Raw genomic sequence first — 57,671 nt, forward strand, 5'->3', positions numbered from 1 at the left:
AAAAGGGACCTGGTAAAGAGGGAACTGTAATACATGCAACATTCACGTTAAATGGCCAAGAATTCATGTGTATCGATAGTTATGTAAAGCATGATTTTACATTCACTCCATCTATGTCTCTTTATGTAACTTGTGATACGGAAGAGGAAATCGAAACAGTTTTTAATAAACTAGCACAAGATGGAAAAGTTCTTATGCCTTTAGGTTCATATCCGTTTAGTAAAAAGTTTGGCTGGTTAAATGATAAGTATGGCGTATCTTGGCAGTTAACTCTTGCTGGAGATGAATAATTAAAATAATATGGTGACATTAACGTCATAACAAAAGGGATGATTCAAGACTAATATGTATCATCCCTTTTATTTTTTGTTTTACAAACGTCACTGGTTTTTAAAGAACGTTTCATTATTATAACTAAAGAAGAAAGACCATCGTTATTCAATAAGATTAAAATAGATTTAGCTACCCGTTGTATTTATAACAACTTTAGGTTTTTATATAATATAAAACTGCTAATTTAATTTTTCAGCTTATCTAGTAATTGAATTCATTAACTGGAAGAAGTATTCAGGTTTATAAGTCTTATTTAGGTTATACCATGAATGTAACGTATCTGATGCAAATACATCAATTTTTTTCAATACTTCCATTGCAAATTCCAGAGGAGCTACTCCTGATGCAGTAATCAAATTTTCATCACATACTGCAGGTTCCATCTTATAAAGTTGTTCTCCTTTATAATTAGGACAAACCATTTTAATATATTCTAAATCATTGCTTGTATGTTTTCTAGAATCTAGGTATCCAAAGTTCGCTAACCCCTCAGTTGCACCACAAATGGCAGCAACAATAGTGCCGAGTTTTAACGCTTCACCAATTTTTTTTAAGATAGGGTGATGAATGCTTTCTCCCCAAGTAGTCCCTCCAGGTAAAACTAAAAGATCGTTACTCTCAAGAGTACATTCATCAAGGGAAATATCTGGCTTTATGCTCAGTCCTCCCATCGTAGTAATAATTTCATTATTAGCTCCTACTGTAACTACCTTTAAAGGGGCTAACTCTTTTTTGAAATATCTTCCTGAGTTTAGTTCTGCAATTAAATGTCCATATTCCCAGTCTGACATCGTATTAAATACATAAAGATAAACTTTTTTTGTTTGCATACAATAACACTCCAATCACAATTGAGTTTTTTAAAAAAATATTAATAAATAAATTTTACAATATTTATCATTTGAATTTAACCTATTTCTTTAAGAATTCTTTAAAAAGTAATTTGGATACTTTATTTGAAGGTATGGTTTAAGAATTAAACAGCCTTCAAAAAATATAATAGTTGAAATTTGTGGGTTTTAGAATGAAGAAATTAGGCTCAATATACCAACTTAATTATTCATAATTGAGTTGTGGTATAATTTACATACAGGGGGAAAGTAGATGACACAACATAAAGAAGAGCAAATGAATGAGGCATTAGCATTATTTTACTTTGCATATAAAACTTTCACAGAAAAACCAGATGAAATAATAAAAGAATATAGTATACAGCGTGTACATCATAGAATTTTGTTTTTTATCGCTCGTTTTCCAGGGCTTAGTGTAAATGAGCTGCTATCACTTTTAGAAATAAGTAAACAAGCTCTTCACGGACCGTTGCGCCAACTGTTAGATAAAGGACTTATTGAGAGTAATGAAGCTGCACATGATCGTCGTGTGAAACAGCTGTCTTTAACAGAAGAAGGAACAGACTTAGAGAAAAAACTGAGCGATGTTCAAAGAGAGCAAATGGGAGCTATTTTTGAACAGTTTGGCGAATCATGTGAAGAAAATTGGCATCAAGTTATGAATGAAATGGCAAATAGCCGTTCAGGATTTGATGCATGGACGTCTAAGCGTGAAATACCAGTAGAATAAAAGATAGAAATAGTATCTTATTTTGTAGTTTGAAAAATCATAAATTTTCATCTGTATATTTGGCAACTATGGATAAAAAATTCACAATACCAAAAACTTTATATGTGTACGTATTGAAATTTTAAAATTCATATTTCCGAGAGGGGAATTATAATGATAAAACTTGTACTCATTCGTCACGGACAAAGTTTGTGGAATCTTGAAAATCGATTTACAGGATGGACAGATGTAGTTTTATCAAAGAATGGATTAAGTGAAGCGAGAGAAGCAGGAACAATATTAAAAAAGAATGGATATACGTTTGATATTGCCTATACATCAGTATTAAAACGAGCAATTCGTACATTATGGATTATACTTCATGAAATGGATCTCACTTGGGTCCCTATACATAACTCATGGAAGTTGAATGAACGCCATTATGGTGCACTACAAGGATTGAATAAAGACGAAACTGCAAAAAAATATGGAGATGAACAAGTTCATATTTGGAGAAGAAGTATAGATGTGAGACCGCCTGCACTTACTGAAGATGATCCCCGATATGAAGCGAATGATCCGAGATACAAAACGTTAAAAAAAGGCGAGTTCCCATTAACTGAATGTTTAGAGGATACGGAGAAAAGAGTAGTTGATTATTGGCATGCAAAAATCGCACCGGCATTAAAAAATGGTGAAAAAGTAATTATTTCATCACACGGCAATACGATTCGTTCACTTGTGAAATACTTAGACAATCTCTCAAATGATGGTGTAGTAACATTAAATATACCGACTAGCATTCCGCTTGTTTATGAATTGGACGAAAATTTACATCCGATTCGTCATTATTACTTAAGTATGGACGGGGAAGTACCTGAAGGGGAAATTCCGAAACATATTTCTTTTTAATGTGAAAATTTGAAACGCATGCTTGTCTACATATACAATGTAGATTCATGATAAAAGACGTGGCCTGCTTCTAATGTATATGCGATGTAGCTAACTTTAGAAGGTTGTCCACGTCTTTTGTCATAAAGATGGCTCTTTGCGCATGTAATGGTATCGTGAGTAGTTTTGGAATGGAGGGTGATGTGATTGACGATCTCTAACATTCGAATCGGCTTATTTATTTTAGCAATCGTCTTTATTGTTCTTATTTTCTTTTATTGGAAAAATGAAGAATTGTGTGAGGAGAAGAAACAGCGAATTCGAAAAACGTGGTACGGTTTGTTCATAACATCAGTCACAGTTTATTTCACGATAAAAGGAATAGATTTAACCCTCTGGAAAAATCTTTTAATGTTTACTGCGATGGTAATTTTCGTTGATATTGCATTCATTTTGACACCTAACATTTCAGAAATATGGGGTGCGAAATTCAGTGATATCGGAAAGACGGTCCAATCAATTAAACGGTCATTAATTGCTTCAAAAGCAAGAGGAGAAATATATACGACAATTATTCAAAATGTAAATCCAGCAGCATTTGGGACAATGGAATGGCACACGGAAGAAGAATATACAAAAAGTTTAAACGCATTTCTTGATTCGTATGGTGAAAAAGTAGGTGCGAAAATTGTTGTATTTGAAGCAGCGAACGAATTAAATACGAATTTCCGTGGTATTCGCTCTCAATTTAGTATTACAGTACCTCTAGAACATATAGAGCAATTGAATGGCCAGCAAGCGGTTCAAGTAGAAAATGTCGGAATTATACCAGCAAAAATAGTGAATGATGTTTTTATTGTTATTGATGGGAAGAAGAATAACCTTCAAGATCGAGATTTTGAAAATGTATATAATTTAACAATACATCATAGTTATTTTTGTAAGTAGGACAGAATCTTTTTCTGTCCTTTTCATCTATACATAATGTTTAAAAAAATTCGGACACAGTTGTATAAAATAGGACAATCATTCCTACACTAGCACGTAGAGGTGATTGTAGTGATAAAAGAATATGATAATGATTTTTTTAAAGAAGAAAATGAAGATGCAACAGATTTTTCTTTAATAAAAGGAGATACTTTGCAGCAAGTAGAAGAGTTAGAAGAAGAATTAAAAAGAAAGTGATAAGTGTACACTCTGTTTGCATTTGCTATATAATATAGAAGGTTGTATCTTTTGTAAAAGGGGGAGAAGAGATGGCAGAAATAAACGCTCAAAAAACTTCGTTTTTTAAAGAGAAAAAGGAAGAATCAAATACAGATTTCTCTCTTGTGCAAGGTGCATTAACGGAAAAAATAAATCATTTAGAAAAACTGATTGATGGAAAAACATCTAAATATATACAACATAAGAAATTGAAGGAGAATGCATAAATGTGTTCTCCTTCAATTTTTAGTTTCATTATCGATAGGGAAGTATTCAATACGTAAAATAAAGGTAAAATGGTGAATCATGGTATAATAGAAGAGGATTTAAGTTTATTACATATTGATTTGTATTTGAGAGAGGAGCTTCAAAATGTATTCTACTTTAGAACAATTAACAAAGCACCCTGTATTTTATCATTTTGCAGAAATTTCAAAGATTCCTAGAGGATCAGGTAATGAAAAAGAAATTAGTGATTACTTAGTGAGTTTCGCAAAGGAACGTAATTTAGAAGTTATTCAAGACGAAGCGTTAAATGTCATTATAAAAAAAGAAGCTACTACTGGTTATGAGAATGTTCCAGCTATTATCATTCAGGGGCACTCTGATATGGTGTGCGAAAAAAACCAAGCGACAGTTCATGATTTTGAGAAAGATCCAATTGAATTAAGAATTATTGGTGATATGTTATATGCAAGCGAAACTACATTAGGTGCTGATAATGGTATTGCCGTTGCATATGCATTAGCATTATTAGATTCAACAGACATTCCGCATCCAGCTTTAGAAGTTGTTATTACAACTGAAGAAGAAACGACAATGGGCGGTGCATTCGCTGTCGATTCAAATCATTTTGACGGAAAAATATTTATTAATATTGATTCTGAAGAAGATCATAAATTACTAGTAAGTAGCGCAGGTGGTGCGAAAGCAGTTGAAACGATTTCAGTGATTTGGGATGAAGCGCCAGTAGATATGGACACATACCGACTATATGTTGGTGGACTTAAAGGTGGACATTCTGGTTTGGAAATTGATAAACAACGCGGTAATGCGAATAAAGTATTAGGACGAGTTTTACGTGATTTATCAATTCACATTCAATTTAATATGAGTGAAGTTCATGGCGGCTTAAAAACAAATGCAATTCCGCGTGAAAGTGTAGCTACAATTTTATTACGTGCAGAAGATGTACAGCAAGTAGAAGAAAAACTAAAATCATGGACACATATTTTACAAGAAGAGCTGCGTGCTGTTGATCCGGATGTTCATGTTTCACTTACAAAAGTAGAAGAAAAGGCGGAAAAAGTCTTTTCTAAAGAAACACAAAAACAGCTTATTTCTTCATTATTCTTAATTCCAAATGGTATACAAAGTATGAGCATGGATATTAAAGGTCTTGTAGAAAGCTCAACTAATTTAGGAGTTATTCAAACACTGCAAGATGAGATTAAATTACGAAGCGAAGTGAGAAGTTCTGTAAGTAGTTTAAAACAACATATTGTAGATGAAATTAAGTATATTGCGGAATTAGTAGGGGCAACATTTGAAAAAGAGTCTGAGTATCCAGAATGGCCATATAATCCTAATTCGCCTATCCGTAATTTATTCGAAAAAGTGCACCAAGAAAAATACAGCAAAGATGCTGAAATCTTCGCAGTACATGCAGGAATTGAGTGCAGTGTATTTGTTCAAAAAATGCCTGAGTTAGATGCAATTTCATTCGGTCCAGATATCTTTAATGTTCACACACCAGATGAGCATATTAGTATTTCTTCTGTTGTGAATAACTGGGGATTCTTTGTTGATGTAATGAAGGGAACGAAAGAATTAGCTAAGTAATAACCGATGAATTTAAGAGCAGCCCATAAAAATTTATAGGCTGCTTTTTTGTATTGAATTTTTTATAAGTTTTGAGTATGGAAAATATAATGAACTTACATTACGTATATGAAGTGGAAATTTCATATACCGTATTTTATATAAAATATAAATAGTTTCAAAAGAAATAAAGTATAACAAATCCGTATTTATAAAAACAGCTTTATTATACTTTTCTCTATTTGACTTGTATAATTTATTACGTTATGATTTTTCATTATAACTGAAAGGCTTGAAGATAATGATTCGTCGTTTGAAAAAGTTTAAAAATGTCGCTGTCGTATTAAGCTTCTAAGTAAATTGCAAAAATCTACAATACTTAGAAGCGAGGAATATAGTTATGAAGCATCCATTATTTAATCATTGGTCTGAAACAAAGTATTTAAAAGATATAGTAACAAATCCACTCATTGAAGTAGGAGAGTACTCCTATTATTCAGGGTACTATGGAAATCAAAATTTTGAAGATGGTTGTGTAAGGTATTTATGGGGCGATGCTAAGTCCCAAGCACTTTTCAATCCAATTGAACAGATGGGTTGGCACCTTGATAAACTCATTATTGGAAATTATGTTTGTATTGCAAGTGGAGTTGTCATTTTAATGGGTGGGAATCATAACCATCACCCTGAATGGATTACAGTGTATCCATTCGTTGAGCAAATCGGACAATCTTATGAACCGAAGGGTGATACAGTCATTAAAAGTGATGCCTGGATTGGTATGAATGCTATAATAATGCCTGGCGTTACAATCGGTGAAGGTGCAATCGTTGCGGCAGGATCTGTCGTATGTAAAGATGTTCCGCCATATACAATAGTGGGCGGTAATCCTGCTAAGGAAATAAAAAAACGGTTCACTGATACAGAAATTAATATGCTAATGGAAATGCGTTGGTTTGATTGGGATAGAGAATTGATTGAGAAGGCAATTCCTCTTTTATCTAGTCCAGCCATTGAACCATTATTTGCTTTTTATAAAAATGAAGTGAAAAATAAATAAATCAGCTAGAAAAACTACATTCAATATAGGATGTAGTTTTTTTATTACAAAAAACTAATAGTTTAGAATAAGAATAATTAATATCTGGTATGATTCTAGCAAATAGTTGGATTTAATAATTGAAATTCTTAATATCCAATAAACTAACGCTAGTAGTAAAATCTGTATAAAATAGTTGTCAATTTTAATATCTGATTAATATAGCACTTACAATATATTTTTTGTGAAATTGAAATGAAGTAGCAAGTTATGTTAAATTAAACATTATTCCAAAGTCACGAAGATAAAAGTCATTAAAATATTGTGTTATGGTTTCTTATATCAACCCACTAATTATTAAAATTTTTTTAAAAAAACAACAAGTACATGCTTTGTTTTATATTAATTGTATTTAAGGATGCATGTAATATATCAACTCTATTAAATAAATTAAATATAAAAAGCCAAACGAACTTTAAAAATCACACTGCCATTAGAGGAGAGAAAGATATGAATACAATCATGATTGTAGAAGATGATATAAAAATCGCTGAATTACTGGGAACGCATATTGAAAAATATGGATACCAAAGTGTTATGATAGAGGATTTTGAAAATGTTTTAGATACATTTCAAAAGATTAAACCAGATTTAGTACTATTAGATGTAAATCTTCCTAATTTTGACGGCTATTATTGGTGCCGCAAAATACGGGCTATCTCTACTTGTCCTATTATATTTCTATCTGCAAGGAGTGGAGAGATGGATCAGGTTATGGCTTTAGAAAATGGTGGTGATGACTACATTACAAAACCGTTTTATTATGAGGTTGTAATGTCTAAAATTCGAAGTCAAATCAGAAGAGCATACGGTGAATATGCTCCTAAAGTAAAAGAACGAATAGTTGAGCAATCAGGATTATTTCTGTTCCCAGAAAGGATGGAACTTCAACTAGATGATAAGACAATTTTACTTACTAGAAAAGAAACAACGTTATTGGAAATATTGATAACAAAGTCTCCGCTCCTTGTAAAACGTGAAGTGATTTTAGAACAACTATGGGATAGTTCATATATAGACGAGAATACATTGAGTGTAAATATAGGCAGAATTAGAAAGAAATTGCAAGATTTAGGTATTGAAAACGCACTGGAGACAGTTCGTGGTGCTGGATATCGTTTGCATGCTACTTGGGAGAAGGAAGGAAAGGAATAATGAAATTATTTTTACAAGAACATATTCCACTCATTTGTTATACATTTGCCCAATTGCTTATCATTCTTTTTATATATTGGTTTGATGGTTATCCACATATTTTGACAGCATTATATTCTGTATTTTTGGGTGTTTTTTTATTAATGGGTTATCTAATATATCGTTATTATAGTCATCGTTCATTCTACAAGCGTCTATCAACACCAATGGAAACGTTAAATGAGTCAATAAAAGATAGTGATTTGACGCCATTATCAATGGCCTTAGATAAATTACTACAAACTCAATATCAATATTATCAAAACCAATTAAAAAAATGGGAACGAAAACAACAAGAACAAATGACCTTTATGAATCAGTGGGTTCATCAAATGAAAACACCTCTTTCTGTTATTGAGTTAATTACACAAGATGCAGATGACTCTCGATTTGACAGTATTAATGAAGAAACGGAAAGAATAAAAAAAGGATTAGAAATGGTCTTATATGTTGCTCGTTTAGAAACATTTGAACAAGATTTTCATGTAAACAGATTGCAATTATTGGGAATGATTGATTCTGTTATTCATGAAAATAAACGTCTGTTTATACGTAGTTATGTGTATCCACAGGTAAAAGTAGATCCGAGTCTTATTGTAGAAACAGATAAGAAGTGGTTTCGATTTATACTCAATCAAGTGCTGTCAAATGCAATTAAATATTCATCAAGTAAGAAAGAGAAAGTAATAGTATCGGCGTATTCCAAAGGACGAGCAATTATTTTGGAAGTAAGAGATTATGGAGTGGGTATCCCTACTGCGGATTTACCACGTGTTTTCCATCCATTTTATACTGGAGAAAACGGTAGAAAATTTAAAGAGTCTACTGGCATGGGATTATATCTTGTTAAAGAAGTATGTGGAAAATTAAATCATAAGATTGAGCTAGAATCTGAGGTAGATAAGGGAACAATAGTTAGAATAATATTCCCGTATGCATCTCGTTAACCGATGAAAGAATGATTATTCATCGGTTTTTTCTTTTGAATCTTACAAACTTGTTAGATAAATGTTAGGGAAATCGATATGAGACATACTATATATAGGTTACACTTCATGTATCGAAAAGAGAAATGGAAGGTGAAATACTTGTGGAGATACTACATGTTTCAGATTTAGGGAAAGTTTATCCTGGGAAAATTTCATATACAGCATTATCCCATATTGATTTAAAAATAAACAAAGGTGAATTTGTAGGAATTATGGGGCCATCTGGGAGTGGTAAAACAACGCTATTAAATATGGTGTCTACTATAGATGCTCCAACATCAGGAGAAGTATTAATTCATGGAGAAAATCCATATCTGTTATCTCCAGATCAGTTGTCTTTATTTCGGAGACGTGAATTAGGGTTTGTTTTTCAATCATTTAATCTCCTTAATACATTGACAGTGAAAGAAAATATTGTTCTTCCACTTACGCTTGATGGTGTAAATCCTAGAGAAATGGAAAGGAAAGTGGAAGCTATTGCTGAAAAACTTGGGATAACTGAAATATTAGATAAACGTACGTATGAAATTTCTGGGGGACAAGCACAAAGAACCGCAATCGCGCGTGCTACTATTCATAATCCAAAATTATTACTTGCAGATGAACCTACAGGAAATCTGGATTCAAAATCAGCGCGTGATGTGATGGAACTATTGACAAGGCTTAATAAAGAAAATAGCACAACGATGATGTTAGTGACACATGATGCAATGGCTGCAAGTTATTGTGATCGAATTGTGTTTATCAAAGATGGACAGTTATACAATGAGATTTATTGTGGAGATAATCGCAAAGTATTCTATCAAAAAATTCTAGAGGTTTTAGCATTGTTAGGAGGAAATGCAAATGACTTTTCGACAGTTCGCGTTTAATAACGTCATTCGAAGTAAACGAACATATTTGGCTCATTTTTTAAGTAGTACGTTTGCTATTATGATTTTCTTTACTTATGCATTACTTGCATTTCATCCTAATTTACAAGGCGATCTTGCTACCAGTGTAACAATCAATACAGTTGCAAAGTCAGGATTACAGATATCGCAGGGGTTAATATTTTTCTTCTCATTCTTCTTTATCCTATATTCTGTAAGTGCATTTTTAAAAACAAGAAAAAAAGATTTTGGAATTCTAATGCTACATGGGATGTCACGTTCACAGTTGAATAAATTAGTATTTATTGAAAATATAATAATTGGTATCGCTTCTATTTTAACAGGAATTACAATTGGAATGGCGTTCTCTAAGTTTATCTTAATTATGAGCAACAATCTGTTAATAATTGATAAAGGACTCCCATTTTACATGCCCTTTAAAGCAATTGGAATAACATTTGGAGCTTTCTTCTTACTATTTTTATTTATTTCACTTTTCACTACTCGACTAGTAAATGTAGAGCAATTAGTAGAATTAATAAAAGCAGAGGAAAAGCCAAAGCCTGAACCAAAAGCATCCTTTTGGCTATCTTTATTCGCACTTATTTGTATGGGATTAGGATATACGGCTGTTTTCCATAGTATTAACGCAATTCAGTACAAGGGTTCGAATTATGTATTATTCATGATGGGGGCAGGGGGGAGCTTTGTTGTACTTGGAACGTACTTCTTATTTACCCAGCTCAGTGTGTATGTGTTACGTGCATTAAAGAAAAGGGAAAATATTTTCTTTAAGAAAACAAACATACTAACCATCTCAGATTTAGTGTATCAATTAAAAGATAATGCAAAAATGTTTTTTATGGTCACTATTATTTCTACCGTTGCCTTCACTGCAGTGGGGACTTGTATGGGATTAGGCAACTCATCCATGGCTGAATCGGAAAGTCCTTTTGCATTTTCTTATCAGTCTTATAATAATAACCATTTAGAAAAAGAACATTTAAAAAAAATAGAAAGCGAACTCCATGATGGTGAGTTTAATTTCAAACAGGTGACTTATTCAATAAAACAAATTCGAGATACTCTCTATAACAGTAATTTATTATCAACCGTTATAAAATTAAGTGATTATAATAAGTTAGCTAAGGCATTTGGTTTTGAAAAAGAAAGCTTAAAAGATGAAAATGATAGTGTTGTCATACCTTCAAGAAAAGTTGCTAATACAAAATCTAATCAAAATAACTTTCAATTGTTGTATAGAGATATAAAAAAAGATATGCATGTAAATAAAATACTTACTCCGAAAGAATTACAAGATACAAGAGTAACGATAATTATTGTACCAGACGCTGTATATAATCAAATGATACCGGATCCAGAGAATTACTATTTTGAAAACACTATTAATGGTTTTATTGTGCAAGATTGGGAGAAAACAAAAAAAGTTGCGGAAAATATTGTAGCTGCTTTTCAGAAGGATAATAAAGGTATAAATGAGCATATAGTAGACAGCGAAAAATATACATTTTCGGCTTTAATTCTTACATGGATAGAGATGAGGCAAGGGTTTGGACTTGCATCTATCATGAGTGTATTAATAGGCATTGTTTTCTTTACGTTTGCCGCAAGCTTTTTATATTTCCGGTTATACACAGACTTAGAACGAAATCAGCAGCAATATAAAATGATAGCAAAGGTCGGTTTAAGCAAACCGGAATTAAAGAAAGTTGTGTCACGTCAACTTACATTGTTATTCTTTTTACCAATTTCAATAGCGATTACACATAGTACGGTTGCTTTTATGGCCTTACAAAAGTTAGCCAATTTTTCAGTCTTGGGTAGTTCAGTTATGGTATTAATTTGTTTCTTAGTTTTGCAAATTATATACTTTTACTTTGTTCGTTCTCAATACTTGAAAAAAATGTATAAAACGATTTTTTAATTCAAAAATAATTAAAAGAAGGAGAATATAGGTTGAAAAAAAGACTAAGATTATTAATAGTAGCAGGTATTTCTATTACCATGTTAGGAGCATGTTCATTATTTGGTGCAAAAGATTCTCCAGCAAATGGACTTGCAATAGAGGTTGGCGAGATAGACGAACAAACTAGAAATTCTATAATAGATTTATACAAAGATATAACTATATCAAAAGACTTATATGCAATAAAAAAAGGGACCATAGAAAATAAAAAACACAACATAAAGCTCCCAACGAATTTTGGGGATTCTAATAATAGTGAAGTGCTATTTATAAGTAAAACAACTGCTGAAAAAATGAATAAAAAAGGGCTTATACGTGAGAGAGATAATAATAGTGGACTCACATCTTCAATTCCCCTGGATTCTTTACCCAAAATAAAAAAAGATGAAATTATTTTATTTGCAAATAAAGAATATAAAGACTTGAAAGAACTAACATTTGATGAGAAAAAAATGAATGTTCAATATAAAGGGGATGTATGGCTATCTCCATATCGTGGTGGATCCAACGTGATCCTATTAATTGTAGATGATACATTATTTAAAGAAATAAATGGGAAAGAAAAAACAAGACAATTTCTATCTTTTAATAAATCTTTTGGGAATCTTAATTTAGTCAATCAAGGGAAAGCACCCGAATTAAGAAAGGAAATAGATAAAGTGAATACGGCTTTAGGCACTGAGGACAAGAGAGCCGTCAATTTTGTAAATATTACAGAAAAGTAAAAAATTACGTCTATATGGATAGAACCAGCACCTTCTATATTTATTGATATTTTGTAATATTGAAAAATATAGAAGGTGCTTATTTACCTTGGAGCTGAAATGAAATTCGTTTTACTTAATTTAAAATTTTGCAATAGAATTATTCTAGCAAATAACTTTTTATGATTTACTACTTTATACGGAATTGCATCGTTAAGATGTATCTCACAAATAATTTTTCCAACAGATCATGGATGTGATGTTTAATATTTCTGTTGGTATAACAAATAATATTATTTAATATTGTTCATCGGAATATAAAACGAAATTTTAAAGAGTATCTAAATATATCAAAATAGAACGAATTCAAAATTTTATACTCAATCAAAAAAATTTATAATACACGATATTCGAAACGCTCAATGGATACGGATTTAATTTGGGGACAAGCGAGATACGTGTAAAAATATGTTATAGACTTACTTTTATTATGAATTAGATTTTATACTTTTAGAGAGCGCCATATATGCTCACTTAATGAAAATATCCTTTGTAAACTACGTATTTCCCTCTATTCCTGCAATATGTTTTTTTATTACACCTTCTATATTGCAATTTAAAAAGCAGAATGTATGTCTCGATCTACATATCAGGTGATTGGCATGGAATAACTGCTTTAGAGTTGATTCCAATAGGAATCAATATCTAATTTTGTTTTTTATTATTTGTACTAGAATCAATTATGAAATAATCTCCCCATTATGGTTTGGTTTTTATAGATTATCTTAAGAAAAATTAAGAAATATAATCAGTAGTTCTTAATATGTTTTATTTATAATTCAAATGATTACACAAAATTGTTTCTTCATTCTAAAACCGTAAATTTCTAAGTGTACAAGGGTGTTTTTAGCTTATGGGACTAAAATAATTTGAATAATATTTTATATTCTAACATGGAGGAGACCCAGGAAACTGATTTTAATGTAAAAGTTCATTTTATTACATAAGGTAAATGCAAAATTAATTAAATAGCAGTTTATTTTAAAGAAATGTAAAACGGATAATGAAAAAACAAACGTAGGAGGATATATATGATAAAACCAGTTGTAGATGTAAAAAACATTCAAAAAGTGTACGGTAAATAAGGTGAGAATCAATCACATGTGTTAAAAATTGTATCATTCTCAATTCAAGAGGGCGAGTTTGTAAGAATTATGGGGCCATCTGGTTCTGGTAAAACAACAATATTAAATGTAATTTCGACACTTGATAAAGCAGCGTTATTAAAATTGGAGGAACGGATATTACGAAAATGAAGCAAGGTGAGCTTTCAGATTTCCGTACGTAAAAGTTAGGATTCATTTTCTAAGACTTTAATTTATTAGAGAATTTATCTATTTACGAAAACATTGTACTTCCACTTTCCCTTAAAGGTGTTCCATCACGAAATATTGGGCCGAAAGTAGAAAAGGTAGCTGATATGTTAGGAATTTTAGCAATACTTCAAAAGTATCCATCTGAAGTATCTGGTGGACAAAAACAGCGTTCAGCAGTATGTGCACTTGTGCATGAGCCGGCCATTATAAAGTTTATAAAGGATGCAGCAATGATTCTTTTTTTGTGAGATGGCGAAAAGGGATTTTTTATGTGCAATTTACTATAAGGAGTTAGATTTCTGTATAGTTTTTATTTGCAATTCATTGTGTTTTCTTAACAAAACACCTAGTGCTTTCTTATCTTAAAGGGGAACATATTTATTATTTAGATTGTCTATTACATGTATTACTAAAAATGGATATTCAAATTAAATACAATAAATCCCGTTTGATACCTATTTTTATGTATTACAAAAGTATGAAAGGACTTATTATTTTGAAAAATAAAAGGATGTGTATTGGTGATGGACAAGTTTAATACTTTTACAGATGAAGCATTGCAAGTGGAAACGAAAAAGACATAACTCAAACAGTAGCTTATCAATCATACAAACGTAGGAGGATATATATGACGAAACCAGTTGTAAACGTGAAAAACGTTCAAAAAGTGTACGGTAAAAAAGGTGAGAATCAATCACACGCATTAAAAGGTGTTTCATTCTCGATTCAAGAGGGGGAGTTTGTCGGTATTATGGGGCCATCTGGTTCTGGCAAAACAACATTATTAAATGTAATTTCGACACTTGATAAAGCGACAGGTGGTGTTATTGAAATTGCAGGAACGGATATTACGAAAATGAAACAAGGTGAGCTTTCAGATTTCCGTTCACAAAAATTAGGGTTCATTTTCCAAGATTTTAACTTATTAGAGAACTTATCTATTTATGAAAACATTGCACTTCCACTCTCCCTTAAAGGTGTTCCATCACGAAATATTGGGCCGAAAGTAGAAAAGGTAGCTGATATGTTAGGAATTTCAGCAATACTTCAAAAGTATCCATCTGAAGTATCTGGTGGACAGAAACAGCGTTCAGCAGCAGCACGTGCACTTGTGCATGAGCCGGCAATTATCTTAGGGGACGAACCAACAGGAGCTCTTGATTCTAAAAATGCAACGAGTTTACTTGATGCCATGACAAGCTTAAATAAAGAGCAAGGTGTATCTATTATGATGGTTACACATGATCCGTACAGTGCAAGTTACTGTCAGCGTATTTTATTCATTCAAGATGGTGAGCTATATAAAGAAATTCATCGCGGTGGTATACGTGAAGAGTTCTATAAAGAAATTTTAGACGTACTTGCAGATTTAGGCACACAAAAAGCGTAAGAAAAGGGGTTTGGGCATGTTATTTAAACTTTCCATGTCAGGGTTAAAAAGTAAGTTACAAGATTATATTGTCTTACTTGTTGGTCTTATTGTATCTATTTCAATTTTCTATATGTTTCAAACGCTAGCACTAAATAAAGGGTTCCTTGAATCTAATGCACATGTGGGTCCTATTGTATATATATTCCACATTGGTTCCTTTTTATTAGCAATTGTAACATTTTTTTATATTTTATATGCAAACTCTTTCTTATTATCTCTTCGTCAAAAAGAGTTTGGCATGTACATGATGTTAGGAGCAAAAAAGCATAAAGTTACCTTACTTATGTTTATCGAAACAATCGTATTAGGTGCCGCATCTCTTGTAATCGGAATTGCAGTTGGTGTAGGACTTGCAGAGGGTATCGGTCGGTTATTAATGAAACAATTGGAGTTAACTGGAGAAGGTTACAAAGCTTTGTACATTCCATCTATGGTTGTTACTTGCATCTTCTTCTTTGCATTATTTGTACTATCAGCAAGTATGAATAGTATTAAATTATCACGTATTTCTGTATTACAACTTGTACATGCAGATGCACAAACAGAGCATGTCGCGGTAAAAGGAAAAATGGCAGCTGTAGTTGCATTCCTTGGTCTGATTTTGCTAGGTATTGGTTATGCATCACTGATCTATATACCACATGAAAAAGATCTAGGAACCGTTCCTAAATTAATGGCTCTTGGATTAATCACAGCAACAGTTAGTACTTACATGTTATTTGGATCACTTCTCCCAGTTATGATTAGAAAGTTAAAGAGTAATAAAAAACGTAGTGAAAAAGGGCTTAATGCTTTTACTTTTGCTCAATTAAACTTCCGTATTAATGGCCTAACAAATGTGCTTGCAACGGTAGCAATTCTAGTGGCTCTTGGCGCTGGTGGAATTGCGTGTGGTCTGGCATTTAAAAACGACGTTCTAAAGCAGACTGATAAAGGAACAATTTACGATTCGGTAGTTCATAATCCAACAGCGGAAGAAAAGGACATTTTGAGTGGTATCTTATTCCAAGAGAATCTTGAATATTGCTACAAAGTAGATGATAAGTATGTTTATTATATAAAAGAAGATTTAGAGAAAAATCGTCCTTTAGTAAAAGATAGAAAAAATGGGAAGACGCTGAAAGTTTCAGAGAAAATTCCCATGGATGCATTTGCCTTGTCAAGACAATGGGGTAAAGATGATGGGAAACCAAAACAATGGAGCGACGCTTTCCAAACAATCCAGCCAATGTATATGTATCCTGATCATAAAGTGAAAATTGTCGATCAAAACATATACGATAGTATGAAAGGTACAAAAAATACGGTGTTTATTGGGAAGACAGATGATTTTGGATCATACATAAAAGAATGGAAAAAACTTGATGAATTACAGGTAGCGAAATATAAAAATGTGAAAGCGGAAGAACTGGATAGTAAGTATCAAACATATAATATGAATCATGGTTTTGCCAGCGGACTAATGTTTATGGGTTTCTTCGTTGGAATTGCGTTCTTAGCAATGATGGCGAGTTGCTTAATGTTTAAAATTCTATCTGGTGCATCCAAAGATAATACACGTTATCAAATGCTTCGTAAAATCGGTGTTCGCCGGGAGTTATTAATACAATCGATTTATAAGGAGTTATTCTTTGTATTTTTAGTCCCAGCAATTGTGGGTATTGCTCACATATTAGTTGGTATGAACATGTTTGGTCCTCTTTTAATTGATCCGTACTTTCGTATTTGGTTACCAATTGTTATTTTTGTAGTGATTTACTCGATTTACTACTTGATTACAGTTCAATTGTATAAAGGAATTGTACTTCCGAAAGAAAATTAATGTAATAATGTTATGTATACTAAGTATCAACATAATTGGCCCCCGTATGATGAAGTGAAAAAATACTATGTAAGCAAAATAGAAAGTGAATTTGAGATACAAATATGCAGCAATGAGCGGCAGAAAGTGTTAGAAGAAAAGTAAATACAAGTAGGGGTCGCATTTCATGTATAACTTACAAGAAGTTATGTATGAGCAATTAAAAGAGAAAAATACTATTCTTTCTATATCTTAATAATGAAGGGAAATGAAGAGGCAAGATAGCATCGTTCCTACATTGAGTACTACTTTAACCTCATTTGTAGGAACTCTTGCACTATCCCATTACAATAAAATTGAATAATCATCCAATATTAATTGTTAACTATAATCAAAATTTTGATAGGATGGAATAATTATCAAAATAATATCTTGTATTCATTGTATTTATTATAGCTATTATTTAAAATTGGGTCTGCACCAAAAGAGTGTTAATAAACATAAAACTTGTAAACCTTATTCATCATAAGGATTATCGTTTTAGAAAAGGAGTGTATGTTGAAAAAATTTTTAAAGGTAATTTTAATCTTATTAGTAATATTTATAGGAATTATGTTGGGAAGCATAATTTTAAATAAAACATATCATACAGAGTTTAAGTCTTTAGATAACACGGATCAAAACATGTTAAAAGAATTATCTACTATTTATAAGAGCTTCGAAGAATCGAGTGATAAACTTTGGAATGAAGATTATCGCTTCGAAAAAATGCCATTGGTTCTGATACGTAGTAATAAAGACGGGGGATTCTTTAGACAAGAAGCTTATGCAGTTAATGTACCGGGATTAGAAAATAGTATTTTTGCAAAGGAAATAAAAGTCTCAAATTCTCTGCATCTACCTAAAATCTATCGCTTAACTCGTTTTGATTTTAGAACTATTTCTACCTGGATTCCTTGGAACTTTGGGATAATAAATATTAACGATATGGATGTGTTTTATTTGAAATATTATCCTAAAATGTTTAGTAATCCAGATTTATATTTTGATTTTTCGTCTTTCTTATTACATGAAGCTTTTCATGCTTATAAACAAAAAGATTGGACATATGATGCAAATGATGGAGAGTCTATTCACGAATATCCGATTAATAAAGAAAATTACGCGCTAATGGGATTAGAATTTAAGCTATTAGATAAAGCAATGATTGATACGAACTCAGAAAGTATTAATCAGGCATTATATGATTGGACAATTGTACGTAACTATCGCTATAAAAAATGGCCTCAATTAATTGGAGAAACAAAAACTGAAGCAATAGAAGGTTCAGCACGATACTTAGAGTATCGTTATAGTAAGTTAACTGGTGGAAATCTTATGGTACTTGCAAAGAAACAGAAGCCATATCATGTTACTTTTATGGAGGCGTTCAACTTCGTTGCTAATGGACAGGCAGAATCTCCAAGGTTTTTAGAGCGGAATATGAGATATGAGACTGGTTCAGCCCTTGAATTAAGCATGGACAAAGCAAATATTCCATGGAAAGAAGCTATTGAAGATAGTGCAACCAAACAAGGAAAGACACCATATGAAGTATTAAATACGTACTTTAATATAAATAATACGCCCACAATTGAAAATAAAATCAAAGAAATTAAAGAGAACAATGACTATGAAACACTTTTAGAACAAGGAGAAAAACTGGTGAAAATAAGATTTGAAAAAGAATTTCCTTTAAAGAGCGTATTGAAGAGGATTCTTTTTTCATTTTATAAGTTATATACACTACCGGTGTAATCAAAAAAATTTAATTAAAAGAAGGAATCTCAAAACAATTGTTTTTTATTAAAAGCTAAATTTAATGAAGAAGAAAACTTATTAATTGTAAATGGATCTAAAGAAAATTTTGAACAATATTTAAGACATTATCTTTTATACCGATTATGTTATTTTGGCGCTTTCAATTGCAAGTATATACTAAAGAGAGGATAGAAATGTACCACCTGCTTTTGCCTTTAGTTGTTTAATACGAGAAAAATGTGGAGGAATATGATGGAGTCAAAAATTCTTATTGTTGATGATGATAAAGAGATTAGAAATCTTATCTCTGTTTATTTGGAAAATGAAGGTCTGAAAACTCAAAAGGCAGAAGATGCTATTGAAGCTTTAAAATTGTTAGAAGAAAAGAAGTTCGATCTTATTATTTTAGATATTATGATGCCGAATATGGATGGTATTGAAGCTTGTATGAAGATTAGGGAAGATCGCAATATGCCTATCATTATGCTATCTGCAAAATCTGAGGATATAGACAAAATTCAGGGACTGGCCTCTGGTGCAGATGATTATTTATCAAAGCCGTTTAACCCATTGGAATTAATCGCTAGGGTAAAATCCCAATTAAGAAGGTTTAAAAAATACAATACGTCAATAGAACATAATAAAAGCATTCTAGAAATTGGTGACTTAACCGTGAATACAGATACTCGTCAAGTATGGGTAAGGGGAAAAGAAACAAGGCTAACTCCAAAAGAGTTTGATATTCTCGAACTACTTGTCCGTAACAAAGGGATTGTCCTGAGTGTTGCAAAAATATATGAATCAGTTTGGAAAGAGGTTTTTTATAAATCAGATAATACCGTCATGGTGCATATTACAAAAATAAGAGACAAAATTGAAGAGGATTCTAAACATCCCATTTATATTAAAACTGTTTGGGGAATTGGGTATAAAATATGAAGAATGTTAGTTTCAGAAATAAGATCATTATAAAACTTCTTGGTGCTGTTGCAGTTAGTTTTTTTATTTCATTTGGTTTAACAATCCTCATTTTGGTATACGTCATAGATCCATTATTTATAAAACACGAAGATTTTGGCATGTTTGAATTCAGAATGGTAATGTTGTTCTTATTCACGTTCGCAATCTTCAACTTTATAGTGATTTTTTTGATATTGGTTCGAAAGAAAATAGTATATTTGAAGCTCATTTCTGATAATGTGAATGATATTGCCAATGGAAAACTCGGTTTGACTATTGGGATTAACGGGAAGGACGAATTAACCCAACTTGCTCAAAATATTAATTATATGTCCAAGGAATTGGAGAATACATTTGAACAGGAAAGACGATTGGAACGTACAAAAAATGAACTCATAACCAACGTATCTCATGACTTACGCACACCGTTGACATCTATTATCGGCTATGTAGATTTATTAAAAAGAGGGCAATACGACAGTAAAGCACAATTACAGGAGTATCTCGAAACCACTTATTTAAAATCACAGAGATTGAAATATCTAATTGATGAACTATTTGAGTACACCCGTTTATCAGACATCGATGCTAAGTTAAACATTAATGAAGTTGATTTATCAGGTTTGTTGGAGCAAATAGTTGGAGAATATATTCCTATATTTGAAAAGACAGGTTTAAGTGTTCAAAAATCAATAACGGAAGAAACAATACCTATTTTCATGGATGTAGAAAAAATGGTACGTGTTTATGAAAATCTGTTTATGAATGCGATAAAGTACAGCATGAAACCATCCGAATTATCAATATGTCTTGAACTAATAGGTAACAAAGCAATTTTGAAAGTATCAAATAAAGTCGAGAAGCCGCCTGTTAGCGATCCTAATAAATTATTTGAAAGGTTTTTCAGGGGTGATAAGGCAAGAAAAGATGATCAAGGAAATGGACTGGGACTCGCTATCTCAAAAAGAATTGTTGAACTTCATAATGGTAATATACATGCAGAATATAAAGTAGGCTGGATGTCCTTTATTGTTGAACATCCAATTAAATAGAATGGCTTATGGAATGAAAGGTTCCATAAGCTTTTTTTAAAACTTAAGAAACTTCTTAAGCTAATAATTCAAGTAGGCCATTCATAGTAGAAATGATACTGACAAATTACTTTATTTATTACTATAAGGTGAATACTGGAATGAAGGGGAAGTTCATTGATATCTCTCCGAGTGTTTTTGCCTACAGTATATTTAAGGGGGCAATCACTCACTCGTACTTTAGCACAACAACTTAGTGCCCGTGGTATTACAGTAAATGCAATTCTCCCGGGCATAATTAATACAGAAATGAATGCCGAGACATTGGGGAATCGAGATGGACAGAAATATGCTGCAGGTTTATCGACTTTTAATAGGTGGGGAGAACCTAAGGATATAGCTGATATTGTAGGTTTTCTTTCTTCATCAGACAGTCGTTGGGTAACTGGTGAGTTAATTGATGCACCCGGTTGATCTTGCTTATAATGCTAGAGGGGGGAAATGGTTACTTTTTAAGTTGGAGATTATTGTATTTTTATATGAAAAATAGTTAAACGGATGATTACTTAATCTTGGCTAGATAGCTATGTGTGGTATCCCATGCTCAGCAAGCTAAGATTTTGAAGTATCCTCAAAATGAAAAAATAATCAAATTTCATTTTTCAATGGATAATTAATTTTTAAAAATTATACTAAAATGAAGAAAGGTTAGAAACTTTAAAAATAGCTGCAATTTTAGAGTCTGATATTTTTAATATGAGTAGAGTGATGGATATTATCACATTAATTACTGCACTGTTGATTAGTTATGTATCAGTACTAATTCCACTTCGAAAAATTCAAAAGAAAAACGTTAAAGATGTAATTAGAGAAGAATAGCGGTAGTCATAGCAATATGTGGTTCTGGTGCAAATATAGTAATTTTTGAAAAGAGACTGACAGACCCTGTCAAGTAGACAATAAGAAAAAGGCTAAGCTACCAGTGTGTTTCGATATTCAATCGGGGCACACTGGTTTTATTTTTTTATAAATGTGGAACAAATGTATTACTTACATTGTCTATTAAGTGTAATCCTAAAAAATATGAAAGTACGGATCATTTTGAAAAATACAAAGGTATTAAAAAGAGGGATGTGTGTGGGAATACGAAGTGTCAGTGCCCTAAAAGGGTTTGATGAGATGGTCTATATGAAAGCGATCCTAATGTCTTATATGTATATAGAATTTGATAACGCTGTCTATTTTTTTTGAGGATTATGTTAGAATAACGTTTTTTGAGTACAAAGATATTGGAGGTAACAAAAGTGAAAGGTATGTTTTGCAAGAGATTTATTGCAATAGTAACAGTGCTTACACTATTTTGTAGCATTGTTGTTACATCTGGAAGAGCATTAGCGGAAACAGTCCCAGTTTTAGACGTACAAGCAGGATCAGCAATTTTAGTAGAAGCGAATTCCGGAAAAATTTTATATCAGAAAAATGCAGATGAATTATTAGCAATTGCTAGTATGACAAAAATGATGAGTGAATACTTAGTCCATGAAGCGGTGGATAAAGGAAAACTTAAATGGGATCAAAAAGTTAAAGTTTCTGAATATGCATATAAGATTTCGCAAGATCGCTCATTATCAAACGTTCCATTAGAAAATGGTGGTTCTTATACGGTCAAAGAGTTATATGAGGCAATGGCAATTTACTCTGCAAACGGTGCAACAATTGCTTTAGTTGAAGAGATTGCTGGAAAAGAAGTCAATTTCGTAAAAATGATGAACGATAAGTCAAAAGAGTTTGGAATGAAAAATTATAAATTTGTAAACTCTACAGGTTTAACAAACCAAGATTTAAAAGGACATCACCCAGAAGGGACAACTCCAGACGAGAAAAATAAAATGTCTGCAAGAGATTGTGCGATTTTAGCACAACGTCTTATTCAAGATTTTCCGAAAATATTAGATACAGCAAAAATCCCCAAAAAAACATTCCAAAAGGGTGGCAAGTATCCGATTGATATGACGAACTTTAACTGGATGTTAAAAGGCTTAATTAAGCAATACGAAGGTGTTGATGGCTTGAAAACAGGAACTACTCCAGAAGCCGGAGATTGTTTCACTGGTACAGTAGAAAGAAATGGTATGCGTCTAATCTCTGTAGTGATAAAAGCAAACTCTCATACAGCACGTTTTGATGAAACAAAGAAATTATATGATTATGCATTTGCGAATTTTGAAGTGAAGAAGGTCTATGGAAAAGATTCAGTAGTTAAAGGGCATGAAACAGTACGAGTAGCAAATGCAAAGGACAAAGATGTGGTTGTTCAAACGAAGCAAGCTGTTTCACTTCCAATGCCAAAGGGCAACAAAGACGTTTATAAAAAAGAATTTAAAGTATCGAATAAAGAACAAGAAGCACCTATTAAAAAAGGCGTAACAATTAGCCAAATGATTATATCACCTAAAGATAGTACAGATCCTGGGTTTTTATCAGGTAAATCATTACAAGTAGACCTTGTAACAAAATCTGAAGTAGAACAAGCTAATTGGTTTACACGTTTAATGCGCGAAATAGGATCTTTCTTTAGAGGTATGTGGAATAGTGCGGTTGATATAGTAAAAGGCTAACTTTATAGGATAAAACTAAATATTAGCCTGAAATAAAAGATTTCAAAGTATTATAGATTCTCAAATTTGGTTCTTCGGAACTTTTGGTATTGCAATCAAGCTAAGATAAATTTGTATCCATATAATCAAAAAACGTTATTCTTTTTGTAGAAATATACAGAAAGGATGGCGTTTATTATGAATCTTTCGATTCAAAGGGTTCTGGTGCAAGGTTAGTTTAATAAAGTTACATGATGAAAAAACATTCATTATTCCATCAAGTGACAATAAAGATTGATACCTGGTACTTATTTCTGTTATTAAATTTTATAAAAATTTAATAAAATCTTTTCTTTCTATTAAATATTTTGTTTTAAATTAATTATATAAAGAAATGGAGGTCAGAAAATGAATTTTTTAAAGAAATTTAAGTATCTTTTTATAGCGTTTATTCCTATGTATATAGTTATTCTTTAATTTCAATCGAATAAAAAAGTAAGGTATTTGAGAAAAAAGTACGGTTTTAATGGGATGTACCATATGGAGGGAGAGGGAACCCCAAAATAATTTCACTTAAAAATCGGTAATTAATGAAACCAAGAATAATCAAATGATACACGACTACGAGTTAATATCCCCAAAAGATAGGATTACTAGAGACAATCTTTGATACTGACAAGTGAGGTGACGTCGATGAGAGGGCCATTAATAAAAATCGGAGTATTTATTTTGGTTTTAACAGTAGGGCTATATCTTGCAAAATCCGCATATGACCATCATACTAACCGAGCTAAAGTAAGAGACACGATTCAACAAATATCAATAGAGCATGGTATACCGCCATGGATTCCTTTATCTATTGCATTCCATGAAAGTAAGTTTGATCGAAACGCAGTTGGAGATCAGGGCACATCATTTGGACTGTTTCAGCTTCATCGAGGTGGGCTAGCACCTAAAGATTTAACGAACGAAGATTTGAAAAATGCAGAAACCAATACTCGAATAGCAATATCTAATATGATAAATGCATATAACCGTGGTTTACAACAAAATTTAAAAGGACCAGAGCTATTAAAACATGTTGCAAATACCTCAGGGTGGCCTGGCAATAAGGGTGTTCAGTGGACAGATAAACAGACAGACTATAACAAGGGTTTAGAAAACAGTTTTAAAATGTTTTCTAAACGACAATACGATTTTATAGAATGAGATTTCTTTTTTCTTTCTATTATTATATAACTTATGCCTAAATATGAAAGTTCCCTAAAACAGATACATAGATTGACTTTGTACTACTTATATTAGGAATTTAAAGAAACAATATGTAAAATTCCCCCACCACACTAGTATAGTGGCCTTTATTAACAGCAAAATTTACAATTTACAAGGAGAATATTTTATGAGTAAGAGAATAAAAGAATTAGATTCCATACGAGGGTTAGCGGCACTTACAGTGGTATTTGGACATTTTTGTTTAATGCTACCATCGTTGCCTAACTCTATTAAATTTTCCCCGCTTAGGTTTTTATGGGCGGGTGGAGAAGCTGTAATCGTTTTTTATGTACTAAGTGGTTTTGTGTTATCTATGGCACTTTATCATTCAAAAACAAATTATTGGGGATATTTAATTAAGCGATTTGTAAGAATCTATATTCCTTATTATTTTTGGATAATCATTACCTTTGCTTTATTTATTTTGTTTTCGCCGTATGAAGTGGCAGGACTACGGGATTGGTTCTATGATAGATGGCAAGGGTCTATAACAAAAATAGATATTATAAACCACATTGTGCTTCTTAATAACTTTTTTACGGAAAATTATAATCCAGTTATTTGGTCATTGGCTCAAGAAATGCGTATATCTATTGTGTTTCCTTTGTTATTCCTTCTTTTTTATAAACTGAGTTGGAAGAAAACGATACTAATTGCTTTGAGCTTTTCTTTAATTAGTGTTTTCCTTAATATGTTGCATATTGGGAAAGCAGAGGGATTTTATAATGGTTATGCCGATACACTGCATTTTACATCTATGTTTATGGTTGGAATGTTACTTTTTAAGCATCAGGAAAAGCTTATCTACTTATATAGGAATATGAAAAAAATTAATAAAGGATTTCTTATTGCATTAGGGATTATTCTATATTTATATTCCATTTTAATTTATGGTTTGTCCCGTAATGATACTACTTTCTTATTAAAAGATTGGGGTGTCGTAATCGGTGTTAGTATATTTATTATAATGGCCATGAGTAACCTAAAAGTAAAAGCATTTTTAAATAAGAGTGTATTTGTATACTTAGGAGAAATTTCATACAGTATCTATTTGTGTCATTTTCCAATCATGATGGTACTATTTAAACTTTTATATACAAAGATACCTATCTTCTTCCTTCTTACTTTATGTATGACAATGACAATACTTTTTTCGATAGTTTCGTACCATTTAATTGAAAAGAAATGTATCAACTGGGCAAAACAAAGAACAACAAAATTCCCAAAAAAAGCGTAATACATGAAGGAATCTTATTTCTTTAGTAAATATACGTATATGACCGGTTCCTAAGTATATTAGGAATCGGTCAATTATAGATTCTATATAAACATACTAAAACTGAATAAATTTTTAATTTTATATATAACTTCAAAAATCCTCTTACTAAAGAGAATCTTCGTAACGTTTATCCAAACATAGCCGAAAATACAATTAGTAAAACGCTAGTTTCCTTGTAGCCGCTTTGTCATATAAAGCTAGTTTCAAGAGTACAGGTTTAATTCTATATTAATAATTATTAGGGGTAACAACACATTGCTATCTATATCTAGAATGTTATATAAAACTATTGAATATTTTATTCGTAAAAACAGAGGTGTAAAATGAACTTTATTTCTGAACTACTTGTTACCGTTGTAATTCCTACAATACAACTCACATTCTTGTTACTACTCATTTTTGTTTTTAGCTACTTTGTAGTATACAAAAAGGTATGTAAAGGAGGAAAAAAATTTACGGTACAACAAATTATATTATTTATATTAATAATAGGATATTATTCCCTTGCATTATCAGCTACTTCATTTGGTCGTCCAGATGATATAACTTTTGCAAGAACAATTGACTTTGATGTACTTAGTGTTTATAAAAAAGCATGGAATACCTTTTCATTTTCTTCTTTTTTCCATATTATTGTGAATATAGGTATGCTTTTTCCGTTAGGAATTTTATTACCTTTATTTAGTAATGTTTTTCAAAAAACAAAATGGATGTTAATCAGCTCAATTATAGCAAGTTTATTGATAGAAATCCTTGAATTTACAATGCAACGTGGAAGTATGGAACTAGCCGATTTACTTCATAATACTTTAGGAATGATGCTAGGATATTCTATGTTAAATATAGTTCTTATATTGTTGAAGAAAAAAGAAACAGATACACAAATGATCAAATATTTATTCCTTCCGATTACAGTAAGTTTCGTTGCACTTGGAATAATGATTTCGTATCAAATGAAGGAATTTGGGAATATGCCTTTAGATCCCATTACAAAAACAGACATGACTGATGTCACTATAAAAACATCAATAGAGTTAAAAGACGAAGGTAATAAAATGCCTGTTTACAAAGAGGAAATTACAAAAATGCCTAATGACAATGAGCCAGTTACAAAAAAATCACATATTCGAGATGTCGAAATTCTGTCTCCCAAAGAAGTATTTCAAAAACTAAAACAAGGAGACTTTGATCCTATAATATCGTTCAAAGCAGGTGATACATTAGTCATTACAGATTATAATATAGATTACTACGCTGATACAAAAGGCTTTTCTCAACCTATATATGTTTTTCAAGTACGCTTAAATGATAATGGAAAAGATAGTTGGTCTCAACCTATTTCTGCGAGAAGATAACGTAGATTTTCATGTTTTTGTTCATGTGAAATAGTTTAATCGAGTTGTCTTGCTCATTTGAAAAATCTCCTATGGAATTTAATTGAAATTGAAAAACATTTAAGAAGAACAATTACGCTGTGGGCTATTGTATAGTGTAGATATGAATAACAAAAAAGGGGGACTATATATGTGGAAGCGATTTGTAGCGATTGGTGATAGTTTTACAGAGGGGATAGGGGATGAAGTTGAGGGAATAGCATTAAAAAGCTGGGTAGATCATTTTGTTCAACTGTGTGTAAATGATTTAAAATATGCTAATTTTGCAAAACGTGGGTTAGTAACTAAAGAAATTCGCTCACAGCAATTGGAACAGGCATTAACTTTTAATCCAGATTTGGTTAGTCTAATTGCAGGTGCAAACGATGTTTTAAAAGGACGTTGGAATCATCAAGCATATAAGAACGATATGGAATTTATGATAGATACATTAAGTAAAGCAGGTACTGATATTATTATAGCAAACCTTCCAGATTTTACTGTTAGGCTTCCATTTCCTTCTGAAAAAAAACAAGTATTAAAAGAACAATTATTAGAGGCAAATGAAGTTATACTTTCACTGAGTAGAGAGTATAAGCTTCATCATGTTGACTTTTGGAATCATCATTTAGTTAATGACAATACGCTTTGGTCTACGGATTTAATTCATCCAAACTCAAAAGGATATGTAAAAGTTGCTGAATTGATTTTTAGTAGTTTGCCTGTACAGAAGTCAGAATAATAGTTCACGATTTAACAAATATGATATAATTTGTATTAAGAGATGTTTTTTTAAGGAATTCCATCAAGTTCTATATTGGTATCTTTTAGACAAGAAATCGAAAAAACCCTCAAGTATATTCATGCTTGAGGTTTTTTATAATAAACAAGAAAAGACACCCTAGGGTGCCTTCCTCTGACTTGAACCATCTTAATTTTAATAATATTGGGCTCCCATCCAATATTATTTTATCACGTTAAGTAATATTGTTCATTGAGAAATATGATTCAAATCTATATTTTGTTGTAATCCAAAGTAGACTTCTGAATCTTAAGCATCATTGCTACGTCTTTACCAATTTATCCGGATTGAGAGCTGTCGGTTTTATATGTCATAACATGATTTTTTGATTTCAGTAAACTCTTGTATTCCCACCTTTTTTGGGTAGTTGTCTAGAATCTATATTATAAAATTGATCACATTAATTAAGGATTGTAAAAAAAAGAGGTCATCCAACCTATGCCTAAATTGCGGTTAATACCTTCTGATTTGAAACATATTTCTAGAAGAGAACATGAAATCCCTGAAGGTGTAAAAATGATTAAGGCGCCAAATATTTGGGAGCACGGGAGTGAAGTTAGAGCAAATTTGAACTTTGTACAAAGGTGGGAAAGAAGAATCTCACTAATTGATGTTAAAAGAGAAGATCTAAATGGCATATAAAAATGGGCCATAACCTAGATTTATCATCCATAAAATGTCCCGTTTAACTGTTTGTCCAAATAGTTAGTTAAGAATTAAGGTTCTGGTGCAAAGATAAAATAATAGAGAATATAGCGCATATATTTCGAGCGGAATTGTATTTTATGCTGTTAGCCCAAACACTTGAATAGGTTTTGCTTTTCCATACTGATCACGTCCTTTTTTAGAGTACTAGTATCAGTATGTCCAAGTTTCAGAGATTAGTTACAAATGAATAGCATAGTTAAAACATTCTAGTACAAAAAAGATTGAGGAATATTGGATATAAAATATGATAAATACGAGTTATTAGAAATATTCGAGGATGAACCAGAAGATTATTATATTCCAGGTGCGGGTGCGTATAGATATAGCAAAATCGATAAACTTGGATTCGAATTGGTAATGATTATGTTCTATTATGATGCAACTGTTGAATTAAAAATGCTTTATGAAGACAAACGTATCATTGAAACCAAGATGGAGTCGGTGAAACAAATTTATACGCGTAATGACTCGCTATACATTCAAGGGGCAGAAGCAAAGCAAAGAAAAGAATCGAAGTGAAATTCAAGCCACATTTTACAGTTGAAATAGAAGAATTCTAAAAGCTGAAATATAAGAAAACGATTAAATGATGATACCAAGATTAAACTTGATAAGTGGATAGAGAGACAAGAGGTAGTGAATTTATTATAAATTTACTACCTCTTGTAACATCATATATTTTCACCGTATCTTGATATAATTACATGAGAAAGAAATATACTTTTGTTATGTTAACAAGGAATACTAATAGAAAAGCGTGTTCCTTTTCCTTCTTTACTCTCTATGTCTATATCTCCGTTTAATTCTTTAATAGTACTGTAGGCAATCATGGTACCAAGTCCAGTGCCTTTTTCAGTTGTTGAATAGAATGGTAAGGCAATTCGTTTTAGTTGTTCGGAGGACATTCCAATTCCTGAATCAATAATATCAATAACAACATTCCCTTTAATTTTTTGTATATTAATTTGCAATACTCCACCATCTATCATAGCCTCGATACCGTTTTGTATGATGTTAGTTAAACACAGTTTTAATTTTACAGGATCAGCATTTATAAAAAGGGGGTCTGTAATATTCAGTTTTAATTTAACATTGTACGATAGAGCGATTGGTGAAATAGCATCTTTCACCTGATTTAAAATGTGATTAATATCTAGTTTCTCTTTTATAATGTTTTGTGGTTTGGTTAAAGATAAATAGTTATTTATCGTAGATTGTATTTGCTGCATTTCAAGTAACATAATTTCTAAGTACTTATCTTGAGACATCTTAGTGTTCTCATTTTCATTTAATAATTGAGTGAATCCATGTACCGTGGTCAGTGGATTATGAATTTCATGCGCAATAGATGCAGCTAGTTCACTAGCTATATAAAATTTTTCTGCTCTTTGCATTCTTTCTTTCATTTTAAATTTCTCAATCATTCCCTCTATTAAATAAACGGATAATAATACTGTAAAAATATTAATGACTATATAATTTAATAAAAATTCAATGAGAGTAGAGCCAATTTTACCACCTGTGTTTATTTGAGTTATAATACCGAAGATAGAAAGTGAAGTTGTACATATTAAAACAAGTAGTATGCTTAATAATATCTTTTTTTCCTTGAAATAAATGGGTAACAAGTAACGAAACATTATTGTAATACCAGTAATAATAGTAAAGATAATAAATGATGGGAAAACTCCGCTTCCGCCTAAGTAAAATCTATAAGAAAGATATAAAATTCCTATAGAAATAATGCTCTTTGTATTTCCATATAGAAAAACTAATATTATTGGAATAAAACGTAAATCATAAATAAACCCAGCATGTAAATGAAAAGGAAAAGTCATACAAAAAATAATTGCAATGGAGGAAAGAACAGAAATTAATATATTATTACATGCTATTTTTTCTTTATGTTCTAGCCAAAATACTTGATAGCTAAGGATACAAATAATAATAATAAAGGTATTTAATAATAGTGTAGAAATTCCCATAGTTTATGCCTCTCTGTTAGTTTGTATGTAGTATTATGAATGAATTTAATTTAGATTTTCTATCTTTAAAAAGAAAGGGAAGGGTATTTGAAAAGTGATCTTTTACTATATATATATTAGAACCGATGAGGAAGATAGAAAAATTATCTATTAAAAAAGCTATTTTTAGTTATGTGCATTACAAATTGAAAGTAGCCCTTGTATAGGTAACAGATAATGCAATTTTTAGAATAATTACGCTTTTGGAGGAGTGAATATTCCGAAAAATAAGTATGGATGGCGACAGATATTTCATGGCCTTCGCTATATTAACATGAAATTTATCGAATTACAAATTGAAAATTAAAAATTTTTATTAGTTTATTTTATTTGAAAACGAAAAAGTATTCAACAGAATGTCACGATTTCATTGTAATATTGCTTTCTTACTTTAGTTTCCATAACTATGATCAGTGCTATGACTTACATAATAGGAAGTGAATAACAGCTGATGAAAATCCCTTAAGGAAGTTCATATTTTTTCAAAATGTATTATGCTACAAGACAGATTAGTTTTAACGATTAAAAAACTGTTGGGGTATTCCAGCAGTTTTTTGTTTTTGTGAAAGAATTGGATCCGTTATATTAGAAAGTTGTAGTATGCAAGATTGTATGAGAAAGATGGTTGATATTTTATTAACAAAACTTGGAGAGTCACTACGTCCAATTATCCTATTAGTGAAGGAATGGGCGACTAATAATATGGAGAAGGTTTTGGAAAACAGAAATAACACTAAATAATATTTTAAACCTGTAATTGTTCATTACAAACAGCTTAAAAAGAAAAAACGATTGCCTCTTAGGATCCAAGCAATCGTTTTTTTATTTTTTTCGGAGATGAAATTTGTGTTTTTGTACTCTCTCTCCATCAAGTTAAAAAAATGTTTGTTCCCCAGTAATGAAAAAAATGAATTTAATTCTCATAAATAACTGTAAAGTGGTAAAAATTTCGTTTTGGGGGTAATTCAAAATCTTAAGTTAATGGGCATGGGTTGGAACCCTTTCTTTGTTTAGACCGGATATCCGCCTGTTGGCGGTGGCCAAGCACTAAATAATCTGCGAATCAGCACAATTTCTCCTAAATGGTAGGAGTTGTGAGATGCAATATTGCGTAGAACACCGCCCGGGGTTTCACCAGGCCATTCCTCCAATGTTTTGTCCAATTGAACGGTTTGGGCAATCGCGCATGCCTGTTCAATCCCCTGAAGAAAATACTGAATAATCTGTTGCCACTCTTCCTCACTGCCAGGACATTTTTCTTCAGGCCAGCTCTCTTTTACATGGGCAGGCAATGCAGGTTTCTTCCCCTGAGCGGATAATAAGAGAAAATCTTGCCAGTAGGTCATGTGTTTCACTAATTGATAAATAGAATAAGGCAGTTCCTCTCTGCGTTTTCCCGCAAGCGCCACGTCTATATCCGACAAAGCATTCTTGATGGGAAGATGTCCTCGTTCTCCTCTTAACGATTTTACTAATGCCTCGCTAAAGGCTTTATTTGATTGTTCCATAATAACTGACTCCCATCCTGTTTTATTTTCTAATTTGCTGATTTTATGGTTCCGTCTCTTTTATATGCACTAAATATATTATAGAAGATTTACGACTATTAAGAGAAAACAAAATAAGGGAAAAATAACAAGAATTACTGACTTCTTAACGTACAATTGTAGTAACAGATAAATCGAAAGTTCGAATAACAACATCCAGGTCTGCGTTAATGTCAGCCACTTTTGATTTTAGCTTTTCCGATCCCTCCTGAATTTTATCCAATTGATTTTATCGTGAATGAACTATGAGTCGATTATAATGATTAGAGTGAACTCTAAGTCAAGAAAAAAATAATAAAAGGATAGTTAGTCCATTATGAGGGCTAACTATCCTTTTCATTTACTAAAGCAAACCTTGATGAATGAAATAAATCTCGATGTAAACTATTAAATATCAGTTCACATTTGAAACCTTTATATTATTGAATTTATCGCAATTTACCCATTTTCTTCGAAAGCTTAAATTGTACCGCAGGTACCATCTTACTGTTAATAAGATTAGTCCAGGCTGATAATGTACTTGATTACGTCCTTTTTTAGAGTACTAGTATCAGTATGTCCAAGTTTAGAAGGTTACTTACAAACGTTGTGGAGTGTTTGCACCAGAACCCTTTTTTCTGTGAAAATACTTTGGATGAGATCGAACCATTACCATTATGATCAAAAATACTACCTCTTTCAACTAAAGAAGTAGTGATAGTAACTGAAATAAAATTGTCAAAACAACACTAATAATGATAACGATTGCTAAATATATTTGCTTCTTTTGTTTTGTAAGAATCTTAAAATTCTCCCTCTTCGAATGCCATTTAATCATAAATTTAATTTTTTTTGTAAATGTGGAACTATTTCATTACTTACACTGTCTATTAAGCGTTAAAACATTTTTTATTAAATACATTAAGAAAGGAATAATCATTTTTAACTAAGGGAGAAGATTGAATTGAAAAAATTATGGATGCTGTTTTTCTTTTGTTTTGGAGTTATGTTGGTAGGATGTAATAAAAACGAACCGCCAAAACAAGCATTTGAAGAATATATCAATTTATGGAATGATAAAAAATTTGCAGATATGTATGATCATTTATCAGAACATGCAAAAAAAACGATTTCTAAAAAGGATTTCACAGAGAAATATCCAAAAATCTATGAGGGTATAGGAGTTAAGAATTTAAAAATTAAAACCAAAGGAGAGAATACTAAAGATAAAGAACGTTTTCTTTTTGAAGTTAAAATGGATACGGATGGAGGAACAGTTTCATTCATCCATGAAGCAAAACTCGTGAAAGATAAGGAATCTTGGAAAATAGATTGGACACCAGACTTCATTTTCCCAGGTATGAAAAAAGATTACAAAGTACGTATGCAAACAGAGCAAGGAAAACGCGGAGAAATATATGATCGAAATGGAAAAGGGCTTGCAACGAATGGTAAAGCGACTGAGGTTGGAATTATTCCAGAGAAACTAGGTGAAACGGCAGCGCAAACGAAAGAAACAGTAGCACAACTACTTGATATGTCTACAGAAGAGGTCGATCAGAAGCTCGCAGCGAAATGGATAAAACCAGATTCCCTTGTACCAATTGGTATTTTAAAAGAGGGAACCAGACAGAATGATTATATTGAATTAGAAGGAGTTTCATCTCGCCCAGTAAATATTCGTACGTATCCATTAGGAGAAGCAGCGGCACACTTAACGGGATATATAGGAAAGGTAAATGCAGAGGAGTTAAAATCGCTTCAAAAAAAGGTTATCAAGCAGATGATTTAGTAGGTAAGACAGGTTTAGAGAAAGTATTAGAGAATAAATTGCGTGGTGAAAAGGGTGGACGCGTATTTATGGAAGATGAGAACGGGAAAGAGATTAAAAACTTAGCAAAAAAAGAAGCAAAAGAAGGGGAAAATGTTACGTTAACAATTGATGCTGCAATTCAAGAAAAAATCTTTAATGAGATGAAAAATGAAGCAGGATCTAGTGCAGCGGTCAATCCTAAAACGGGTGAAACAATCGCACTTGTAAGTAGCCCTGCTTATAATCCAAATACAATAGTTAGAGGAGCATCAAAAGCTCAACGGGAAGCATGGAATAACGACTCGAAACTGCCAATGATGAATCGCTTCACACAAGCATTTGTACCAGGTTCCGTATTTAAAACGATTACAGGTGCAATTGGTTTGGAAACAAACACAATAAATCCTAAGGAAGAATTTAAAATTCAAGGATTAAAGTGGACAAAAGATTCATCTTGGGGAAATTATTATGTAACACGTGTGAAGGATGCTAGTCCAGTTGATTTTGATAAAGCAATGAAGTACTCTGATAATATTTATTTTGCTCAACAAGCTTTGAAAATAGGAAAAGATCAGTATGTAAATGAATTTAAGAAATACGGATTTCATGAAAAATTACCAATTGAATACGAATTCCCTATTTCAATCATTGCAAAAGATGGGATAAAAAATGATATTCAACTAGCAGACACGGGGTACGGACAAGGACAAGTATTAATGACACCTCTTCATTTAGCATTGACTTATGCACCGATTGTCAATGAGGGTAACATTCCATCACCGCATCTTATAAAAAAAACAAAAGAAGCGGGAAATTGGAAAGAAAATGTGATTTCTACCAAGAATCAAGAGATATTAAAAAGTGCGTTAATAAAGGTTATTAATGATTCTGATGGTGCTGGGAGAATTGCTAAAGTTGATGGTGTAACTCTCGCTGGTAAGACAGGTACAGCAGAACTGAAAGAATCGAAAGAAGCAGAGGGTAAAGAACTTGGATGGTTTGCAGCTTTCGATGCAAGCGCGCCAAACATGATTGTTACCATGATGATTGAAGATGTAAAAGGAAGAGGCGGGAGTAATGTTCCAGGCGAAAAAGTAAAACATGTTTTTCAGAAATAACACTAAATTATAAGGTGAAATCTTTTTCTAAAATTATTATATGTATGCTTAACTCAAAGGTGTAAATTGGGAAAAACAAAGAACAATAAAGTTTCAAAAAAGCATTCTTTCTAATCGAGAATGCTTTTTTGTTGTATCTCTAGAAAGTTGATACCTCATCTTTATTTTCATTTCTGAAAGGTTGGCATTGCTAATAGTAAATATAAGAGTAGAACAAATTGAAATGGACAATTGAGGGTAATTTTAAACTTTAACAAAACAGTTATTTAGTAAAAAATAAATAGAGCACACAAATAAGTATGCTCTTAGAAAAAATAGGTGATACAAGTGGAGTGTTGCGTGAAATTTAAGAAATAATAATCAGATTTTTATGAGTGAATTTTTAACATTGTATGCATTACTTGTTTTTTGGAGTCTGTCATCAAAAAGAATGTAAAGGTGATTATTTAATGAAATTTATTGTACACCTTTACATTTTTCAGGAGGATGCTTCTATCAAAAAAAAGATAAACAATGGAACAAATGAAACTTGCATCATGTCTATATATTGAAACCATAATAAAAGTGAGGGCAGTTTTATGTTTATTCAAATAAGTTTGAGGTGTGGAAATGGAACAGAAGTTTATTGAAAAATGTAATCATGATGAGCTTGACTATGTTATAAAAGACTATTGGCAAGATGTATGGAATTATTCATTTATTATTACGAAAGATCCACACTTATCAGATGACATCACGCAAGATGTATTTATAAAGGTTTTTAAACATTGGCATTCATTTCGAAAAGAGTCATCTATTAAAACGTGGATATTAAAAATCACAAGAAATACTGCAATAAACTATTTGAAATCCTCCTATTTTAAAAGGATTTCTTTAATAGGATTTTTTAGTGACGATAAGCAATCTTTGTCGGCGGAACAAGAATTTTTTAAGCAAGAGGAAATGAATGATGTGTGGGAGGTTGTATTAAAACTACCTAAAAAACACCGTGAAATACTAATATTGGACGCAAAATATGAATTATCTTATGAAGAAATGGCTGAAACATTAGGAGTGTCAATTGGAACTGTAAAATCTAGATTAAGCCGAGCGAGAAGTAAGGTTTCAAAATTAATAGAGGAGGGTAGAAGTGATGAACAATAAAAAAAATCCCGACTGGTATAGCAAATTAAAAAATGGACCAATGGAGCGTCGTAAAGATGAAGAAGCATTTATTTATAAAATAAAGCAATCGATATACCAAAATAGTGAAGTAGACTCTGTACCATACAAAAGACCATTTCGTAAAAAAGCATTGCCTATTGTAGTTGTTTTGGCTTGTACAATGTTATTTTTTATTGTTCAACAACCTTGGCTTGATGATAATAAATCACCGGTACAAAGTAGTACTCAAATTAAGCCTAAAACAAAAGATGAATCTGCTCAAGATCCATCATTAAAACAATTTATGAATGAGTTATATCGAAGTACAAATTCAAAAAATGAAAATGATTTGTATAGAGCATTAAATGATGAAGTTATTTTTAAAGGGAGTATGTATAAGAAGGATGAATTACAGCTTGATGAGGATATTTTTCATGAGTTGCAAGTTGCTCTTACAATGGGAGGAGAATTTGTGAATGATACGAAGCAAGTATACAAATTGCCAAGTGGATTAACAGAAAGTGATCAGCCAAAGCAAGACCATTATATATATGCAACTGTTATTGGAAACAAAACGAAAATTTTAGCTGAACCAAATCGAGAATCACAAGTTTTATATGAAGTATCTAATGAAATGGTGAAAGCTTGGATCCCGGAAAAAGTGCAGAAGGATGGATATGTAAAAATATCGACTATTAACGGTAATACTGGATATGTACAAAAAGAGTATGTTTTAACTGATATTAAATATTCTTTCATGTTAGAAAAAAATCATGAAGGTATATGGAAAATAACAAATATAGATTCTATATGGTAAAAGAGGAAGGTTCACTTTAATGAACCTTCCTCTTTATCTTTATCCTCTTTTTGAAGTGTATTCCAAGACTCTAAAACTTTTGATGTAACGAGAGCAGCGCTGTTTTTTTCTAAATTGCCACCAGGAATAACAACAGAAATGGCTATTTGTGGAGCTTTGGCAGGAGCATATGCAATGAAAAGAGAATGATTGATCACTCTTTCTTGCTCGTTCGGAGAACCTGTAATACCCGTTTTACCTGCGACATCAAAAGGTAAGTTTTTAATCTCATCTATATTTTGACTCATCCCACCTTGCACGACACTCCAAAATTTCATAGGATAACGATTTGAACTTTCTAAGATCGGTTTAAACTTTTTTGTTTCCTTACCGTCCTGACCAATAATAGCACTTACGATTTGAGGTTTATATTTATCACCTTTACTTGCCAAAGTTGCTGCATATTGAGCAAGTTGAAGAGGGCTATGCACTTCATTTCCTCCCCAAGAGGCATTTAATAAAGCGGAGATTCCATTTTCAAACTTATTAGATGGATGAAATTCATATTGTCCGTCTTCTTCAAAGGGTAAATCAATCCCAGTTTTAGAACGAAGGCCGAATTGCATTAAATAATCCGTCCATATATTTGCCACTTTTTCTATATTCCCATTATTTTGGTTGAATAAGGGTAGAGCTACTTTTGCTGTCATAAATGTATTAGATGAATTAATGATAGCCTGACTCGGTGTAATTTCACCTGTTGGCGTTCCAGGTGCATTAGTAATGTTATTTTGATTATCATACTGAAAAGTACCTTTATCTAAATAAGTATCTTCGGGTTGAAAAAGCTTTTCGTTTAATCCAATTAAAATAGTAAGTGGCTTTATAGTAGAGGCCATATTTACATAAGACTCACCATATTTTAATTTTTGAATTGCTTTATTTTGCGAAAGTGATTTAATGTTTTTCTTTTTAGATGATACATGTGTATGTAATATATTTGGATCAAAAACTGCCGAGTTGGCCATAGTCAAAATTGCGCCAGTTTTTACATCGGTTACTACAACATAACCAGCGTTAGCATCAGGTGTTTTTTTAATTTGAGACCTTAATGCTTCCTCTGTTTTTTGCTGCAATTTAGAGTCTAAAGCTAGCCGGACATCTTTTCCTTTTTGTACTTTTTGAATGTTCCATAAGAACTTTTTATTATTCATTTTAAAAATCAGAGTTTTTCCTGGTTTTCCTTTTAAATCATTTTCATATTGAAGCTCAATCCCACTTTTCCCAACAGGTCCATATTTAGAATTAAGGTCATTTTCTACATACCCAATTAGCTGTGAACCAATTTCGTGTTTGGGATAATATCGAATCAATTCATCTTTGATTATTACATTATTGGGTTTGTTCTTGTTTATGAATGTAAGTTCATTCTCATTTATGTCAGAGTATAACGGTATATCATTCATAGTCTGCTTTTTACAAGAATGTTGTAATTGCGATTTTATGTCCTCTGCAGAAATGTCATGCTGAAACTCGCTTGAAAATTGATTGACAAAAGCTAATGTGTTTGATGTATCTTGATTCGATAGCTTTTCATAATTAAAAGTACAATATAGAGACTTAACTTTCTTATTTGTAGCTAGTATTACACCATTTTGATCAAAAATTTTTCCTCTTTCAGCTGAAGAAGTTGCGATAGTAATTGAAATGAAGTTGATTTTTAATAAAATTAGTAAAATCAAACCTACAATAGAAAGAACCGCAAAAAATCTCCATCTTTTTGTATGTAACATATAACCCTCCCTTATGTAGCCTATTTCATCTTATAGTTAATTATTTTTTTTGTAAATGTGGAACAACTTTATTACTTAGGTTGTCTATTAAGTATTACAGCATGAAGAAAGGAATAATCAGTATGAAAAGTTACTAGCAAGTCTATGTGTAAGTTTAATATGAGTCATTATACAGTTTAGCATTTCTAAAGCAAGCGACAAAGAAATAGGGAAAAAAACAGGAAGGGAGATTTATCAATTACGCGGCTAAACGAAAAGGAATTGACGCTTACAAGGATTTAGAAAAAAAGATAAGACACTATTTATAACTGAATGGTGGTTTCTAATATATAAGGAACTTATTTAGTATATTTATTTACTAAGTATTAGTGAGGAGTTCCGGAATAATTATATGGAGGATTTATGAAAGAACAAAAAGGAAAGAAGCAGAAGACATATATATCTATTCGATTAAATATAATGTTCCTTTGCATATTTGTACTATTCTCAGCTATTATTATGCAGCTAGGAAAAGTACAAATCGTTGAGGGAGAGGCTTATAAGAACCAAGTGGAAAACAGTCAAAATGAAACAACTAGTATACCAGTTCCACGTGGACAAATTCTAGATCGAGAAGGGAAAACGGTCGTTAATAATAAATCTCTTCGCGCAATTACGTATACAAGGGTGAAGGGGATTACGAGTGAAGATATTTTAAAAACAGCAAAAGAATTGGCGAAAGTACTTGAAATGCCTGAACAAGATATAAATAAGTTAACCGATATCGATAAAAAAGATTTCTGGATGCAATTGAATACGAAACGTGCGGAATCAAAGATTACTAAAAAAGACATAGGAAAGTTTAAAGAAAAGGGAATAGAGGGAAAAGAACTAGACAAAAAAATTCAAGACTTAAGACGAAGTCGCGTTATAGAAGTAGAATTGGCAGAATTAACAGCACAAGATTTAAAGGTGTTAGCTATTAAAAGTAAAATGAGTTCAGGTTATCAACTGACACCACAAATTATTAAAAAAGATGTGACAGATCAAGAATATGCGCGGATAAGTGAAAACCTTGCGGAGTTTCCAGGAGTAGATACAACAGTTGATTGGGAACGTAATTATGTAAATGGTAATTTATTTCGTTCCGTGTTAGGTAATATTACAAGTAGTGAAGAAGGACTACCGAAAGAAAACTTAGATTCTTATTTGGTACGTGGATATAACCGTAATGATCGTGTAGGAAAAAGTTATATTGAACAACGATATGAAGATGTATTACACGGCACAAAAGAAGAAGTGAAAAACATTACTGATAAATCAGGAAACATTATAAACACAGAAATAATCTCTAAAGGAAAAAGTGGTAGTAGTTTAACATTAACGATTGATATGGAATTACAAAAGAAAGTGGAAGAAAGTATAGAGAAAAATTTGAGAGCTTTTAAGAGTTCAGAGCCACTGTTGGACCGAGCGTTTGTCGTCATGACAAATCCAAATAACGGACAGATTTTATCTATGGCAGGCAAAAAGATTGTAGAAAAAGAAGGGGAAATAGAGATTGAGGATTTGGCATTAGGTAACATGACAACTTCGTATGAGCAAGGGTCAGCTGTAAAAGGCGCAACGTTATTAACTGGATATGAGACAGGGGCAATACAGCCAGGAGATCAATTTTATGATGCACCGATGAAATTTAAAGGTACACAAGCCAAGAAATCATGGAATGTATCCGGATTTGGTAATATTAATGATTTACGAGCTTTACAAGTATCTTCGAATGTATACATGTTCCAGACAGCTTTAAAAATTGCGGGAGTTAATTACGTACCGAATGGTTCATTGGATATTAAACAAGAAGCATTTGATAAGATGCGTTATTATTTTAAACAATTTGGTTTAGGGGTACCAACAGGTATTGATTTACCGAATGAAATAATTGGGCAAACTAGAAAAGTAGATAGTCAACCTGGGTTTTTACTAGATTTTTCTATCGGTCAGTATGATACTTATACGCCATTGCAATTGGCACAATATATTTCAACTATTGCAAATGGTGGATATAGAATGCAACCCCAAATTGTACAAGAAATACGAGAGCAATCAATAAAAGAAGAGGAAGTTGGCAAAGTTATACGCTCTATAGAGCCTGTCGTATTAAATCGAGTTGATATGAAGAAAGAACATATTGATCGGATAAAAGAAGGATTTAGATGGGTATTCCAAGAAGGTGATGGAACTGGCGTGAAGTATTTCAACAATGCGCCATATAAACCAGCAGGAAAGACAGGGACAGCTCAAACTGTATATGGTGGAGATGATCCAATTGGTAGAAATGCAAAAGGAGAACGTATGGAATGTTACAACTTAACATTAGTTGGATATGCTCCATATGATAATCCAGAAGTAGCATTTTCTGTAGTAGTCCCATGGCTTCATGATGATAAAAATGGAATTAATTCTATAATTGGAAAGGAAATTTTAGATGTATACTTTGATTTAAAAAAGCAACGTATACATGGTGAAGCTGCTAGTACAGATAGTTCGAATCAAAATTAGTAAAATTTGTGCACTTTTCTCAGGGGAAGAGACCCTGTTTATATAAAAGCCTTTATAAGTTAAAGAAAAAGGAAGATTTGAAATAAGAGATAGCAGCTATCATAGTTGCTATCTCTTACTTTTGTTAATATCTTGGCTACTAGTTAAAAAGGTTTTGAATTTATGGAACAAACTTGTTTCTTAGATGGTCTATTATGTGTACGTATAAAAACAGGTGTTCAAATAGGATACAGTGTATTGAATTTACTACTTGTTTTCAGTATTGAAAATTTGAAAGGAATGATGATTTTGAAAAACAAGAGGATGCTAAAAATAGGTATATGCGTTGGTATATTAGGTTTAAGTCTTACAAGTCTAGAAGCTTTTACAGGAGGGGCATTGCAAGTTGAAGCGAAAGAAAAGACCGGACCAGTTAAACATAAAAATCATGCGACGTATAAAGAATTCTCTCAACTTGAGAAAAAATTTGATGCTCGATTAGGTGTGTATGCTATTGATACTGGTACAAATCGAACAATTGCTTATCGACCTAACGAAAGATTTGCCTTTGCATCAACCTACAAGGCATTAGCGGCAGGAGTATTGCTACAGCAAAACTCAATTGAGAAATTAAATGAAGTTATCACTTATACGAAAGACGACTTAGTGGAATATTCACCTGTTACTGAGAAACATGTAGATACCGGAATGGCACTAGGAGAAATTGCTGAGGCTGCTGTTCGTTCCAGTGATAATACTGCAGGGAACATTTTATTTCATAAAATAGGTGGACCTAAGGGATATGAAAAAGCGCTTAGACAGATGGGTGATCGGGTTACTATGGCTGATCGCTTTGAGACAGAGTTAAACGAGGCTATTCCAGGAGACATTCGTGATACTAGTACAGCAAAAGCAATTGCTACCAATCTTAAGGCTTTTACGGTCGGAAATGCACTTCCAGCTGATAAACGTAAAATTCTTACAGAGTGGATGAAAGGAAATGCTACAGGAGACAAACTTATTCGTGCAGGCGTACCAACTGACTGGGTAGTTGGAGATAAATCAGGAGCTGGAAGTTATGGGACACGAAATGATATTGCTATCGTTTGGCCGCCGAATAGAGCACCCATTATCATCGCAATTTTATCCAGTAAAGATGAGAAAGAGGCTACCTATGATAATCAACTAATTGCAGAGGCTGCTGAAGTTATAGTTAATGCTCTTAGGTGATAATCTCACAATTCTTTATTTAATGTAATTAAAAATATGAACTTGGAAAGCGATTCTTTTTAATGTGAAAAGAATCGCTTTTTGTATTCCTATAATGAATAGTAAGTATATAAGCAAAAATTATTATTTCATGGACAATTTATGCCTTAAAGTGCATGAGGGGAGTTTTCTCCTGTGGTGTTCGTAGCAACAATATTATTATGTATACGATAATAATATTTTGGCGTATTTAAGCTAGTTACTCCTATATGGATATGTAATTTTACATATCCATATAAAAGACACAAATGCGTCAATCACTATTAAATTATATTAAAATCATTTTTAGATGAGGGATTCATATAGGTTTAAGGGAATCAAAATAAATTTAAATTCTTAAAACCTAACTTGAATGCAGCGAAAGATAGGTGGAAAACATTAAGAGCAGATGCGTTTACATTAAACGAAGGGATAAAAACATTAAAAATGGATCCTGTTTCTTCAAAAAAATAGGGGAATACGGGTTTTGTTGCAAGGGCATTTATACAGTCATAAAATGATTTTTTATTCTTTATAAATTGAAAAGACGGAGGTGTAATAAAAGTAAATCAAATAAACAAAGACCCTGTAAAATACAGGGTTAAGGGAACACATAGTTTCTTAAAACCATAATAGCATATATTTTTTGTATAGTTATATGAGAGGTTTGACAAATTTAAGAACAAGATTAAAGATCTTTAAGAAAACAAATATAGTGCTAGAAAATTGATTTGTAATTTAAATGTTAATATATTGATATAGACGAAAACCCTTGGTAGCTCAATCAAATTAAACGATCAAGTTATGCAGAAATATGTTGATGTGTACCTATTCTATCAAGGTACATAGAACTAAAACTAAGATATTCTTACGAACTCAAAAAGCCGAAATTCCTTAACTTAGGAATTTCGGCTTTGATGTTTTATCTTGGGGTTGCTATTGGAATGAAATTTGGCACGTCCACTGCACCAGAATTATAAGTTCTCCGTTTCCTTAAATTAGAAACTTATACTGGATTATTGCAGTTAAATTGTTGTCATTTTAAAAGAACTGTTAGATAAAAAAGAAAAATCTATTGCTTTGTATTTAACTTAAAAATTTTTCTTTGAGTTAGCATCTTTTACATAATAATTATTGAGGAGGGAAAATTTTACTGAGAAATGCTATCAAATACAAGAATAGGCTAGTCTAATTTCTAATGGTCCCAGTATCTTTTATTTTGACGTGTGTCTTTACATTTATTTTAGCCTCTGCTAACGCTTGCAACCAATTTCCTTTTAGTTTTTTCCACTCTTTATATTGAAAAGCTCTAGCATATAGGGATAATCCGATTGGATCAATTTTATTCTGCTGTATTTCATCCAAAATATCTTGTAACTTCTTATTAATTTCTTTTTGAATAGCACTCTTTAAATTATTTATGTTTTTTTTATTATCATAATGTCCCTTAATTAAATTCGCATTGGTTTTTTCTATTAAAGCTACATTTGCATTTATATCGAGATTAAATACAAACTTTCCGTTTTGAAAATTAACATCTACCTTCCTTGTCGCATTCTGTACCAAGATAGAAGTGTTTGGTTTTTTGTTGGATTTTTTAGGAGGAAGCACAAGGTGTAGTATCATCCGGCCTTTATTTTTGGGCTTATTTATAAGATTGAAGAATTTAACATCTTTTTTAGGGATACGAGTTAAAAATTTTCCTTGTCGATCTAAAAGTGCAATTCCTATCGTGTCAATTTCATTTTTTGTTTTTTTGATAACTGGAACAGCTTGTGTCATTCCTTCTTCATTTTTTTCTCTCATTAATTGTTGAATAGTGGAAGAAACGGATTGATTATTTTGAATGGAGGATTCGATTACACTACTTATATAAGATGGTAGTGATGGTTTATCGGGCTTATTAATTGTGAAAATTTCTTCTACAGGTCCATCAACAAGTACTACTTTAGCATTAATGGTAGCGTAAGGATCACGGTAAGAAGAATCAAGCTCCTGCATCCAATTTGCTTCTTGGGCCAATTTTTTCCCAATTAAAATGATTTCAGCTTTGGAGGCTGTCATATAGCCCGTTAACTTCGTATCTATCTTACTGAATCCATTATATACAGTTGATGCCTGAGTCCAGTGCTCTATAGTACTTTTTGGCTGTCTATGATGAAAGAGTGGTATGCTTGTGCCCACCTTTACGTCTCCATTAGAGTTTCTATCCAAGGCAATTAAAAGGATTAATGAAACCTTCTCAAGAGGAATTCTCTGACTACAACCAATTAAACATACACAACAGATTACAATCCATATCCATTTTCGAATCAAAGCTGTTTCCTCCTAGTAAACCAAGTAAAAAGAATGCTGTAAGCGAAAAAAAAGATTGGTAATAGAATAAAGAAAATGATATTTAAGATATCCATAAGAGAATATATAAATAAATATTGATCCACATCGGGATTTAGAAAAACGAATAAGCCGACTATTAATAGCATAAAACCAACTAGCACCCAATTGCGAACGGTTTTTTGAAATAAAATGGTTACAGATTCGAAACTGAAAAATAAATACGGATATATTGTAGTGGAAAATACAATCAAATAGTAAGCGATATATATAATTTCTAATCGTTCTACGAAAGAAAAACGAACCCCTTTTAACAGATGAAATACTGGCCAAATTACGTCTTTTATCCCCTCCGGACTAAAGTATATATAAGAAAGAATAGTCACATATATATAGAAAAACATGGTTCCAGTATTCGCTATTAGTATTCCTTTTATGGCTTTTTGTTTTTTTTGTAAGAACGGATAAATAAAATATGCAATTTCTAAGCCTGCATAAGGAGTAATGGTTTCTTTTGTTGCCTTTACAATAGGGTATATGCCATCTTTAAAAATAGGTAGTAGATGTAAAGGATTGTAGTTACTTTTTAATGAAAAAAGAAGAAATAGTGGCATCCAAGTAGTGAAGAAGAAAACAAGCATAGAATAACTAGTAAGAGCCCTTAACCCACTCAGGGCTAAAATGATAAAAGGCAATAGTAATAATATTGCGATTTGATAAGCAGGAGTGGAAGGGAATATCCACACTTTTACAATATCAGTTGCCTTTAATAAAGTATTAAAACCAGCAAAAAATAGATAAAAGGCATATAAAAGAAGAAAAATTGTCCCTAGCCATTTACCAAAGTATGTATTTAAGATCTGAGAGAAATTTTTGTTAGGATTTTTTTGTAACATTAATATAATAATTACGCCAATTATAGAAGTAATTATCCATCCCAGAATGATAGAAATCCAGCCGTCTGTACCAGCGGTAGTGGCAAGAGGGCTTGGCATAATTAACATACCTGATGCAAGTTGCAGTGAATGAATGAAAACAATATATTCGAATAAGGTTATGCTTTGGAATTTAAGATTTCCCATGCGAACCACCTTCTTTTTTCTTTCTTTGTTTCGGCTGTCCTGTACTCGAGCGGGTGGTGATCATAGAAATAGGAAATCTTACAAAAGAATCTTTTAACTCTTGGAGACGAAATGGTGCAATTGGCAATCCATATGGTGAACCATAGGAAGTTAGTGAAACAAAATGAGAAAATAAGAGCATTAATCCACTAACAATACCTACAATCCCATAAAAATAGGCCAATAACATCATTGGAAAACGAATAAGCCGAATACAACTTGATAAATCATAATTAGACACAATAAATGATGCAATGGCGGTAATAGATACGATAATAACCATAACGTTACTCACAAGACCAGCTTGAACAGCCGCCTGCCCAATTACAATCCCTCCAACAATTCCAATTGTTTGTCCAATTGGTTGTGGTAAGCGAATACCAGCTTCACGTAGCATTTCTAGTGTGATTTCCATTATAAAAGCTTCCAATAAAGGAGAGAAAGGGACTTTAACTCTTGACGTTGCAATAGAAGTGTATAGATCTAAAGGAATGATTTCAAAGTGAAAAGAGACTATAGCAATATAAATTGCGGGTAAAAAAATAGCTATAATAAATCCTGCAAATCGTAATAAGCGAAAAAATGATGCAATGAGCCAATGTATATTATAATCATCTGGAGTCTGAAAAAATCCAATTAAATTCATTGGGACAATCATCGCACCAGGAGATCTATCAATTAACACTGCTACTTTTCCATCAAGTATATGATTAGAAATGGCATCTGGGCGTTCACTTAAATAAGCCTGTGGAAAAGGAGTCCAATTTTGATCCTTTGTAAAATTAGATAGTTCTCCAATGCTCAATACCGCATCCGTTTTAATTTTACAGATTCTAGTTTCTATTTCTTGGACCACATCTTCGTTTGCTACATCCCCTAAGTAAATTAAATAGACTAAAGAAGTGGCGCGTTCTCCAATTGTCAATTTTTTAATTTTCAATTCAGTAGAAGGAATATATCGACGAATTAAGCCTATGTTTTTTGTGGCATTCTCAATAAACCCATCATGTGAGCCTTTAATAGTAACTTCTGAAATGGGTTCTTGAATCGCTCTCTCTGCCCAACCTTTTGTATTTATTAGAAGGGACCTCTTTTCTCCTTCCATAAACAGTACACATTGTCCCTCAAGTAATCCTTCTTTAATTTCATTCCACGTATATACTATTTTGGTATGAGTAGCAATAATATTAGAATTAAATATTTGACTGTCTTCATTCACTGCTTGTAATAATGGTGTAACAACATTTCCTTTTAATGCAACACCATCTGTAAGGCCTTCAAAATAATATAGTAAAATATTCGTGTTTGTTTTTAATTGCAAAGGATGTTCAATCAAATCTGCACTAATATCAAAGATGTTATCTAATGTGTTTTTAAGTTCATTTAAGTTACTTGTTTGGATTTTTTCAATGGTTATATCTGTCTTAGTTTCTAAGGTCTCTTCATTTAAGGACAAAATTGACACCTCTTTAATATATAACGATTAGTTGTATTTATTATTATTATATGATTGAATTTTATTCACTAATTTAAACTGATTTGGATCAAGAATAACTAAGTTTGATGTGCTATATTATAAATTCAATAATTGAGAGCAAAAAAGTAGATGTAATTTGTGTAGAAATCTAAGTACAAGATAGAATTGAAATTTGAATGATTATAATAAAAAAGAACCCTCGATAGGTTCTTTTTTATAGTTGGTAAATATGTTGTCAACGATAGATGGCGATAAAGGTAGTAATTTAGATGTCTTTATGTTATTCAGCTGAATTTTGTAGGAAGAATTTTTTTCCATACCTCAATGCTCAATAAAAAAGGACATTTTATTTATTTGGGTGTTTTAGTGTATTTGAATTTTGCACGCTAACAAATTTTGTTTAGGGACAAAATTTGAAGTTTTATTCTGAAATAACAGAAAGTTAATACGGCAAAATTCCTATTGGTTATTTGGATAGGTATCAAATATTTCTTTGGCCTTATTTTCTTGATATGACCGTACGCTTATATGTTTCTAAAGGAAAGAAATATTTTCATTTTTATTACCATCTATTGTTTGATTAAGATGGTAACACGAAAATGAAACGTTTACAATCAGAAAATAAAGAAAAAATATTAAAATGCGACTTTTTTCGACAAATTTTCCTATAAAATGTTTTGTAGGAATTAGAAATAACTAAATTAGTAATAATAGCTTAATATATTAAAGTGAAATTCAATGAATATGAGCCCAAAGGCATGAATTTAAATGATAAAGTTTTAATTTTCTTTTTTGGAACCGTAAGTGTTTTAAAATTATGGCTAGACTTTAATCCAACTTGCATTTCTTCCTTTTGTAACTAGCTTAATATGACCAAACAATTGCAAGGAATTTAAAGCCTTACTGATTGTACTCTCGGCTATGTCTGGATATGTGTTACGAATATTCTCCTTAGTAAAGGGCTGCTTTTGTTTAAGTATAAAATCCTGAATTCTCTCCACTTTAGTATGTTTACATATAGAATCTAAAACTGTATTATGAAGATCTTTGTACGCCTCTAATATAATAGTTAAAAACGTTTTTAACCAAAAGCTACTATTATGTTCCTCGCAGTAGCAATTTACCGAAGATTTATAAATTGAATTGTAATATTCAGATTCATTTTTCTTGATATATTTATCTAAACATACATATTTTACAAATGTATGTCCATTCTGTATTAATAGCAATTGCATTAACATAAGTGCCAATCTGCCGTTTCCTTGATTAAAAGGGACTATGCAATAAAAATTAAATATAAAACGAGCTATTAATAAAAGTGAATGATGGACCTTACTAGAATTTAATGAGTTATATTGATCACATAATGTTACTGTTTTAAGAAATGAGCATGTAAGCATTCAAAAAGATGGGCAAGAAATAAACTTGCTAGGTATTGATGATTCAGAATTTACTAGTGGAAATCGTGATGAAGAACATATTGTTAAAAGTGAGATTAGGAAAGCTAAAGATGGAATGCATTCAGACGGTTTTAAGGTATTGCTATCTCATAGGCCTGAATTTTTTGAAGAGTATGCTGACGAGAAAGTAGATTTAGTTTTATCGGGTCATGCACATGGGGGACAAGTTCGGTTACCTTTTATCGGGGGATTAGTTGCTCCTAATCAAGGAATACTGCCTAAATATACAGCGGGTTTATATGAAAAACAAAATACGTCTATGATAGTTAGTAGAGGATTAGGCAATAGTATCATTCCGCAAAGAGTTTTTAATAGACCTGAGATTGTAGTCGTGCAGTTAAATTAATCTGTACGGCTTTTTTGTTCATGGGAATAATTTAAAGGTAGTTTTTCTTCAGTACAAGTTTCCATTACAATTTTGTTAAAATTTTTCAACGTTACATAAAGTAACAAAATTTGACCTATTGAGTTTGTTATAGTGTAAATAATCAAAAAACTTAAAAATTAGTCGAGTTAAAATAGTTATTATTAAGCGATATTAAAAATATAAAGGGGTGTACAAATGCATAAAGAATTTGAAATTGAAGAATATACGGCGATTGAGGAGCAAATTCATTATTATAGTACGTCTTTATTAGTAAGTCATCCTGAGCAAATTGTAAAGTATTTAGAAAAACGGTTAGAAAAGTATGCAGAAACGTTACAATATGCACATTTATATCCGGAAACGGTTATATTACCAATACAGCAAATAGTTATCGAATATTCTTTAGATGTTGCTAGAATTAGAAGGTATTTAAATTTAAAAACATAACTAAAATCGAATAATTTATAATGAAACAGAGTCGACTTTAAGAAAAGATATTCTAATGTCGACTCTGTTTCATTATTTTAGTAAATAACAGAAAAAATATTTATTTGTAAAGTTTGACATATGATAATTCGAGAGTAAAATAAAAGTGAGTACTCACTCACTTTAAAGAAAAGGGGGATTTTTAGTGCAACAACCTTCAATTATTTTACGAGATGTATCAAAAAAATTTGGAAAAAAAGAAGTTTTGCATAACCTTTCGTTGCAAATAGAAAAAGCAGAAATTTTTGGATTGGTTGGACCTTCCGGGTCAGGGAAAACAACACTCATTAAAATGATTGCAGGTATTAATGAGTCAACTACAGGGGATGTAATTGTTTTTAATACAAACATGCCTAACCTAAATGAAATGAAAAGAATTGGTTATATGGCTCAGGCTGATGCATTATACGAAGAACTATCGGCATATGAAAATGCAGATTTCATTGCAACGATGTATGGGTTAAAAGGTAAGCGTAAGAAAGAGAGAATCGGAGAAGTTTTTGAACTTGTACAATTATCAGAGCATATGAAAAAGCAAGTACAGCATTTTTCAGGTGGAATGAAAAAACGTTTATCATTGGCGATAGCACTCCTTCATGAACCTGAAATAATGATTTTAGATGAGCCAACAGTTGGGATAGATCCTCTTCTTCGAAAATCGATTTGGGAGAAGTTTTATGATCTTAAAAAGAAAGGCACTACTATTATTGTAACAACGCACATTATGGATGAAGCAGAGTTTTGCGAACGTCTAGGGCTAATTAGAGAAGGAAATTTAGTTGCGATTGGCACACCGGAGGAATTGAAAAAACAAACGTCATCCGGACGAATTGAAGATGTCTTTATGTTAGAAGGAGTGATTGAATCATGAGAGTTAATGGTGTAGTCATCCGTATCATTCGTCAATTTTTTCGAGATAAGCGTTCTTTAGCAATGATGTTTGGGGCACCAATGTTATTACTTTGGTTATTGTCGCTAGTATTTACACAAAAAGACTATATACCGCATATTGCTGTAGTCGATGTGCCTGCTCCTATAGTAAAAGCAATGAAAAATCAAGAAGCATCAATTTATGAATATAGTAAAGACAAAGCAGTTTCGGAGTTAGAAAAGCAAAAGGTAGATGCAGTAATTCATTTAGAGAATGGAAAAATGAATCTTCTATTAGAAGGCAGTGATTCATCAAAAAATCGTGCGGTACTTCAAGTATTGCAAAAGAGTACAGAGAAGAGTGATGTATCAATGATGAAGCCTGAAGTGGATTATTTACGTGGCTCTAAAGACATTACGATGTTTGATGGGCTTGGTCCCGTATTAATTGGTTTCTTTACATTTTTCTTTGTATTTATATTATCCGGAGTTTCTTTCGTAAGAGAACGTTTAAGTGGTACATTAGAGAGATTATTGTCCACACCAGTGAGAAGATGGGAAATAGTTGTAGGATATATTATTGGTTTTGGAATCTTTGCATTTATACAATCTATTATAATTGTAAGTTTTTCAGTTTATATTTTAGATTTATATGTAGCTGGCTCAATATGGCTAACGCTACTTATAACATGTATGCTTTCTTTAACTGCACTAACATTAGGCACATTTTTATCGGCATACGCAAATAATGAATTTCAAATGATTCAGTTTATACCGCTTGTTATCGTACCACAAGTTTTCTTTTCTGGGTTGTTTCCAATGGAATCCATGAATACATGGTTACAAATGTTAGGTAAATTATTTCCACTCACGTATGGTGCTGACGCAATGAGACAAGTAATGATTCGGAATCAAGGGTTTACAGAAATTGCTTTAGATCTTACTGTTTTACTTCTTTTTTCACTATTATTTGCAGTAGGAAATATATTTGCTTTAAAGAAACATCGCAAAATATAATGACGACAAAAAGGAGCTTTATAAATGAAGAAGGATTGGCTGGAAGAATTAGTTGCCGCAACGAATACTGATAAACGTAATGAACGTCAAATGCGTATATTAGAGGCAGCTGTTGATATGTTTGGAGAAAAAGGGTACGCCTCAACTTCAACAAGTGAAATTGCAAAGCGAGCTGGTGTAGCGGAAGGAACAATCTTCCGCTACTATAAAACGAAAAAAGATTTATTGTTTGCAGTCGTGATGCCGACCTTAACAAAGTTTGCTGCACCATTTTTCGTACAAGCCTTTGCAAAAGAAATATTTAAAACAGATTATGAATCGTATGAAGGGCTATTAAGAGTAATAATTCAAAATAGATTTGAATTTGCTAAAAAGCACTTTCCAATGATAAAAATATTAATTCAAGAAGTACCATTTCAGCCTGAACTAAAAAGTGAAATACAACAATTAATAGAAACAGAACTGCTTGTACATTTTAAAAAGTTGATTGCAAAGTTTCAAGAAGAAGGGACAATTATTGAAATACCACCATCTTCTGTATTACGACTTACGTTATCAGCTGTATTAGGATTACTCTTAACGAGGTTCTTATTATTGCCTGAAGAGAAATGGGACGATGAAGTGGAAATTGAAAATACGATTCAATTTATATTGTATGGACTAACGCCACGGAGGTAATGAAATAAATTATGCGAAATTCGCCGGTTGTTCAAGTTGCATAAAGGAACGAATTGCTGTTGAGACCGGCTAAATACCTATCGTTAATTCTGCTAGAAAATCTGAATTCAAACGCTGATATAACGATAACGACTCTTTAGCCATCTGATCACGCTGGAGTAGTGGTGAATCTAGTTGTTTAATACAGACTTTTAATAAGACATTATAATATGTATAAGAACTACAAAAGATACACGAAATTCAAAGCAATCGATATAAAATCGATTGCTTTTTTTTATTTCAGAAGAGAAGCGTAACATAATATTGGCTAAGTTAAACGAGCTAAGACAAAAAAACAACAATAGGCCACAGGATGAATTAACGTAAGAACTCGATGTGAATCGGACAACGCTTTGGAGTGACGTGAAAAGTAGTGGACTTTATGGACTTCCAAAACGAAATCATTGATAGTTTGCTAGCAGAAAAGCAGGAGTAAGTATACGCATAGTTTATGAATTTAATTGGATGGATTTTAAGATAATAGTCGAATGGATAAAGGTACTTTTACACGACGTGAAATGAAATCGAAAAAAATCGATTAAATTAAACGTTAAAATTAGGTGATTTAGAAAGTGGATTGTCGAATTTTATTATTAGGGAACATTTCTTTAAAAGTTCTTTAACAATCGCACATTTTAAAACGTTACAAATTAATTGAAATATGAATGCCATTTAAATTTATAACTTGATTAAAGATTTTTATTTAGGGCATATAGCCAGGTGAAGGATAAAAAATTAGGATGTAATGTTACCAACGCAAAAGGTAGTATTTGGAAATCGCGAGAAGATCTTTTATTAGTTATTAATGCATACGCCGCTCTATTTATCAAATTGAAGTGTATGTGGGCATATTTTCAGGTATTATAAAACACAGTTTAAAAATAGCATGAGCATTAGCTGAGGTATTTCATAAATATGCAGGGAAGAGAAAAACACTTAGCGGTTTGATTACTATTTTAAAATCGTGGGCAATTTGATTTGATGAAAAGTATTATTAAAAACATATTTCGAACCATCCCCAGAAACGATAGTGATAATTTCTGATTCGGAAAAAGATAGAGATTATAAAACAAAAAAATACATATTTCGACACAAAGTACCCTATGTTGTTGTAGAACAATGTAGGAATTTTTTTGTGCATTGGTACAGAATCTGTTTTAAAATTAAGTTATGACAGAATTATAGCAATTGTCTAACTAATATTCGTGTCTTTTAAGAAGTAATGTTTGTAGTAGAAACTCGTACGCTGTCGAAACTCAATATTCGATAAGGGGTGTGTAGCGGAATGGAATTTACTCTAACTCGCGAAAAACAAATGATTAAAGAAATGGTACGTGACTTTGCTGAAAAGGAAATCGCACCGAAAGCTGTGTATTATGACAAAACTGCAGAGTTTCCATATGAAACATTTCAAAAAATGGGCGAACTAGGATTATTAGGCATCCCATTCCCAGAAGAGTATGGAGGTTCAGGTGGCGATACATTATCGTACGCGTTAGCAGTTGAAGAAATTGGTCGTGCTTGTGGTGGTACTGGTTTAAGCTATGCTGCAACAATTTCATTAGGTGCTTCTCCAATTTATTATTTCGGTACAGAAGAACAAAAACAAAAATATTTAGTTCCAATGGCGTCAGGGAAAACATTAGGTGCTTTCGGATTAACAGAGCCAAACGCTGGATCTGATGCAGGGGGCACACAAACGAAAGCAATATTAGATGGCGATGAATATGTTATTAGTGGCGAAAAGTGTTGGATCACAAATGCAGAGTATGCAAATACAATTATTGTAACCGCTATCAACGGTGTTGAAGACAATGGTAGAAAACGTATTTCTGCATTTATCGTACCGACTACTAGTGAAGGGTTAACGATTTCAAGCCCTTACGATAAGATGGGTGTTCGTGCTTCTAATACTTGTGAAATCGTACTTGATGGTGTGCGTGTACCGAAAGAAAATATACTTGGTGATGTAAATAAAGGATTTAAACAATTCTTATATACACTTGATGGAGGACGTATTTCAATCGCAGCATTAGCAGTAGGTATTGCACAATCTGCATTTGAACGTGCATTGCAATATGCGAAAGAACGTCAACAATTTGGTAAAACAATTTCTAATTTCCAAGCGATTCAATTTAAATTAGCTGATATGGCGACTGAAGTGGAATTAGCGCGTAATTTAGTACATAAAGCAGCTTGGTTAAAAGATAACGATAAACCTTTCGGTAAAGAAGCGGCTATGGCAAAGTTGTTTGCATCTGAAGCAGCTAGTCGTATCGCGAATCATGCGGTACAAATTCATGGTGGATATGGCTATATGCGTGAATATGAAGTTGAACGATATATTCGTGATGCAAAACTGTTAGAAATTGGTGAAGGAACTTCTGAAATTCAACGTCTCGTAATTGCAAGACATTTAGGATGTAGATAAAAAGGAGGAGTCACTATGTTTCAAAAAATATTAATTGCTAATCGCGGGGAAATCGCAGTTCGAATTATGAAAACTTGTCAAAAACTTGGCATTCGTACCGTTGCTATTTATTCTGAGGCTGATGAAAATGCCCTTCATGTAAAATTGGCAAATGAAGCTTACTTAGTAGGGGGCCCACGTGTCCAAGAAAGCTATTTAAACCTTGAAAAAATTATAGAAATAGCTAAGAAGACAAATGCTGAAGCAATCCATCCGGGGTATGGATTATTATCAGAGAATCCATCTTTTCCGATTCGCTGTAAAGAAGAAGGAATCGTATTTATCGGTCCTTCAGAAGAAATCATTACTAAGATGGGAAGTAAAATTGAGTCACGTATAGCGATGCAAGCAGCAGATGTGCCAGTAGTTCCAGGCATTACTACAAATATTGAAACTGCTGAAGAAGCAATTGAAATTGCAAAACAAATTGGTTATCCATTAATGCTTAAGGCATCCGCGGGCGGCGGAGGCATTGGAATGCAGTTGATGGAAACTGAGCAAACGCTCACCAAAGCATTTGAAAGTAATAAAACAAGAGCGCAAAATTTCTTTGGTAACGGGGAAATGTATTTAGAGCGCTATATAGCAGATGCACACCATATTGAAATTCAGCTTTTAGCAGATACACATGGTAATACAGTGTATTTATGGGAACGTGAATGTTCAGTGCAGCGCCGAAATCAAAAAGTAATTGAAGAAGCGCCTTCACCATTTTTAGATGAAGGTACACGAAAGGCTATGGGAGAAGTTGCTGTACAAGCTGCTAAAGCTCTTGGTTATACAAATGCTGGCACAGTGGAGTTTCTTGTAGATGATCAAAAGAACTTTTATTTCTTAGAGATGAATACGAGATTACAAGTAGAACATCCAGTTACAGAAGAAATTACGGGGTTAGATCTAGTTGAACAACAACTACTTATCGCATATGGTGAGAAGCTATCATTTACACAAGATGATGTAAAACGTAGTGGTCATGCCATCGAGGCTCGTATTTATGCAGAAGATCCGAAAACATTCTTCCCATCACCTGGGAAAATTACAGATCTAACGTTACCGACAAATGTACGTATTGATCACTTTTTGGAGAATCAAGTAACGATTACACCTTTCTATGATCCAATGATTGCGAAAGTAATCGCTCATGGCGAAACTCGTGAAGAAGCGATTTCAAAATTACAGGATGCGCTGCAAGAGTTAAAAGTAGAAGGTATTAAAACGAATACACCAATGCTATTACAAGTATTGGAAGATGATGTGTTCAAAAGTGGTATTTATACAACGGGTTTTGTAACGAAACAACTTGTTAAAAAATAAGATTTATGAATATTAAGGGGGAAAAAATGATGACGAAAGTATATGCATCGATGGCAGGAAATGTTTGGAAGGTTGTTGTAGGAGTAGGAGACACAGTAGAGGAAGAGCAGGATGTCGTCATTTTGGAATCTATGAAAATGGAAATTCCAATCGTTTCAGAAGAAGCCGGAACTGTTATGAAAATTAACGTACAAGAAGGCGATTTTGTAAATGAAGGAGATGTATTACTAGAAATTGAATAGGGAGATATAGGGGGAAGCGAATTGAAACTACCTAATTTTGCTGTCATTAAAGAAGTCGGGCCACGTGATGGCTTACAGAATGAAAAAAAGATTGTTGGCACAAAAGATAAAGTAAAATGGATTCAACTACTTACAGAAGCGGGATTGTCGTACGTTGAAGTTTCCTCATTCGTTCACCCTAAATGGGTTCCTGCATTAGCAGATGCAAGTGATGTATTTTCTGAGCTAAAAAGGGATCCAAATGTTACATATGCAGCGCTTGTTCCAAATCAAAATGGTTTGGAACGAGCTTTTTTGCAAAATGTAGATGAGGTGAATGTTTTTTTATCAGCAAGTGAATCTCATAATAAAAGTAACATTAATAAACCAATTAAAGAAGCATTAGGTGTAATTGAAGATATAACAAAACAGGCAACATTCGAAGGGAAAAAGGTAAGAGGCTATGTTTCTACTGTATTTGGATGTCCTTATGAAGGGGATATAAGTGTTGAAGCAGTTGACGAAATATGTAATCAACTATTCTCATACGGCATTTATGAAATCTCTCTTGGTGACACGATCGGTGTAGCAAATCCATTACAAGTAGAGCAAGTATTAGAGCATTTATTAAAGAAGTATGATGCTTCGCAGTTTGCAATGCATTTTCATAATACGTATGGAATGGCACTGGCAAATGTAGTTAAGTCTTTAGAACATGGTATTACAACGTTTGATAGTTCTTGTGGTGGACT

The 57,671-nt window shown here is 32.2% G+C and carries 44 protein-coding genes and 9 pseudogenes (2 of these 53 only partly in view); 44 read left to right on the forward strand and 9 right to left on the reverse strand.

Annotated elements, in window-relative coordinates; all coding sequences use genetic code 11:
• Positions 1-290, forward strand: the 3' portion of a protein-coding gene (locus MHI07_RS11540; protein WP_016104868.1) for a VOC family protein. Its footprint begins 124 nt before the window's first position; the window shows 290 of its 414 coding nt (coding positions 125-414); its start codon lies beyond the left edge, outside the window; the stop codon is at positions 288-290.
• Between the two features lie 240 nt (positions 291-530).
• Here the strand turns inward: MHI07_RS11540 and MHI07_RS11545 are convergent, their stop codons facing one another.
• On the reverse strand, positions 531-1,163 hold the full coding sequence (locus MHI07_RS11545) for a type 1 glutamine amidotransferase family protein (protein WP_340823830.1): 633 nt from the start codon (positions 1,161-1,163) through the stop codon (positions 531-533).
• A 274-nt stretch (positions 1,164-1,437) separates the two neighbouring features.
• Here MHI07_RS11545 and MHI07_RS11550 point away from each other — a divergent pair, with 274 nt between their 5' ends.
• From MHI07_RS11550 to MHI07_RS11680, 27 genes and pseudogenes are all read left to right on the forward strand, one after another.
• Positions 1,438-1,914 carry a MarR family winged helix-turn-helix transcriptional regulator gene (locus MHI07_RS11550; protein WP_215581722.1) on the forward strand — a complete coding sequence of 159 codons (477 nt, stop codon included), beginning with the start codon at positions 1,438-1,440 and terminating at the stop codon, positions 1,912-1,914.
• A gap of 153 nt (positions 1,915-2,067) precedes the next feature.
• Positions 2,068-2,805 carry a 2,3-diphosphoglycerate-dependent phosphoglycerate mutase gene (gene gpmA, locus MHI07_RS11555; protein WP_340823835.1) on the forward strand — a complete coding sequence of 246 codons (738 nt, stop codon included), beginning with the start codon at positions 2,068-2,070 and terminating at the stop codon, positions 2,803-2,805.
• 186 nt (positions 2,806-2,991) lie between these two features.
• Positions 2,992-3,732 carry a type II toxin-antitoxin system SpoIISA family toxin gene (locus MHI07_RS11560; protein WP_340823837.1) on the forward strand — a complete coding sequence of 247 codons (741 nt, stop codon included), beginning with the start codon at positions 2,992-2,994 and terminating at the stop codon, positions 3,730-3,732.
• A 111-nt stretch (positions 3,733-3,843) separates the two neighbouring features.
• Positions 3,844-3,969 carry a hypothetical protein gene (locus MHI07_RS11565; RefSeq protein WP_002109948.1) on the forward strand — a complete coding sequence of 42 codons (126 nt, stop codon included), beginning with the start codon at positions 3,844-3,846 and terminating at the stop codon, positions 3,967-3,969.
• A 71-nt stretch (positions 3,970-4,040) separates the two neighbouring features.
• Positions 4,041-4,217 carry a stage II sporulation protein SB gene (gene spoIISB / locus MHI07_RS11570; RefSeq protein ID WP_215581724.1) on the forward strand — a complete coding sequence of 59 codons (177 nt, stop codon included), beginning with the start codon at positions 4,041-4,043 and terminating at the stop codon, positions 4,215-4,217.
• Positions 4,218-4,362: 145 nt separating this feature from the next.
• Positions 4,363-5,832, forward strand: coding sequence for an aminoacyl-histidine dipeptidase (locus MHI07_RS11575; protein WP_340823841.1), 1,470 nt, complete (start codon positions 4,363-4,365; stop codon positions 5,830-5,832).
• A 379-nt stretch (positions 5,833-6,211) separates the two neighbouring features.
• Positions 6,212-6,871 (forward strand): CatB-related O-acetyltransferase, encoded by a 660-nt coding sequence (locus MHI07_RS11580; RefSeq protein ID WP_088078550.1) that lies wholly within the window; start codon positions 6,212-6,214, stop codon positions 6,869-6,871.
• Between the two features lie 489 nt (positions 6,872-7,360).
• Positions 7,361-8,065, forward strand: a complete 705-nt coding sequence (locus tag MHI07_RS11585; protein ID WP_340823844.1) for a response regulator transcription factor — start codon at positions 7,361-7,363, stop codon at positions 8,063-8,065.
• The gene (locus MHI07_RS11590; RefSeq protein ID WP_215581730.1) at positions 8,065-9,051 is read left to right on the forward strand and encodes a sensor histidine kinase; all 987 of its coding nucleotides are present in this window, start codon (positions 8,065-8,067) and stop codon (positions 9,049-9,051) included. Before MHI07_RS11585 ends, MHI07_RS11590 begins: the two co-directional genes overlap by 1 nt.
• A gap of 143 nt (positions 9,052-9,194) precedes the next feature.
• Positions 9,195-9,965 carry an ABC transporter ATP-binding protein gene (locus tag MHI07_RS11595; RefSeq protein ID WP_076538731.1) on the forward strand — a complete coding sequence of 257 codons (771 nt, stop codon included), beginning with the start codon at positions 9,195-9,197 and terminating at the stop codon, positions 9,963-9,965.
• The gene (locus MHI07_RS11600) at positions 9,940-11,910 is read left to right on the forward strand and encodes an ABC transporter permease (RefSeq protein ID WP_340823851.1); all 1,971 of its coding nucleotides are present in this window, start codon (positions 9,940-9,942) and stop codon (positions 11,908-11,910) included. Before MHI07_RS11595 ends, MHI07_RS11600 begins: the two co-directional genes overlap by 26 nt.
• A 32-nt stretch (positions 11,911-11,942) precedes the next feature.
• Positions 11,943-12,677, forward strand: a complete 735-nt coding sequence (locus MHI07_RS11605) for a lipoprotein BA_5634 family protein (protein WP_340823856.1) — start codon at positions 11,943-11,945, stop codon at positions 12,675-12,677.
• A gap of 1,142 nt (positions 12,678-13,819) precedes the next feature.
• Positions 13,820-14,241 (forward strand): annotated as a pseudogene (locus MHI07_RS11610) (ABC transporter ATP-binding protein); the annotation flags it as partial.
• A gap of 419 nt (positions 14,242-14,660) precedes the next feature.
• Positions 14,661-15,422, forward strand: a complete 762-nt coding sequence (locus MHI07_RS11615; protein ID WP_340823859.1) for an ABC transporter ATP-binding protein — start codon at positions 14,661-14,663, stop codon at positions 15,420-15,422.
• A 16-nt stretch (positions 15,423-15,438) separates the two neighbouring features.
• Complete coding sequence (locus MHI07_RS11620; protein WP_340823861.1) at positions 15,439-17,286, forward strand: ABC transporter permease; 1,848 nt, start codon at positions 15,439-15,441, stop codon at positions 17,284-17,286.
• 537 nt (positions 17,287-17,823) lie between these two features.
• A pseudogene (locus tag MHI07_RS11625) lies at positions 17,824-18,987 on the forward strand (hypothetical protein); the annotation flags it as partial.
• 330 nt (positions 18,988-19,317) lie between these two features.
• Positions 19,318-20,004 carry a response regulator transcription factor gene (locus tag MHI07_RS11630; RefSeq protein WP_215581741.1) on the forward strand — a complete coding sequence of 229 codons (687 nt, stop codon included), beginning with the start codon at positions 19,318-19,320 and terminating at the stop codon, positions 20,002-20,004.
• On the forward strand, positions 20,001-21,077 hold the full coding sequence (locus MHI07_RS11635) for a sensor histidine kinase (RefSeq protein ID WP_215581744.1): 1,077 nt from the start codon (positions 20,001-20,003) through the stop codon (positions 21,075-21,077). Before MHI07_RS11630 ends, MHI07_RS11635 begins: the two co-directional genes overlap by 4 nt.
• A 164-nt stretch (positions 21,078-21,241) precedes the next feature.
• A pseudogene (locus tag MHI07_RS11640) lies at positions 21,242-21,530 on the forward strand (SDR family oxidoreductase); the annotation flags it as partial.
• 282 nt (positions 21,531-21,812) lie between these two features.
• Positions 21,813-21,935 (forward strand): hypothetical protein, encoded by a 123-nt coding sequence (locus MHI07_RS11645; protein WP_286675246.1) that lies wholly within the window; start codon positions 21,813-21,815, stop codon positions 21,933-21,935.
• A 425-nt stretch (positions 21,936-22,360) separates the two neighbouring features.
• Positions 22,361-23,674 carry a D-alanyl-D-alanine carboxypeptidase family protein gene (locus MHI07_RS11650; protein WP_286675239.1) on the forward strand — a complete coding sequence of 438 codons (1,314 nt, stop codon included), beginning with the start codon at positions 22,361-22,363 and terminating at the stop codon, positions 23,672-23,674.
• A gap of 672 nt (positions 23,675-24,346) precedes the next feature.
• Positions 24,347-24,862: a transglycosylase SLT domain-containing protein gene (locus MHI07_RS11655; protein ID WP_070139309.1), complete on the forward strand. Its 516-nt coding sequence runs from the start codon at positions 24,347-24,349 to the stop codon at positions 24,860-24,862.
• Positions 24,863-25,052: 190 nt separating this feature from the next.
• The gene (locus MHI07_RS11660) at positions 25,053-26,162 is read left to right on the forward strand and encodes an acyltransferase family protein (RefSeq protein ID WP_340823870.1); all 1,110 of its coding nucleotides are present in this window, start codon (positions 25,053-25,055) and stop codon (positions 26,160-26,162) included.
• A 365-nt stretch (positions 26,163-26,527) separates the two neighbouring features.
• Positions 26,528-27,559 carry a VanZ family protein gene (locus tag MHI07_RS11665; protein ID WP_002161768.1) on the forward strand — a complete coding sequence of 344 codons (1,032 nt, stop codon included), beginning with the start codon at positions 26,528-26,530 and terminating at the stop codon, positions 27,557-27,559.
• A gap of 142 nt (positions 27,560-27,701) precedes the next feature.
• Complete coding sequence (locus tag MHI07_RS11670; RefSeq protein ID WP_340823872.1) at positions 27,702-28,319, forward strand: SGNH/GDSL hydrolase family protein; 618 nt, start codon at positions 27,702-27,704, stop codon at positions 28,317-28,319.
• Positions 28,320-28,817: 498 nt separating this feature from the next.
• Positions 28,818-29,021, forward strand: a complete 204-nt coding sequence (locus tag MHI07_RS11675; RefSeq protein ID WP_002109970.1) for a hypothetical protein — start codon at positions 28,818-28,820, stop codon at positions 29,019-29,021.
• A 297-nt stretch (positions 29,022-29,318) separates the two neighbouring features.
• Positions 29,319-29,647: pseudogene (locus tag MHI07_RS11680) on the forward strand (hypothetical protein).
• 171 nt (positions 29,648-29,818) lie between these two features.
• Here the strand turns inward: MHI07_RS11680 and MHI07_RS11685 are convergent.
• Positions 29,819-31,072, reverse strand: coding sequence for a sensor histidine kinase (locus MHI07_RS11685; protein ID WP_131232125.1), 1,254 nt, complete (start codon positions 31,070-31,072; stop codon positions 29,819-29,821).
• A gap of 639 nt (positions 31,073-31,711) precedes the next feature.
• On the opposite strand from MHI07_RS11685, the gene MHI07_RS11690 reads away from it, so the two are divergent.
• Entirely contained in the window at positions 31,712-31,852 is a 141-nt protein-coding gene (locus MHI07_RS11690) for a hypothetical protein (RefSeq protein WP_340826926.1), read from the forward strand.
• 269 nt (positions 31,853-32,121) lie between these two features.
• Here the strand turns inward: MHI07_RS11690 and MHI07_RS11695 are convergent, their stop codons facing one another.
• Together MHI07_RS11695 and MHI07_RS11700 are read right to left on the reverse strand one after the other, a co-directional pair.
• Positions 32,122-32,619, reverse strand: coding sequence for a DinB family protein (locus tag MHI07_RS11695; RefSeq protein WP_002109976.1), 498 nt, complete (start codon positions 32,617-32,619; stop codon positions 32,122-32,124).
• 151 nt (positions 32,620-32,770) lie between these two features.
• Positions 32,771-32,866, reverse strand: a pseudogene (locus tag MHI07_RS11700) (SDR family NAD(P)-dependent oxidoreductase); the annotation flags it as partial.
• A gap of 735 nt (positions 32,867-33,601) precedes the next feature.
• Between MHI07_RS11700 and MHI07_RS11705 the strand changes: the two are divergent.
• The 3 genes and pseudogenes from MHI07_RS11705 to MHI07_RS11715 all read left to right on the forward strand — a co-directional run bounded on the left by MHI07_RS11705 (position 33,602) and on the right by MHI07_RS11715 (position 37,528).
• Positions 33,602-35,568, forward strand: a pseudogene (locus tag MHI07_RS11705) (penicillin-binding transpeptidase domain-containing protein).
• A gap of 609 nt (positions 35,569-36,177) precedes the next feature.
• Entirely contained in the window at positions 36,178-36,711 is a 534-nt protein-coding gene (locus MHI07_RS11710; RefSeq protein WP_215581757.1) for an RNA polymerase sigma factor, read from the forward strand.
• Entirely contained in the window at positions 36,701-37,528 is an 828-nt protein-coding gene (locus tag MHI07_RS11715) for an SH3 domain-containing protein (protein ID WP_078182092.1), read from the forward strand. Before MHI07_RS11710 ends, MHI07_RS11715 begins: the two co-directional genes overlap by 11 nt.
• Positions 37,529-37,539: 11 nt before the next feature.
• On the opposite strand, the gene MHI07_RS11720 is transcribed toward MHI07_RS11715, so the two are convergent.
• Entirely contained in the window at positions 37,540-39,300 is a 1,761-nt protein-coding gene (locus MHI07_RS11720) for a peptidoglycan D,D-transpeptidase FtsI family protein (protein WP_340823880.1), read from the reverse strand.
• A 402-nt stretch (positions 39,301-39,702) separates the two neighbouring features.
• Here MHI07_RS11720 and MHI07_RS11725 point away from each other — a divergent pair, with 402 nt between their 5' ends.
• From MHI07_RS11725 to MHI07_RS11735, 3 genes and pseudogenes are all read left to right on the forward strand, one after another.
• Positions 39,703-41,838, forward strand: coding sequence for a peptidoglycan D,D-transpeptidase FtsI family protein (locus MHI07_RS11725; RefSeq protein ID WP_340823882.1), 2,136 nt, complete (start codon positions 39,703-39,705; stop codon positions 41,836-41,838).
• A gap of 282 nt (positions 41,839-42,120) precedes the next feature.
• A complete protein-coding gene (bla, locus tag MHI07_RS11730; protein ID WP_372343020.1) occupies positions 42,121-43,047 on the forward strand; it encodes a class A beta-lactamase Bla1 in 927 nt (308 codons plus the stop codon).
• 354 nt (positions 43,048-43,401) lie between these two features.
• Positions 43,402-43,539, forward strand: a pseudogene (locus MHI07_RS11735) (hemolysin); the annotation flags it as partial.
• Positions 43,540-44,253: 714 nt separating this feature from the next.
• Here the strand turns inward: MHI07_RS11735 and MHI07_RS11740 are convergent.
• From MHI07_RS11740 to MHI07_RS11755, 4 genes and pseudogenes are all read right to left on the reverse strand, one after another.
• A complete protein-coding gene (locus MHI07_RS11740) occupies positions 44,254-45,381 on the reverse strand; it encodes a Ger(x)C family spore germination protein (protein ID WP_340823884.1) in 1,128 nt (375 codons plus the stop codon).
• Positions 45,378-46,481, reverse strand: coding sequence for a GerAB/ArcD/ProY family transporter (locus tag MHI07_RS11745; protein ID WP_002109990.1), 1,104 nt, complete (start codon positions 46,479-46,481; stop codon positions 45,378-45,380). Before MHI07_RS11745 ends, MHI07_RS11740 begins: the two co-directional genes overlap by 4 nt.
• Positions 46,468-47,976 carry a spore germination protein gene (locus tag MHI07_RS11750; protein ID WP_340823888.1) on the reverse strand — a complete coding sequence of 503 codons (1,509 nt, stop codon included), beginning with the start codon at positions 47,974-47,976 and terminating at the stop codon, positions 46,468-46,470. The genes MHI07_RS11745 and MHI07_RS11750 overlap by 14 nt, the downstream gene beginning before the upstream one ends.
• Positions 47,977-48,818: 842 nt before the next feature.
• Positions 48,819-49,364 (reverse strand): annotated as a pseudogene (locus MHI07_RS11755) (Fic family protein); the annotation flags it as partial.
• Here MHI07_RS11755 and MHI07_RS11760 point away from each other — a divergent pair.
• The 9 genes and pseudogenes from MHI07_RS11760 to mvaB form a co-directional block, all read left to right on the forward strand.
• A pseudogene (locus MHI07_RS11760) lies at positions 49,360-49,803 on the forward strand (metallophosphoesterase); the annotation flags it as partial. The pseudogenes MHI07_RS11755 and MHI07_RS11760 overlap by 5 nt on opposite strands.
• Positions 49,804-50,019: 216 nt before the next feature.
• Positions 50,020-50,271, forward strand: a complete 252-nt coding sequence (locus MHI07_RS11765; RefSeq protein ID WP_002017002.1) for a hypothetical protein — start codon at positions 50,020-50,022, stop codon at positions 50,269-50,271.
• A 184-nt stretch (positions 50,272-50,455) separates the two neighbouring features.
• Entirely contained in the window at positions 50,456-51,181 is a 726-nt protein-coding gene (locus tag MHI07_RS11770; protein ID WP_340823891.1) for an ABC transporter ATP-binding protein, read from the forward strand.
• The gene (locus tag MHI07_RS11775) at positions 51,178-52,197 is read left to right on the forward strand and encodes an ABC transporter permease (protein WP_340823893.1); all 1,020 of its coding nucleotides are present in this window, start codon (positions 51,178-51,180) and stop codon (positions 52,195-52,197) included. Before MHI07_RS11770 ends, MHI07_RS11775 begins: the two co-directional genes overlap by 4 nt.
• Positions 52,198-52,221: 24 nt before the next feature.
• Positions 52,222-52,875 carry a TetR/AcrR family transcriptional regulator gene (locus MHI07_RS11780; RefSeq protein ID WP_016104900.1) on the forward strand — a complete coding sequence of 218 codons (654 nt, stop codon included), beginning with the start codon at positions 52,222-52,224 and terminating at the stop codon, positions 52,873-52,875.
• A 1,324-nt stretch (positions 52,876-54,199) separates the two neighbouring features.
• Complete coding sequence (locus MHI07_RS11785) at positions 54,200-55,345, forward strand: acyl-CoA dehydrogenase (RefSeq protein ID WP_016104901.1); 1,146 nt, start codon at positions 54,200-54,202, stop codon at positions 55,343-55,345.
• Between the two features lie 15 nt (positions 55,346-55,360).
• Complete coding sequence (locus MHI07_RS11790; RefSeq protein ID WP_002200449.1) at positions 55,361-56,698, forward strand: acetyl-CoA carboxylase biotin carboxylase subunit; 1,338 nt, start codon at positions 55,361-55,363, stop codon at positions 56,696-56,698.
• 26 nt (positions 56,699-56,724) lie between these two features.
• Positions 56,725-56,940 (forward strand): acetyl-CoA carboxylase biotin carboxyl carrier protein subunit, encoded by a 216-nt coding sequence (locus MHI07_RS11795; RefSeq protein ID WP_340823897.1) that lies wholly within the window; start codon positions 56,725-56,727, stop codon positions 56,938-56,940.
• 21 nt (positions 56,941-56,961) lie between these two features.
• Positions 56,962-57,671, forward strand: the 5' portion of a protein-coding gene (gene mvaB, locus MHI07_RS11800) for a hydroxymethylglutaryl-CoA lyase (protein WP_215581775.1). Its footprint extends 202 nt past the window's final position; only the first 710 of its 912 coding nucleotides appear in the window; the start codon lies at positions 56,962-56,964; the stop codon falls past the right edge of the window.

Source organism: Bacillus sp. FSL H8-0545 (assembly GCF_038006105.1).
GTDB classification, from domain to species: domain Bacteria; phylum Bacillota; class Bacilli; order Bacillales; family Bacillaceae_G; genus Bacillus_A; species Bacillus_A cereus_U.

Bases quoted from the DNA above. Each gene is read 5' to 3' on its own strand.
- MHI07_RS11690 (WP_340826926.1), top strand. From the start codon at position 31,712: ATGCAAGATTGTATGAGAAAGATGGTTGATATTTTATTAACAAAACTT.
- MHI07_RS11795 (WP_340823897.1), top strand. From the start codon at position 56,725: ATGATGACGAAAGTATATGCATCGATGGCAGGAAATGTTTGGAAGGTT.
- MHI07_RS11580 (WP_088078550.1), top strand. From the start codon at position 6,212: ATGAAGCATCCATTATTTAATCATTGGTCTGAAACAAAGTATTTAAAA.
- MHI07_RS11785 (WP_016104901.1), top strand. From the start codon at position 54,200: ATGGAATTTACTCTAACTCGCGAAAAACAAATGATTAAAGAAATGGTA.
- MHI07_RS11665 (WP_002161768.1), top strand. From the start codon at position 26,528: ATGAACTTTATTTCTGAACTACTTGTTACCGTTGTAATTCCTACAATA.
- MHI07_RS11780 (WP_016104900.1), top strand. From the start codon at position 52,222: ATGAAGAAGGATTGGCTGGAAGAATTAGTTGCCGCAACGAATACTGAT.
- MHI07_RS11620 (WP_340823861.1), top strand. From the start codon at position 15,439: ATGTTATTTAAACTTTCCATGTCAGGGTTAAAAAGTAAGTTACAAGAT.
- MHI07_RS11745 (WP_002109990.1), bottom strand. From the start codon at position 46,481: ATGGGAAATCTTAAATTCCAAAGCATAACCTTATTCGAATATATTGTT.
- gpmA (WP_340823835.1), top strand. From the start codon at position 2,068: ATGATAAAACTTGTACTCATTCGTCACGGACAAAGTTTGTGGAATCTT.
- spoIISB (WP_215581724.1), top strand. From the start codon at position 4,041: ATGGCAGAAATAAACGCTCAAAAAACTTCGTTTTTTAAAGAGAAAAAG.
- MHI07_RS11695 (WP_002109976.1), bottom strand. From the start codon at position 32,619: ATGGAACAATCAAATAAAGCCTTTAGCGAGGCATTAGTAAAATCGTTA.
- MHI07_RS11710 (WP_215581757.1), top strand. From the start codon at position 36,178: ATGGAACAGAAGTTTATTGAAAAATGTAATCATGATGAGCTTGACTAT.
- bla (WP_372343020.1), top strand. From the start codon at position 42,121: ATGATTTTGAAAAACAAGAGGATGCTAAAAATAGGTATATGCGTTGGT.
- MHI07_RS11590 (WP_215581730.1), top strand. From the start codon at position 8,065: ATGAAATTATTTTTACAAGAACATATTCCACTCATTTGTTATACATTT.
- MHI07_RS11660 (WP_340823870.1), top strand. From the start codon at position 25,053: ATGAGTAAGAGAATAAAAGAATTAGATTCCATACGAGGGTTAGCGGCA.
- MHI07_RS11675 (WP_002109970.1), top strand. From the start codon at position 28,818: ATGCCTAAATTGCGGTTAATACCTTCTGATTTGAAACATATTTCTAGA.
- MHI07_RS11670 (WP_340823872.1), top strand. From the start codon at position 27,702: ATGAATAACAAAAAAGGGGGACTATATATGTGGAAGCGATTTGTAGCG.
- MHI07_RS11655 (WP_070139309.1), top strand. From the start codon at position 24,347: ATGAGAGGGCCATTAATAAAAATCGGAGTATTTATTTTGGTTTTAACA.
- MHI07_RS11715 (WP_078182092.1), top strand. From the start codon at position 36,701: ATGAACAATAAAAAAAATCCCGACTGGTATAGCAAATTAAAAAATGGA.
- MHI07_RS11585 (WP_340823844.1), top strand. From the start codon at position 7,361: ATGAATACAATCATGATTGTAGAAGATGATATAAAAATCGCTGAATTA.
- MHI07_RS11635 (WP_215581744.1), top strand. From the start codon at position 20,001: ATGAAGAATGTTAGTTTCAGAAATAAGATCATTATAAAACTTCTTGGT.
- MHI07_RS11775 (WP_340823893.1), top strand. From the start codon at position 51,178: ATGAGAGTTAATGGTGTAGTCATCCGTATCATTCGTCAATTTTTTCGA.
- MHI07_RS11685 (WP_131232125.1), bottom strand. From the start codon at position 31,072: ATGGGAATTTCTACACTATTATTAAATACCTTTATTATTATTATTTGT.
- MHI07_RS11550 (WP_215581722.1), top strand. From the start codon at position 1,438: ATGACACAACATAAAGAAGAGCAAATGAATGAGGCATTAGCATTATTT.
- MHI07_RS11600 (WP_340823851.1), top strand. From the start codon at position 9,940: ATGACTTTTCGACAGTTCGCGTTTAATAACGTCATTCGAAGTAAACGA.
- MHI07_RS11720 (WP_340823880.1), bottom strand. From the start codon at position 39,300: ATGTTACATACAAAAAGATGGAGATTTTTTGCGGTTCTTTCTATTGTA.
- MHI07_RS11615 (WP_340823859.1), top strand. From the start codon at position 14,661: ATGACGAAACCAGTTGTAAACGTGAAAAACGTTCAAAAAGTGTACGGT.
- MHI07_RS11790 (WP_002200449.1), top strand. From the start codon at position 55,361: ATGTTTCAAAAAATATTAATTGCTAATCGCGGGGAAATCGCAGTTCGA.
- MHI07_RS11765 (WP_002017002.1), top strand. From the start codon at position 50,020: ATGCATAAAGAATTTGAAATTGAAGAATATACGGCGATTGAGGAGCAA.
- MHI07_RS11645 (WP_286675246.1), top strand. From the start codon at position 21,813: ATGAGTAGAGTGATGGATATTATCACATTAATTACTGCACTGTTGATT.
- MHI07_RS11725 (WP_340823882.1), top strand. From the start codon at position 39,703: ATGAAAGAACAAAAAGGAAAGAAGCAGAAGACATATATATCTATTCGA.
- MHI07_RS11545 (WP_340823830.1), bottom strand. From the start codon at position 1,163: ATGCAAACAAAAAAAGTTTATCTTTATGTATTTAATACGATGTCAGAC.
- MHI07_RS11630 (WP_215581741.1), top strand. From the start codon at position 19,318: ATGGAGTCAAAAATTCTTATTGTTGATGATGATAAAGAGATTAGAAAT.
- MHI07_RS11575 (WP_340823841.1), top strand. From the start codon at position 4,363: ATGTATTCTACTTTAGAACAATTAACAAAGCACCCTGTATTTTATCAT.